Annotated in this window: 46 protein-coding genes (2 of these 46 only partly in view); 13 read left to right on the forward strand and 33 right to left on the reverse strand. The window is 62.6% G+C overall.

All coding sequences use genetic code 11. The features are described 5' to 3' along the window. The 6 genes from rnd to GLS_RS03590 form a co-directional block, all read right to left on the reverse strand. Positions 1-1,185, reverse strand: the 5' portion of a protein-coding gene (rnd, locus tag GLS_RS03565) for a ribonuclease D (protein WP_041111219.1). It extends 6 nt beyond the left edge of the window; 1,185 of the gene's 1,191 nt are visible here — the first part of the coding sequence; it begins with the start codon at positions 1,183-1,185; the stop codon falls past the left edge of the window. A 74-nt stretch (positions 1,186-1,259) separates the two neighbouring features. After that, the gene (trxA, locus tag GLS_RS03570) at positions 1,260-1,586 is read right to left on the reverse strand and encodes a thioredoxin TrxA (protein ID WP_011252202.1); all 327 of its coding nucleotides are present in this window, start codon (positions 1,584-1,586) and stop codon (positions 1,260-1,262) included. An 84-nt stretch (positions 1,587-1,670) separates the two neighbouring features. Next, positions 1,671-5,246, reverse strand: a complete 3,576-nt coding sequence (addA, locus tag GLS_RS03575) for a double-strand break repair helicase AddA (protein WP_052327446.1) — start codon at positions 5,244-5,246, stop codon at positions 1,671-1,673. Next, entirely contained in the window at positions 5,243-8,293 is a 3,051-nt protein-coding gene (gene addB, locus GLS_RS03580) for a double-strand break repair protein AddB (protein ID WP_041111221.1), read from the reverse strand. The genes addA and addB overlap by 4 nt, the downstream gene beginning before the upstream one ends. Continuing rightward, positions 8,290-8,739 carry a tRNA (adenosine(37)-N6)-threonylcarbamoyltransferase complex ATPase subunit type 1 TsaE gene (gene tsaE, locus GLS_RS03585; RefSeq protein WP_041111223.1) on the reverse strand — a complete coding sequence of 150 codons (450 nt, stop codon included), beginning with the start codon at positions 8,737-8,739 and terminating at the stop codon, positions 8,290-8,292. Before tsaE ends, addB begins: the two co-directional genes overlap by 4 nt. Positions 8,740-8,802: 63 nt before the next feature. Then, positions 8,803-9,882: a glycosyltransferase family 4 protein gene (locus GLS_RS03590; protein WP_041111225.1), complete on the reverse strand. Its 1,080-nt coding sequence runs from the start codon at positions 9,880-9,882 to the stop codon at positions 8,803-8,805. A 41-nt stretch (positions 9,883-9,923) separates the two neighbouring features. Here GLS_RS03590 and GLS_RS03595 point away from each other — a divergent pair, with 41 nt between their 5' ends. The 3 genes from GLS_RS03595 (at position 9,924) to GLS_RS03605 (ending at position 13,548) form a co-directional block, all read left to right on the forward strand. Further along, positions 9,924-10,946: an NAD(P)/FAD-dependent oxidoreductase gene (locus GLS_RS03595; protein ID WP_041112619.1), complete on the forward strand. Its 1,023-nt coding sequence runs from the start codon at positions 9,924-9,926 to the stop codon at positions 10,944-10,946. A gap of 90 nt (positions 10,947-11,036) precedes the next feature. Then, positions 11,037-12,293: a D-amino acid dehydrogenase gene (locus GLS_RS03600; RefSeq protein ID WP_041111227.1), complete on the forward strand. Its 1,257-nt coding sequence runs from the start codon at positions 11,037-11,039 to the stop codon at positions 12,291-12,293. A 163-nt stretch (positions 12,294-12,456) separates the two neighbouring features. Further along, on the forward strand, positions 12,457-13,548 hold the full coding sequence (locus tag GLS_RS03605) for a glycosyltransferase family 61 protein (protein ID WP_041111230.1): 1,092 nt from the start codon (positions 12,457-12,459) through the stop codon (positions 13,546-13,548). Between the two features lie 116 nt (positions 13,549-13,664). Here GLS_RS03605 and GLS_RS03610 read toward each other — a convergent pair whose 3' ends face one another. Continuing rightward, complete coding sequence (locus tag GLS_RS03610) at positions 13,665-14,042, reverse strand: hypothetical protein (protein ID WP_193363844.1); 378 nt, start codon at positions 14,040-14,042, stop codon at positions 13,665-13,667. A gap of 210 nt (positions 14,043-14,252) precedes the next feature. After that, positions 14,253-16,073 (reverse strand): translational GTPase TypA, encoded by a 1,821-nt coding sequence (gene typA / locus GLS_RS03615; protein WP_041112621.1) that lies wholly within the window; start codon positions 16,071-16,073, stop codon positions 14,253-14,255. 181 nt (positions 16,074-16,254) lie between these two features. Between typA and queF the strand changes: the two genes are divergently transcribed. Then, entirely contained in the window at positions 16,255-16,743 is a 489-nt protein-coding gene (gene queF / locus GLS_RS03620) for a preQ(1) synthase (protein WP_041111232.1), read from the forward strand. 8 nt (positions 16,744-16,751) lie between these two features. Further along, positions 16,752-17,561: an aminoglycoside N(3)-acetyltransferase gene (locus GLS_RS03625; RefSeq protein ID WP_041111234.1), complete on the forward strand. Its 810-nt coding sequence runs from the start codon at positions 16,752-16,754 to the stop codon at positions 17,559-17,561. On the opposite strand, the gene GLS_RS03630 is transcribed toward GLS_RS03625, so the two are convergent. The 8 genes from GLS_RS03630 to GLS_RS03665 all read right to left on the reverse strand — a co-directional run bounded on the left by GLS_RS03630 (position 17,551) and on the right by GLS_RS03665 (position 28,294). Further along, positions 17,551-19,140, reverse strand: coding sequence for a PepSY-associated TM helix domain-containing protein (locus tag GLS_RS03630; RefSeq protein WP_052327447.1), 1,590 nt, complete (start codon positions 19,138-19,140; stop codon positions 17,551-17,553). The genes GLS_RS03625 and GLS_RS03630 overlap by 11 nt on opposite strands. Then, positions 19,137-19,454, reverse strand: coding sequence for a hypothetical protein (locus GLS_RS03635; RefSeq protein WP_226986630.1), 318 nt, complete (start codon positions 19,452-19,454; stop codon positions 19,137-19,139). The genes GLS_RS03630 and GLS_RS03635 overlap by 4 nt, the downstream gene beginning before the upstream one ends. Next, positions 19,451-19,726 carry a hypothetical protein gene (locus GLS_RS03640; protein WP_049750721.1) on the reverse strand — a complete coding sequence of 92 codons (276 nt, stop codon included), beginning with the start codon at positions 19,724-19,726 and terminating at the stop codon, positions 19,451-19,453. Before GLS_RS03640 ends, GLS_RS03635 begins: the two co-directional genes overlap by 4 nt. Positions 19,727-19,728: 2 nt before the next feature. Further along, positions 19,729-21,912 (reverse strand): TonB-dependent siderophore receptor, encoded by a 2,184-nt coding sequence (locus tag GLS_RS03645; protein ID WP_193363845.1) that lies wholly within the window; start codon positions 21,910-21,912, stop codon positions 19,729-19,731. A 128-nt stretch (positions 21,913-22,040) separates the two neighbouring features. Continuing rightward, on the reverse strand, positions 22,041-22,517 hold the full coding sequence (locus tag GLS_RS03650; protein WP_041112625.1) for a flavin reductase family protein: 477 nt from the start codon (positions 22,515-22,517) through the stop codon (positions 22,041-22,043). Between the two features lie 43 nt (positions 22,518-22,560). Beyond that, positions 22,561-23,826: an outer membrane beta-barrel protein gene (locus GLS_RS03655; RefSeq protein ID WP_041111236.1), complete on the reverse strand. Its 1,266-nt coding sequence runs from the start codon at positions 23,824-23,826 to the stop codon at positions 22,561-22,563. Positions 23,827-23,907: 81 nt separating this feature from the next. Beyond that, on the reverse strand, positions 23,908-24,747 hold the full coding sequence (locus tag GLS_RS03660) for an aldo/keto reductase (RefSeq protein ID WP_041111238.1): 840 nt from the start codon (positions 24,745-24,747) through the stop codon (positions 23,908-23,910). Between the two features lie 76 nt (positions 24,748-24,823). Next, on the reverse strand, positions 24,824-28,294 hold the full coding sequence (locus GLS_RS03665; protein ID WP_052327448.1) for a PAS domain-containing protein: 3,471 nt from the start codon (positions 28,292-28,294) through the stop codon (positions 24,824-24,826). A 333-nt stretch (positions 28,295-28,627) separates the two neighbouring features. On the opposite strand from GLS_RS03665, the gene GLS_RS03670 reads away from it, so the two are divergent. After that, a complete protein-coding gene (locus GLS_RS03670; RefSeq protein WP_148295884.1) occupies positions 28,628-29,422 on the forward strand; it encodes an SDR family NAD(P)-dependent oxidoreductase in 795 nt (264 codons plus the stop codon). A 13-nt stretch (positions 29,423-29,435) separates the two neighbouring features. On the opposite strand, the gene GLS_RS03675 is transcribed toward GLS_RS03670, so the two are convergent. Both GLS_RS03675 and GLS_RS03680 read right to left on the reverse strand, forming a co-directional pair. Continuing rightward, positions 29,436-31,277: an FUSC family protein gene (locus GLS_RS03675; protein ID WP_226986631.1), complete on the reverse strand. Its 1,842-nt coding sequence runs from the start codon at positions 31,275-31,277 to the stop codon at positions 29,436-29,438. A gap of 94 nt (positions 31,278-31,371) precedes the next feature. Next, positions 31,372-32,277 (reverse strand): LysR family transcriptional regulator, encoded by a 906-nt coding sequence (locus GLS_RS03680; protein WP_041111240.1) that lies wholly within the window; start codon positions 32,275-32,277, stop codon positions 31,372-31,374. 322 nt (positions 32,278-32,599) lie between these two features. Between GLS_RS03680 and GLS_RS03685 the strand changes: the two genes are divergently transcribed. Beyond that, positions 32,600-34,018 (forward strand): sugar porter family MFS transporter, encoded by a 1,419-nt coding sequence (locus tag GLS_RS03685; protein WP_041111242.1) that lies wholly within the window; start codon positions 32,600-32,602, stop codon positions 34,016-34,018. Between the two features lie 82 nt (positions 34,019-34,100). Here the strand turns inward: GLS_RS03685 and GLS_RS03690 are convergent, their stop codons facing one another. The 10 genes from GLS_RS03690 to GLS_RS03735 all read right to left on the reverse strand — a co-directional run bounded on the left by GLS_RS03690 (position 34,101) and on the right by GLS_RS03735 (position 44,896). Next, complete coding sequence (locus GLS_RS03690; RefSeq protein WP_011252226.1) at positions 34,101-34,286, reverse strand: YqaE/Pmp3 family membrane protein; 186 nt, start codon at positions 34,284-34,286, stop codon at positions 34,101-34,103. 105 nt (positions 34,287-34,391) lie between these two features. After that, positions 34,392-35,939 carry a glucoamylase family protein gene (locus GLS_RS03695; protein WP_041112629.1) on the reverse strand — a complete coding sequence of 516 codons (1,548 nt, stop codon included), beginning with the start codon at positions 35,937-35,939 and terminating at the stop codon, positions 34,392-34,394. A 105-nt stretch (positions 35,940-36,044) separates the two neighbouring features. After that, complete coding sequence (gene xdhC / locus GLS_RS03700) at positions 36,045-36,917, reverse strand: xanthine dehydrogenase accessory protein XdhC (protein WP_041111244.1); 873 nt, start codon at positions 36,915-36,917, stop codon at positions 36,045-36,047. 2 nt (positions 36,918-36,919) lie between these two features. Further along, positions 36,920-39,235 (reverse strand): xanthine dehydrogenase molybdopterin binding subunit, encoded by a 2,316-nt coding sequence (gene xdhB, locus GLS_RS03705; protein ID WP_041111246.1) that lies wholly within the window; start codon positions 39,233-39,235, stop codon positions 36,920-36,922. Beyond that, entirely contained in the window at positions 39,228-40,688 is a 1,461-nt protein-coding gene (gene xdhA, locus GLS_RS03710; RefSeq protein WP_041111248.1) for a xanthine dehydrogenase small subunit, read from the reverse strand. The genes xdhB and xdhA overlap by 8 nt, the downstream gene beginning before the upstream one ends. Positions 40,689-40,792: 104 nt before the next feature. Continuing rightward, entirely contained in the window at positions 40,793-41,725 is a 933-nt protein-coding gene (locus GLS_RS03715) for an ABC transporter ATP-binding protein (protein WP_041111250.1), read from the reverse strand. Further along, complete coding sequence (locus tag GLS_RS03720) at positions 41,722-42,675, reverse strand: ABC transporter ATP-binding protein (RefSeq protein WP_041111252.1); 954 nt, start codon at positions 42,673-42,675, stop codon at positions 41,722-41,724. The genes GLS_RS03715 and GLS_RS03720 overlap by 4 nt, the downstream gene beginning before the upstream one ends. Next, complete coding sequence (locus tag GLS_RS03725) at positions 42,665-43,648, reverse strand: ABC transporter permease (protein ID WP_041111254.1); 984 nt, start codon at positions 43,646-43,648, stop codon at positions 42,665-42,667. The genes GLS_RS03720 and GLS_RS03725 overlap by 11 nt, the downstream gene beginning before the upstream one ends. Continuing rightward, complete coding sequence (locus tag GLS_RS03730; RefSeq protein WP_052327615.1) at positions 43,645-44,595, reverse strand: ABC transporter permease; 951 nt, start codon at positions 44,593-44,595, stop codon at positions 43,645-43,647. Before GLS_RS03730 ends, GLS_RS03725 begins: the two co-directional genes overlap by 4 nt. A gap of 103 nt (positions 44,596-44,698) precedes the next feature. Next, a complete protein-coding gene (locus GLS_RS03735) occupies positions 44,699-44,896 on the reverse strand; it encodes a hypothetical protein (protein ID WP_041111258.1) in 198 nt (65 codons plus the stop codon). Positions 44,897-45,218: 322 nt separating this feature from the next. Between GLS_RS03735 and cysK the strand changes: the two genes are divergently transcribed. Beyond that, positions 45,219-46,214: a cysteine synthase A gene (cysK, locus tag GLS_RS03740; protein WP_041111260.1), complete on the forward strand. Its 996-nt coding sequence runs from the start codon at positions 45,219-45,221 to the stop codon at positions 46,212-46,214. 123 nt (positions 46,215-46,337) lie between these two features. Further along, the gene (locus GLS_RS03745) at positions 46,338-47,006 is read left to right on the forward strand and encodes an RBBP9/YdeN family alpha/beta hydrolase (protein WP_041111262.1); all 669 of its coding nucleotides are present in this window, start codon (positions 46,338-46,340) and stop codon (positions 47,004-47,006) included. Between the two features lie 21 nt (positions 47,007-47,027). On the opposite strand, the gene GLS_RS03750 is transcribed toward GLS_RS03745, so the two are convergent. The 4 genes from GLS_RS03750 to GLS_RS03765 form a co-directional block, all read right to left on the reverse strand. Continuing rightward, positions 47,028-49,403, reverse strand: a complete 2,376-nt coding sequence (locus GLS_RS03750) for a heavy metal translocating P-type ATPase (RefSeq protein ID WP_041111264.1) — start codon at positions 49,401-49,403, stop codon at positions 47,028-47,030. A 65-nt stretch (positions 49,404-49,468) separates the two neighbouring features. Continuing rightward, positions 49,469-51,187 carry an ABC transporter ATP-binding protein/permease gene (locus GLS_RS03755; protein ID WP_041111266.1) on the reverse strand — a complete coding sequence of 573 codons (1,719 nt, stop codon included), beginning with the start codon at positions 51,185-51,187 and terminating at the stop codon, positions 49,469-49,471. Further along, positions 51,174-53,525, reverse strand: a complete 2,352-nt coding sequence (locus GLS_RS03760) for a TonB-dependent siderophore receptor (RefSeq protein ID WP_226986632.1) — start codon at positions 53,523-53,525, stop codon at positions 51,174-51,176. The genes GLS_RS03755 and GLS_RS03760 overlap by 14 nt, the downstream gene beginning before the upstream one ends. A gap of 151 nt (positions 53,526-53,676) precedes the next feature. Next, complete coding sequence (locus GLS_RS03765; protein ID WP_011252243.1) at positions 53,677-53,889, reverse strand: heavy-metal-associated domain-containing protein; 213 nt, start codon at positions 53,887-53,889, stop codon at positions 53,677-53,679. A 308-nt stretch (positions 53,890-54,197) separates the two neighbouring features. On the opposite strand from GLS_RS03765, the gene GLS_RS03770 reads away from it, so the two are divergent. From GLS_RS03770 to GLS_RS03785, 4 genes are all read left to right on the forward strand, one after another. Continuing rightward, complete coding sequence (locus tag GLS_RS03770; RefSeq protein ID WP_041111268.1) at positions 54,198-54,593, forward strand: hypothetical protein; 396 nt, start codon at positions 54,198-54,200, stop codon at positions 54,591-54,593. Between the two features lie 87 nt (positions 54,594-54,680). Then, entirely contained in the window at positions 54,681-56,504 is a 1,824-nt protein-coding gene (locus GLS_RS03775; RefSeq protein WP_041111270.1) for a copper resistance system multicopper oxidase, read from the forward strand. Then, the gene (locus tag GLS_RS03780; RefSeq protein WP_041111272.1) at positions 56,501-57,289 is read left to right on the forward strand and encodes a copper resistance protein B; all 789 of its coding nucleotides are present in this window, start codon (positions 56,501-56,503) and stop codon (positions 57,287-57,289) included. The genes GLS_RS03775 and GLS_RS03780 overlap by 4 nt, the downstream gene beginning before the upstream one ends. Positions 57,290-57,324: 35 nt before the next feature. Then, positions 57,325-57,642, forward strand: coding sequence for a hypothetical protein (locus tag GLS_RS03785; RefSeq protein WP_041111274.1), 318 nt, complete (start codon positions 57,325-57,327; stop codon positions 57,640-57,642). A 13-nt stretch (positions 57,643-57,655) separates the two neighbouring features. Here GLS_RS03785 and GLS_RS03790 read toward each other — a convergent pair whose 3' ends face one another. Then, positions 57,656-57,671: the 3' end of a metal-sensitive transcriptional regulator gene (locus tag GLS_RS03790; RefSeq protein ID WP_011252248.1), read on the reverse strand. The gene runs 326 nt beyond the window's last position; the window shows 16 of its 342 coding nt (coding positions 327-342); its start codon lies off the right edge, out of view; its stop codon occupies positions 57,656-57,658.

The following is a 57,671-nucleotide window of genomic DNA, read 5'->3' on the forward strand; positions in this document are numbered from 1 at the left end:
GGCCGGTTCGGCGACCCGCTGAAGCTCCACAAGGCCGTTCACGACGGCCAGCGCGATTTCGCCACGGACCAGCGCCTGGGCATCCAGACCGAAAAGTTCGCGACGCCAGCCCTTCAGCGCGCCGACATCGGTTTCACCAAGCGCAATCAGGTCCAGATCGTCCGAAGAAGCCACCAGACGGGGGGCCACCTTGTGCTGTTCGCACTTGGCGGCCAGCAGAACCCGCAGAAGCGCTACGAGGGCTGTGGACGGCCGTGGGCGATCGGATTTCGAAGGGGCTTTGGGAAGTTCGGACTCAGGCAGCTCCTGCGCGATACGGATTGCTTCGAGCAGGCCTTTGCCCATCTTACCCTCGGCAAAACCGCGCGTCACGCCGCGGATGCGGGAAAGGGCCTCGACCGTATCCGGATGAACAGCCGCGATTTCCAGCAGGCTTTCGTCACGGATGACGCGCTGGCGCGGAATATCGGCGTTCTGGGCTTCCTGTTCGCGCCAGGCCGTGACTTCACGCAAAATGCCAAGCATCCGGCGGTTGCTGGTCCGGGCCTTCAGCTTTTCCCACAGGCGACGGGGATCGGGACGGAAGGTCTTTTCTTCCGTCAGGATAGCCTGTTCGGAGTCGGCCCAGTGCAGACGGTCCTGTTCGGCAAGCTGTTTGCGCAGGGCATCGTAAACCGTGCGCAGATGCGTGACATCAGCCGCGGCATAGGCGATCTGCGCCTTGCTCAGCGGACGGGCTGACCAGTCACTGAAACGGTGTGCCTTGTCAATGCTGCGACCGGTAATCGCGCCAACCAGACTGTCATAGCCAACCTGATCGCCGAAGCCGGCCACCATGGCAGCAACCTGCGTATCGAAAACCGAAGCCGGAAGGCGATCGAAAATATGGAGGAAAATCTCAAGGTCCTGCCGGGCGGCATGAAAGACCTTGGTGCAATCCGGTTTGGCCAGAAGAGCGCCGAGAGGGGCAAGATCGATGCCGGGAGCCAGCGTGTCGATCAGGACAACGTCCTCGGTTCCGGCAAGCTGGACGAGGCAGAGCTCCGGCCAGTAGGTCCGTTCCCGGACGAATTCCGTGTCGATGGTCACGAAAGGCTCGTTCTGCAGTTTTTCGCAGATACGGGCCACCTCCTCACTGGAGGTCAGGAGAACGGGGGTCGGGAAGGTCGGAGCTTTCGAGCGCATGAAACGATCCTACACAATGCGCAGGATCGTGACCACGCCCCCTGATCGTCCTTCCCTTACCCGTTTCAGGAGGATCAGAGGGACTGGTCGATCCAGGCCTTGAGCTGGCTCTTCGGCAGCGCACCCATCTGCTGGGCGACCGGCTTGCCATCCTTGAAGACGATCAGCGTCGGGATGCTGCGCACGCCATATTTGGTCGGAGCTTCCGGATTGGAGTCGATATTGACCTTGGCGACCTTCAGACGGCCCTGATACTCGGCGCCGATTTCCTCAAGCGCCGGTGCGATCATCTTGCACGGGCCGCACCATTCCGCCCAGAAATCGACCAGAACCGGACCTTCGGACTTCAGGACGTCGGCTTCGAAGCTGCTGTCGCTGACGGCAACGGTGTTTGCGCTCATGAGGGTATTCCTTGTGGCGAATGATGTTTCTGAGAACGGATATCGGCTGCCCTGCCCCTCACTGCAAGGGGCTTTTGATCTGCATCAAGCTCCGGGACGGACCTGATCCAGTAGCGGGGACGGAAGTGTGACAACGGCCGGTCCTTCCGTCCAGACCAGAGAACAGTGAATGTCGTAGCCGGGATGAAGTTGCTCCAGCACGGCGCGATAGGCCGCCATCTGCCGCAGATAGGCGACCGGCGTCCTCTCGGCTCGCAGAGGAGGATTGCGATTCGTCTTGTAGTCGCAGACCCAGATCTGCCCGTCCCCGATCCGCAGACGATCCACCTGCCCGAGCACCACGCGGCCCGCGCTGACACCCGAAATCGGCTGCTCCGCACGGCTTCCGGGTGCAAACAGCGGCGTAAGGTCGGGATGGGACAGAACACCCAGAACCTGCTGGGCCAGACGATCGATTTCCGGTTCCGTCAGGCCGAGAGCTCGGCGGGACAGCCAGCGCAGAGCTACAGCCTCGCGCTCGGCGGGCGGCGTTTCGGGTAGAAGCTGGAGCAGACGGTGAATCATCGTACCGCGTCGCATGGCCTGTTCGCGCACCGGGGTTGGGCGACCGGCCAGAAGCTCCAGCGGCGAACGTGCAGCCGGGAGTTCGCCGAACTCTGCGCCATCCGGACGGCTGGGCGCGAGCGGACGCGTCATGGCATCCTCATGCGGCGTGATGACGGGCTTCCAGTCCGGCGCACGCCCCATCCAGTCCGGTAGGGTAGCGCAGGGCGGTTCGGCCGATCCGAGCTGGAAAGCAACGGGAGCAAGCGTACGCGCTTCTTCCAGCACGAGCCGCTCGCCTTCCCAGCCGAGATCTATCGGTTCGGAACGCGCATTGGCCAGTTGCCGGAAACCGGCCTCGCACTGCCGATACCAGCTTGTATCCGCAGGCTCGCGCTTGGCTCCGGCCCCACAGATCACGAGCCAGTCACTGGCACGGGTCAGGGCGACGTAGAGCAGGCGGTTGCTCTCGGCACGGGCTTTTTCGGCGTCCCGTTCGGACAGAGCCGTCGTGACATCCGTCCCCATATCCTTTTTCGGAACCCAGAGCGGAAGTTCGAACGCGCCCGCCTCTTCCCACAGGAAATCGCTGCCCGGCGGTGGCTTGGACGTCGTGTCCGGCATCACGACCAGACGCGCCTGAAGCCCCTTGGAGCCATGCACGGTCATGACTCGGACGGCTCCAAGCTCACTTTCGGCTTCGCGCTTGCTGGTGATCTCGCTGGCTTCGAGCCAATGCAGGAAGCCCTGAAGCGATGGCGGATGCAGCCCTTCATAGCGCAGTGCTGCCGTCAGCAGTTCGTCCACCGGTTCGGCCGCTTCCGGCCCCAGACGCCGCAGCAGCCGCGTGCGGCCACCATGCTGGCCCAGCATTTCGGCAAGCAACCGATACGGAGACGCATAATCGACGCGCGCATAGAGCGTGGACAGCATCTCCCAGGCCGACCGCCAGTCCTCGCGCTCCCGATGCCGTTCGCGCAGAACGGTCCAGAGCGGCTGGCCTTTCGGGCCGAGGGCATGGGCCGTGCCATTGCGGGTGGCGAGCGCCATCAGCGAGTCGTCCGTCAGCCCGCCGAGCGGGGATGTCAGGACGGAAGCCAGTGTCAGATCATCCTGCGGCAGAAGCAGGGCCGCGCAGAGCGTCATGAGATCGCGGACCGCCACCTGCTGCGTCAGCCCGACCCGGACCAGCGTCGCCACTGGCACATTGCGTGATTTCAGAGCCCGGATCAGCGAGCGCAGGAACGGGGAACGCCGGGGGACGAGGATCAGCACATCGCCAGCCGTCAGGGGCGCCTGTCCGGGCTGGGGTGGACATCCAATCTGCTGGTCGATCCATTCCGCAAGCGCTTCGGCAAGGCGCTGCGGGGCGCTGCGCTGTCCGGTATTGGCGGATGGCGCACGCCAGGGCGTGAGGCCTTCGTCATCATCCTCGCCCTGCACGACGGGGACGAGCGGCCAGAGTTCCACGCGTCCCCCCTGCCCCGGACGGGCCGAGACATGCGGACGGAGCGTTTTTTCATCGTCCTGAAGCAGACCATGCGCGGCGAGAGGCTGGGAGAACACCGCATCCACGAAAGACAGGACGGGTGGGACCGAACGGAAGGAAACGTTCAGTTCCGGATCGCGCCACAGCAGACCGGCATTGCGGACCCGGCTGGCAAATTCGTGACGCCAGCGGTGAAACTCTTCCGGCTGCGCGCCTTGGAAGCCGTAAATCGACTGCTTGTAATCCCCGACCGCAAAGATGGTGCGCGGACGCGGCCCCATGTCCCACGCGCCCTCACCTGCGAAGAACTCGGATGTGAGCGCGCCGGCGATTTCCCATTGCAGGCCGGAATTGTCCTGCACCTCATCCAGCAGCAGATGGTCGATGCCACCATCGAGCTTGTAAAGCACCCAGGCCGCCCCTGGATCACGCAGGAGATTGCGGGTTTCCTGAATGAGGTCGTTGTAATCGACCAGCCCGCGAGCCGACTTGCCGGCCTGAAACGCCGTCAGCATTGGCGCGGCCAGCCCCAGCAGGGCGCGGTTCAGCAGAACAAGACGCGCGCTCTTGAGGCTGGATTGAAGATCCACGAGCCGTTGCGCCTCGTCTTCCAGCAAAGGCGCAATGCCCGGAACGGCCTCCTGCGCTTTCTTGGCGACAAGACCATTCACCTTGCGCGGTTTGCCTTCCTTTGTCAGCAAGCATTCCGCCCACACTGCGGGGACGCGCTCGGCGGGGTCCGTTCCAAGCCACGCCAGCATCTGCTCGACGAAAACACGACCAGATGCGGTTACAGACCCGAGCACATCCCGCAGACCGGCCCGCAGATCGTCTTCCTTCGGCGGCTGACAGGCGAGGCTTTCCAAGTCTTCAAGACTCTGCTGCCCGGCTTTCAGGGCCTTGCGATAGGCACTGACCACGCTGTCCGGCAGGGTCGCCCAGCGCTCCAGCAACGGCCGGGCGCGGCTCTCCTCCATGTTCAGCGTGCGGATGCGCTGGAAAAAGCGGTCCAGACCCACTGTTCCGGCCACATCGGCGGCAAGCTCCGGCGAACGGGCCAGCCCGTCTTCCATCGCCTCGCGCAGGGCCAGTGTGGTGTCGGTCTCTTCCATCAGTGTGAAATGCGGATCGACCGAGGCTTCCAGCGGAAACCGCCGCAGCAGAGACTGGCAGAAGGCATGGATTGTCTCGATCCGCAGGCCGCCCGGCAGATCGAGAACGCACAGGAACAGCGCGCGGGCACGGCGGCGGGTTTCGTCCGTGTTGGGAACGTCGAGGCTTTCAAGCTCCGCACCCAGCTTCGCATCCGGCAGCGAGACCCAGCTTCCCAGCTTCTGCTGAAGCCGGTTGGCCATCTCGGCAGCCGCAGCCTTGGTATAGGTCAGGCACAGGATGCGCGAAGGATGCGCGCCATCGGCCAGAATGGTGTCACCATCATCGGTCTGCACATAGAGCGGCAACATGAGCCGCAGCAGGCGGTCGATCAGCAGCTTGGTCTTGCCCGAACCCGCCGAGGCGGAAACGAACACCGAAGCGCGCGGATCGGAGGCCTGACGCTGCGTGCGGTCGGCGGCGGCAATGACTTCGTCACGGGTTACAGGGCGCGTAACAGGCGGCATGTCGTTCATTCACCCTCTCCTTCAGCATAAGCCGCGCGCCATTCATCCACGCGGGCAAGCTGCGCGTAGTCGGTGTAACGCGGGACGTGCCCGGCCCAGGGCTGGGAGCGGTAGGGCTGATCGGGATTGTCGTATTCGTCCACGAGGGTCCGGAGTTTTTCCATGGCCTCACCAATCAGCGTGGGTGCGTCCGTGCCGGAGCGTGAACCGGGCACTTCGCTTTCCTTGCCTGGATCATCCCCCCCGGTCAGGTGCCAGTAGAGCAGTTTCTTCGTCTCCACGGCCGGAACGTCTTTGAACGCCCCTTTCGCCAGCAGCGCGCCTTCGAGCACGAGCTGGACGGACCAGCCCTCCGCAACATTCTTCCCGCTGGGGGGCTGTCCGGTCTTGTAATCAAAGACCGTCGCCAGACCATCCGCACCGATATCGATCCGGTCCGCACGGCCGCGCAGCTCGAACGGCGCAAAAGCCGCCTGAAGACGAAAAGATGCCGTGACCTCCACGAACCGCCCCTGCGCCGGGCCGCTTTCCTCCATGTCCAGACGGTAGGCAGCTTCCTTTTCCGCCACCCAGTCTGCAATCCGGGCCAGACGTGGCCCCCACCAGTTCACGAGGGCCGGGCGCATATTGGCCTTGGCCAGTTCCTCAGCAAAAACGCGACGCAGGATGGCGCTCGCATTGGCGGGCCAGCGCTCGGGGAAGTCGCTCAGGACACGTTCCATCGCATCATGCACAATCATGCCGAAATCAGCGTGTTCAGCGCCTTCCTCCAGCGGCTTGAGCGCCCGGAGCTTCAGGACATGCTTGGCATAGATCGCATACGGATCGTGCATCCAGGTTTCGATCTCGGTAATGCTAAGACCGCGCGGACGCAGAGCGACGGGCGGCCGCGGCTCGGGCGGCGCAACGGCTTCGGCGCCTGCGAGCGGCTGATCCAAACAGCGCTGCCAGTCCAGCGCGGGATGCACCGGCAGGCTCTGCGACCGTCCGCCAAGAAACGCCTCCATCCGCACCATCCAGCGCGCGGGAACACCGGGCGCACCTTCCCGCCGGGCTGAACTGGCAAACACGGCCTCCTGCGACGCCAGAATGGTCGAGACGAAATCATGCGCGCTCACACCCGTCTGCCGCTCCGGAGAGGGCAGACCCACACGCACACGCATCGGACGACTCAGCCAGGGGCCCGGATCGGTCGCGGGTGGCCAGACGCCTTCGTTCAGACCGCCCAGCACCACGACATCGAACGCCAGAAGCCGTGCTTCCAGCACGCCAAGGATCGAGACGCGCGGATGCGCCAGTTCCACACCGCCACGATGCGCGCGCAGACCGGTCAGCATCTGCCCGGCCATCGACGTGTTGAGGAACGAATCCAGATGCGTCAGGCGCTGCGGCGGAAGGATGCCGGTATTGACGATCAGCGCCGCCAGATGGCGGGACAAGGCCTCGCCATCCTCGCCCAGCCACAGACGCGCGCCTGGATGGCGCAGTTCGTCTTCCGGCGCGTCCAGCTCTTCAGCAGTAGCCGCCAGAGCCTCGGCCGTGTGGATCAGGCGTTCGAGCAGTTCCGGCAGGGGAATGGCGCCTTCGATGGACAGGAGCGGATCAAAGGCCTGCTCGATGCGCGCGATGAAAGCGGCGGGACCTTCCGGCTCGTCGGGGGCATCTGCGCTGGCACCGTGATCGGGCGCATGTTTCTTCTGGGTGTATTCGTGCAGCGCGGCTTTCAGGCCCGCGATGCCCGGCGCGGGAGCTGGCCCACGCAGCAGGAGCCGTTCCAGCCGCCGGGCCGAAGCATGGCAGTCGCCCGGCGTGCGCCCCAGAGCGGCGAGCGGGTGTTTCAGGACGGACAGGAGCGCCACCGGTGACAGTCGCGCTTCAGCGGCAGTCGCGATCAGGCGCAGAAATACGGCGGCCGGAGTCTGGGAGAGGGACTCGCCCGCACTGTCATCGGCATGAATGCCGAACCGCAGAAGCTCCGTCCCCACACGCTGCGCCAGAGCACGATCCGGCGTGACGAGCGCGCAGGTTTTCCCGGCTTCGGAGACGACATCGCGCAGGATCAGGGCAATGGCCTGCGCCTCCTGCTGCTGGTCCTGCGCGGGCAGTATGGAGAGGCCATCGATATCGCGGGGACGGCTGTCCTGCCCCCAGTGCTCGATCCCGTGTTCCGGCAGCAGGACCTCGCGCAGCATCAGTTCGCGCCCGCGATCCCGCCCGCCATCCCAGTCCGTGAGTTCCTCGCGGGACAGGCCCAGATCCGTCAGGATTTCCTTCAGGCCAGCCTGCGGATGTGACGGTGGTAGATCGGCCCAGATTTCATCCGTCATCCCCAGATCCACGCCCGGCAGGATCACGAGCCCGGCGGGAAGCCGCGCCACCACGGCCAGCACATCCGACACCGCCGCCGATCCATCCGCGAATCCCACACCCCAGACCGGCGTCAGCGGCGGCTTTTCCGCCCAGGCCTGCGCCTGTGCTTTCAGACGCGCAATCTGCCGCGCCACGGGGTTGGACAGCCCCTCCTCTTCCAGCCATTTCGGCCAGATAGCAGTCACGATTTCCAGAAATTTCAGCGTCTGCTGCCAGTGATCGGAAAAGCGCTCCTCCACCGCATCCGGCAGACGTTCAGCCAGATCCACGCCGCTGCGCTCGGCCTCGTCCATCAGGTCCGCCAGCGCCTTGGCGAGCGGCCAGGCGCGATCGATCCCCTTGGTGCTGTCCACACCAACGCTCACGAGCGGCGTCTGAAGAATCAGCATCGAGAGCACGGCCAGACGACGCTGCGGCTCCACAGGGGGCGGCAGAACGACGTCGATCCCGATGGACGCCAGCGCATCCTCGTCCACGTCATTGATGGCGACAATGCGCGGCAGAAGTGCGGCCTGCGTATCCAGAGCCCGCAGGAACGCTTCCATCAGCGCACGGCCCGCGCGACGGCTGGGGACAAGGATCAGGCCAGGACCATCCGTTCCAGCCGCTGGGTCCCGCTCAAGCCATTCCTGCGCCACACGGTCCAGAAACGGCTCCGTGCCGGCAATGGTGACGACGCCGCTCATGGGTTCAGTCCTGTCAGGCGCTCTTCGGGCCAGCCCGTCAGGTCCACGAGGCGCGAGTCCTCGCTGTCTCCGGGGGCGAATGTAAGATGCAGCGCACCGTCGGGCAGCAGGTCCCCGGCCCGTTCCGGCCATTCGACCAGCATGATGCCCTCGCAGGCCTCGTCCCAGGCCAGTTCATACAGCGCATCCGGCCCATCCAGCCGCCACAGATCATAGTGATGCACCGCCCCTTTCAGCGTCTCGTACGGCTGAACGAGCGCGAAGCTGGGGCTGGGTACTTCCATCTGCGGATCCTGTGCCAGATGGCGCAGGAACGCCCGGGCGAACGTGCTTTTCCCGGCCCCTAAGTCCCCCGAAAGCGCGAGGCAGTCTCCGGGCGCGCAGCGATCGGCGATCAGGGCCGCCAGAGTTTCGGTTGCAAGCTGGTCATCGAGGCGTATCTGCATGAGCCCCAATGTGGCCCGACTGCCCGGAGCCAGCAAGCACGTTTGGGGAACATCCGTGCCCGTTCAGCCGGATGTGTGCTGAAGAAGTGCCTTCCACCGCGCCATGACAGGGCCTTCCTGAAACTCTGCCGCCCTCTGCCGCGCCTTGGCCGACATGCGCTGGCGCTGTTCGGGGGCGCCCATCAGTTCCAGCAGGGCGACGGCCAGAGCCTCGGGCTCTTCGGGCGGAACCAGCGATCCGGTCACGCCATCGCGCACGATTTCTGCCGGCCCGGTCTCACAGTCGAACGCCACGACCGGCACGCCCGCCGCCATGGCTTCGAGCAGCACCATCGGCAGGCCCTCATAACGCGAAGACGCTACAAAAAGCGCGGCCCGGGCGTAATCGGCATCGATGCCCCCGCTTGCGGGCGCGATCGTCACATGATGCAGCCCTTCGGCCTGCTGGAGCAGGACACCGCGATCGGGACCATCGCCACGGATCAGAAGTTCCCAGCCCGCACTCCGCGGGTCCTGTTCCACGATCCGCCAAGCCCGGAGCAGCAGGTCATAGCCCTTCTGCTCGGTCAGGCGTCCCGCCGCCAGAACCAGACGGGACGCTTCCGGATAAGGCCTGTCCGTCACGGCCGGGGCCATGTTCGGAATGGCCGTCAACCGCGCCCGAACCCTCGTGCCCTCACGCCAAAGAACCGTGTCCCGCTGCGTGAGGACAACCACATCGTCGGCCCAGCGTGCGGCGATCTGCCGTCCCCAGACGCGCTTGCGGCGGTTCAGCGTCACGTTGAAATTGAAATGCTCCCACACGACACAGCGCACGCCCGCAAGCCGGGCCGCTGCCACGCCGTAAAGTGCATGGGTGGCCTCCACCACCACCAGCGTGTCGATCTTCTCCCGTTTCAGCAGGCGCGACAGCCGCCAGACGATGCGGAACCAGGAATTGAAGATCTTCACGGGCCGGTCGAACAGGGACGAGACGGCGATTTCGGGCGACAGCGGAAAGGCCGCAGCCCCCGCCCCGACGAGTTCCACCAGCCGCACCTCACAGCCCTGACGGATCAGCCCGTTCATGACGGCGCAGGCCGAGCGCTCGGTCCCACCGAGGCCTTTGAGGTCCTGAATTACAAACGCATATCGTGCCTTCAATGCCCTACCCCAACCTCTTCAAACCGATTATGAAACAGGTCATGACGACTGCACCTCAAACCCTCAACACCGATGTCGCGATTGTCGGCGCCGGTCCGACCGCCCTCTTCGCCGCATTCGAATGTGGCATGCTCAAACTGTCCTGCGTCCTGATCGACGCGCTCGACAGCGTAGGCGGACAATGTGCGGCGCTCTACCCGGAAAAACCGATCTACGACATCCCGGCCCATCCCGCCATCGAAGGTGGCGCGCTGATCGAGGCGCTCGAACAGCAGATTGCACCGTTCGACGTGCCCCGCCTGCTGGGCTCGCGGGTCGAGACGCTGGAAGGCCAGCGCGGGGCGTTCACGCTGAAGACCGCACGCGGCGACGTCATCACCGCGAAGGCCGTCATCATCGCGGCAGGCGCCGGTGCCTTCGGGCCGAACCGTCCGCCGCTCGACGGGCTTGGAGCCTATGAGCGCACGGGGGCCGTGCAGTATTACGTCAAAAAACGCGCTGATTTTGCGGGCAAGCGCGTCGTGGTCGCTGGTGGCGGCGATTCCGCGCTGGACTGGGCACTGTCCCTCTCCGAAGTGGCGGCGCAGGTCTATCTGCTGCATCGCCGGGACCGCTTCCGCGGCGCCCCCGAGACGCTTTCGCGTATTGAACAGCAGATTGCGGCCGGCAAGATCGAGAAAGTTGTGCCCTATCAGCTCCATGCCCTGCACGGCACGGATGGCGTGCTCTCGACCGTGGAAGTCACGACGCTTGAAGGCACATCCCGGCATATCGAAGCCGATGCGCTTCTGCCGTTCTATGGCCTGTCCACCGATCTGGGGCCGATCGCGCTCTGGGGGCTGGACACGCATCGCAACACCGTCCCCGTCACCCCGGCCACGCTCGAGAGCAGCACACCGGGCATTTTCGCGATCGGGGATGTGGCGACCTATCCGGGCAAGCTGAAGCTGATCCTTCAGGGATTCTCCGAAGGCGCCATGGCGGCCCATGCCATCCATGCCATCGTCCATCCCGACACGGCCCTGCATTTCGAATATTCGACCAGCAAGGGCGTGCCGGGCTGACGGAGCAGGACGGGACAGTTTTTTCGCAGCGCTGAGCTGGCTTTCATGGCTTCAGGGCGGTTTCACGAACGACAACACAGCAGGACAGATATGAAAGTCATCGTTATGGGCGCCGGCGTCATCGGCGTGACAACGGCCTGGTATCTCGCTCAGGAAGGCCACGAAGTCGAAGTCATCGACCGCCAGCCGGGTGTGGGTCTGGAAACGTCCTTTGCCAATGCGGGTCAGGTCTCTCCGGGCTATTCGACTCCCTGGGCCATGCCGGGACTGCCGTTCAAGGCCGCGAAGTGGATGTTCGAGAAGCACAGCCCGCTCGTGATCCGTCCGCGCTTTGATACGGCCATGTTCCGCTTCATGGGCGAACTGCTCATGAACTGCACGGAAAAGGCCTATGACATCAACAAGGGCCGGATGCTGCGGATCGCGGAATATGCGCGTGACCGTCTGGACACGCTGCGTGCGGAGACCGGCATCACCTATGACGGTGCCCAGAAGGGCCTGATCCAGCTGTTCCGCACCGACAGCCAGATCGAATACGCCGCCGAAGACATGCGCCTGCTGGCCGAAAGCGGTGTCGAGCACAAGCTGCTGACCGTGGACGAGATCCTTGCCCGCGAGCCCGGCCTTGCCCATGCGCGGCACCTGCTCAAGGGCGGCCTGCTGCTACCAGGTGACCAGACGGGCGATGCGCATCTCTTCACGCGCCGTCTGGCCAAGATGGCCGAAGAGAAGGGCGTGAAGTTCCATCTCGGCGTCAATATCGAGGCTCTGGAAGCTGCCAGCGATGCCATCGTCAGCATCCGCACCAGCGCTGGCCGCATGACCGCCGACCGCTACGTTCTGGCACTGGGCAGCTACTCCCCGCGCTTCCTCAAGCCGCTTGAACTGCGGCTGCCGATCTATCCGGTCAAGGGCTACTCTCTGACCATGCCGATCACGGATGAAAGCCGCGCCCCTGTCTCGACGGTCAATGACGAGACATACAAGGTTGCCATCACGCGCCTTGGCGACCGCATCCGCATCGGCGGCACGGCGGAGCTGAACGGCTTCAACCTGCGCCTCAGCCCGGACCGTCGCGAGACGCTGGAGCTGTCTTTCAGCGAAATGTATGGCGGCGGCGACCTGTCGTCCGCGAAATACTGGACCGGCCTGCGCCCCTGCACGCCGGACGGCACGCCGATCGTCGGCCCCTCCCCGCGCTACGGCAATCTGTGGCTCAACACCGGCCACGGCACGCTGGGCTGGACGATGGCGGCAGGCTCCGGCCAGATCGTCGCGGACCAGATCTCCAGCCGCCAGACGGCCATTCCATCCCTCGACCTGTCGCTCGACCGCTACGGCGTCTGAGAAATTTCCTGTCCGCAAACCATTATGGTCCTTGCGGACAGGATACCAGACTATTGGCTCTTGCCTCTTTTGCCGTTTTCTGGATTTCAAGAGTAGCGTTACAGTTCAGTGCCAATCGATGAGTATGCTGTTACACGCATGCGTTGCACAAACTGGATACGCAATGAATTTTTCCGATATTTCCAAAGGCTCAATCACTGCGCCTTGCGGTGTTTCGCATTTTCATGAGTTCCGACCTGCGGAGAAAGTTGTTGGCCCTTTCAGAGTCTGGGAGCTTACGGACGACCGTAACTGGGCCTATAATTACCACTGGAAAAGACCCACTCCGGATCTTAATCCCGTAGGTTGCTACAATGTGAGAAATCTGGTCGTTACCAGACCGGGCAGCAATATCCTCAATACCAATCTTGTTTATGACTGCGCCACAGGCTTTGATAATCAGCGCAGCATTCCACAAGAAGACGATTATTTTCTTCAGTCACAAAAAAATAAGATCGTCATCGACGAACCCGTCGTCATAGGAGACGGCGTATCGTTCGACGTCTGGGGGCACTGGCTGATTGATTATCTGCCCAGATTTGCCGTTGCAAAAGCGACGATAGGCGAACAATTTTCCAAAACGAAAATCCTCCTCCCGCATTCCAGCCCTCAGTGGGTCTATCGTTTTCTGGAGTTTGCCCTCGACGTCAGAAGAGAAAATATTATCAATTACAATCCAGGATCCGACATCGTCCTGTGCCGGGAAGCCATTCTTCCCTCCTATTGTTATACTAACGAGTTTTCATTCCACAGCTTCGTCCGGGATTTCTATACGTCCCTGACGCCTTCTTCCGGGAGCGAGAAAAAGACACGCAAGATCCTCGTGTCCCGATCCGATTTTCTTCACAGCAACCGACAGCTCTCCCGCCGTGCCCTTTTCGAGGAAATGGCTCTGGAGCGGGGATATGAAATCATCCATCCGGAAAAATTCTCTCTTGAGGAGCAGATCCGGATCTTCTCCGAAGCTGCGGCTGTTGTTGGAGAGCATGGCTCCGGTATGCACAGCACCCTTTTTTCATCCCCTGGCACCGTCGTAGGATGCCTTGGGTTCTGGAATGCTGTGCAGCTGCATATCGGTTATCTGATGGGACATCAGAATGTCTATGTAACCAGAAACTGCAAATGGCCTACACCGGAAAACAATCAGTACAGGATCGAATGTACTGAAGAGGACCTGAAGAGCTTTTTCGAAAAAGTCGATTCTCTTATTCACTAGCCCTACAGAAATCCAACCGGCCCTGCGGCAGGCTTTCCTCATAAAAAAAACGGGGCCTGCCTGAGCAGACCCCGTTCCGTGTCCTGTGGCCCTGTGACAGGCCGGAAGACATGTCCTCAGTTGGACGGAGCAGCTTCGGTCGGAGCGGCGTCCGTGGCAGCGGAGGTCTTCTTGTGGTGCTTGTGCTTGTGGTGGTGCTTCTTGCCCTTGCCGTGATGCTTCTTCGTGCCCGTCTCCGTGGCAGCATCGGACTCGGCAGCAGGTGCAGCAGGGGTGGCTTCGGCAGCCGGGGCGGCAGGAGCTTCAGCGGCAGGCGCAGCGGGAGCAGCGGGAGCAGCGGGAGCAGCGGGAGCAGCGGGAGCAGCCGTCGTGGCGGGATCGGCGAACGCCGGAGCAGCCGTCAGAGCCAGGGCGGAAACGGCGGCGATCAGGGAACGGTTGAAAAGACGCATCTGGAAACGGAGCTCCACAACAGAATAAAGACGAGCCAGCATTCAGGTTTCCCGAAGTGGCCTTGGCCGCAACATTATCATTCCTGTCTGACACGGTCGCGCATTAACTTTATGAAATTTCAGTCCCGCTTCCGTGCAATACACAAAGGCGCCTCAATTCAGACAAACTCCATTATGCACCCATGAAAAAAGGCGTGCCCCGGAAGTTCCGGGACACGCCTTTTCCATGAAACCGGCCCTGAAAAGGACGGATCAGCTCTCGCGGGACTTGGAGGCACGCTTGCGCTCGTGCGGATCCAGGTAACGCTTGCGGATGCGGATGGCAGACGGCGTGACTTCGACCAGCTCATCGTCCTCGATATAGGCGATGGCCTGCTCGAGGCTCATGCGGCGCGGCGGCGTCAGAAGCAGGGCTTCGTCCTTGCCGGAAGCACGCATGTTGGTCAGCTTCTTTTCGCGGACCGCGTTGACGTCCAGATCGTTCTCGCGCGAGTGCTCGCCGAGGATCATGCCCGTGTAGATCTTCTCGCCGGCATCGACGAACATCGTGCCGCGATCCTGCAGGGAGAACAGCGCGTACTGCGTCGTCGTGCCGTCTTCAGCGGAGATCAGCGAACCGTTGCGACGGCCTTCGATCGGGCCGACATACGGCAGGTAGCCGTGGAACAGACGGTTCATGAGGCCCGTACCGCGCGTGTCGGTCAGGAACTCGCCGTGATAGCCGATCAGGCCACGCGACGGGATCAGGAACGTCAGACGGACCTTTCCGCCACCGGACGGACGCATGTCCTGCATGACGCCCTTACGCAGGGACATCTTCTCGACGACGACGCCGGAATACGGCTCGTCCACGTCCACCAGGACTTCTTCGAACGGCTCTTCACGCTCGCCGGTCTCTTCGTTTTCACGGAAGAGAACGCGCGGACGGCCGATCGTCAGCTCAAAGCCTTCACGACGCATCGTCTCGATAAGAACGCCAAGCTGAAGTTCGCCACGACCGGCCACTTCGAACGCTTCGCTTTCCGGGCTTTCCGTCACCTTGATGGCCACGTTGCCTTCGGTTTCCTTGAAGAGACGGTCACGGATCTGGCGCGACGTCACCTTCTTGCCTTCACGACCACCCAGCGGGCCGTCGTTGATGCGGAAGGTCATGGACAGTGTCGGCGGATCGACCGGACGCGACGGCAGCGGCTCTTCCACGGACGGATCGGCGATCGTGTCGGGAATCGTTGCCTCGGACAGACCGGCCACGGCCACGATGTCACCGGCTTCGGCTTCCTCGACGGGCACGCGGTCCAGGCCACGGAAGGAGAGCAGCTTCGTCAAACGGCCGGTCTCGACAACCGTGCCATCCGGACGCAGCACGCGCACCGGCATGTTCACCTTCGCACGGCCCTGATCGATACGACCCGTCAGGATACGGCCCAGGAAGTTGTCGCTCTCGAGAATGGTGGAAACCATTCCGAACGGCGCATCCTTGTCCACGTTCGGCGTCGGCACGTGGCGCAGCACCAGATCGAACAGCGGGGACAGGTCCTTCTTCGGTCCGTCCAGCTCCAGATCGGCCCAGCCCTGACGGCCCGAAGCGTAGAGCATCGGGAAGTCGAGCTGGAACTCGTCGGCGCCGAGGGAAGCGAACAGGTCGAAGATCTCTTCGTGCACTTCGTCCGGACGGGCGTCGGAACGGTCGATCTTGTTGACGACGACGATCGGACGGATGCCACGGGCCAGCGCCTTGCCAAGCACGAACTTGGTCTGCGGCAGCGCGCCTTCAGCGGCATCGACGAGGATGATCGCGCCATCCACCATGCTCAGGATACGCTCGACCTCACCACCGAAATCGGCGTGGCCCGGCGTGTCGATGATGTTGATGCGCGTGTCTTTCCAGACAACGGACGTGCACTTGGCGAGAATGGTGATGCCACGCTCGCGCTCGAGGTCATTGCTGTCCATCGCGCGGTCGGCAACGTGCTGGTTGTCGCGGAAAGATCCGGACTGTTTGAGAAGCGCGTCAACCAGCGTGGTCTTGCCATGATCGACGTGCGCGATGATGGCGATATTACGGAGTTCCATGTGGTCTTCCAGACGGGAGGCATCGAAGAGAGGATTTGCGCCGTCTTCTGCACCGAATCCCGCCAATATGCAAACTCTGTCACGCCTTTTTCGTAGCAGACATGCCTTGAGCCTGCGGGAAAGCTGGGCCACATCTGCCGGAATCACGGCCGCATCAAGGCCCTATCGAGGAACCCGCATCATGTCCGACCATCAGCCGACCGGCCCGTCCGCACCCGGAACCGACGCTCTCAGCCAGCTCGGCCGCGCCACCACCACACCCCAGAGTCCCGAAGAAGCCGTCCTTGAGCGCGTCCCTTCCCCGCATCAGGGGCGGCAGTATGTCGTGCGCTTCACGGCACCAGAGTTCACGTCGCTCTGCCCGGTCACGGGACAGCCGGATTTCGCGCATATCGTCATCGACTATATCCCCGGCAAATGGATCGTAGAGAGCAAATCCCTCAAGCTCTTCCTGACCAGCTTTCGCAATCATGGCGCATTCCACGAGGACTGCTCCATCGCCATCGCCGAACGTCTGGTGGCCCTGCTCGATCCACAGTGGCTGCGCATCGGCGCTTACTGGTATCCGCGCGGCGGCATCCCGATCGACGTGTTCTGGCAGACGGGCGAGCCACCGAAGGGCGTGTGGATTCCCGCACAGGACGTCCCCGGCTATCGTGGCCGCGGCTGAACCAGTCCATGACCGAAGCCGCCGCCATCGCCCGCTCCAGCGGACCCGTCACGCAGGCCCGGCTTGTGGTGGACTTCCAGCGTCTGGGGATCACGCCCGGCATGACGCTGCTGGTCCATGCATCGCTGAGCCGGATCGGATGGGTCTGCGGCGGGGCGCCCGCCGTGATCGGGAGCCTGCTCCAGGCGGGCGGGCCGGAAGGCACGATCGTCATGCCCGCGCAGTCTTCCGAACTGAGCGATCCGTCAGGCTGGTGCGATCCGCCGGTCCCGGAAAGCTGGTGGGAGACGATCCGGGCCACCATACCGCCCTATGACCCGCGCCTCACCCCCACGCGCGGTATGGGGCAGATCGCCGAAACCTTCAGGACATGGCCCGGCGTGCAGCGCAGTACGCATCCGCAGGTCTCGTTCACGGCACTTGGTCCGCTGGCCACGGACATCCTTGCCCGGCAACCGCTTGAAGATCCGTTTGGTACGGCTTCTCCGCTGGCGGTTCTGGCGGACAGGGATGCCCATGTCCTGATGATCGGAACGGGATGGGAAAGCTGCACGGCGTTCCATCTGGCCGAACGCCTCGCCGAGCCCGATGGCCCGACACAGGAAGATGGAACTGCCATTATGGTGGATGGGGAGCGGCGCTGGGTCCGGTTTCACACCCCCTGCACCAGGCCCGAACGTTTCCTCCCGGCGGGCGCGACACTGGATGGACATGTCATGCTCCGGCACGGGCATGTGGGGTCAGCCCCGTCCCGGCTCTTTCCGCTCGGCGAAGCGATCCGGCAGATTGCGTCGGTCTGGACGTCTTTCAGGCCCTGACCGTCTCCTCCATACCGCCGACTGTCAGTGCCCGCGTTGCCCGCATGGCCGTCAGGAGCAGAACCAGACCATAAACCAAAGCGACGATATCCACGCCGATCACGTTTCCCGTGATCGGTCGCGCCAGCAACAGTCGCGACAGACCATCAGTGACAGGGATCAGCAGGGTCAGGACACCAGCCAGCCCGACAAGCGGACGCGTGCTGCGTTCTCCCCCCAGCCATGCCGCCATAACCACACATCCGAACAGGACAGCGTAAAATATGGTCTCGATGCTCTGATAATGACCTCCTTCCGGCAGCAGGGGAACAGTCGCAAAAACGACTGAAACCCCACAGATGCATCCGAGCATCCCTCCCGCCGTAAGCACCGAAAGCAGCCGTGTGCCAAGACTGTCCTGCACCAACCCGGCACTGCGCTCCCGCCGGCGGCGGGACGACAACCACAGCCGGTTTCCGGAATAGAACAGAAAAGCCCCGCCCAACCCGAGCAGCGCGTAACCTGCCCGCCCCCACAGACCACCGAACGCCCCGAAATGCAGCGCATAGATTGTGGTCAGCGCCAGAAAGCCGCCTCCCTGATGACCAGGCAGGAAATCCGTGGACGTTATACGGCCGCCATAGGGATCAACGTCCACATAGCCGCCATCAGGGCGCCGGGTCACATGGCGCGTGTCATGTCCGGTCACGCGGAGGGAGAGTTTGCCGTTCCGGGTGGAATAGACGAGTGCGTCCGGCTCGAAATCCGGCACCTGTTCCGCCAGAGACGCGACCAGCGCTCCCGGCTCCAGAAGCGGCCGTTCCATTCCCGGATGCCCGCCCCCGTGATGGTGGGCATGGGCTCCATCGTGCCCACCCTGCGTGCTTTCGACATAGGGGGCCGGGCGGAAAAGGCTCTGTTCCAGGGTCATGATCGGGCGCTGGAAAGCAAATCCCGCAGCCGTCGCCGCCATGACAATATGAAACGGGAGCGAACACACACCCAGAAGCGTGTGAAAATCCAGCCACATCCGGCGCAGGCTTTCTGTCAGACGCAGCGCAAACAGATTCCGGACCAGAGAGGGCAGCATCACCACTGTCCCCGATACCAGGGCCACCGCATAAAGCAGCGCCACGATCCCCATGACCAGACGGCCGGATTCCCGCCCGAGCGGCAGTCCAATCCGCTGGTGCAGAATATTGATGAAACTGGCGGCCTGTGAGGGGGTCTGTGTCCGGGTGACCAGAGTGCCGTCCGGGGCCAGACCGGCATACACGGTCCGTGCGGGACCATGCTCACGGTCATGGGATGCAGACCATATCAGGCTGGAGGGATGAGCAACATCGGGATGCAGGATCACCGTATGGTTTGCCACGGCAGAGGGATCGGCCGCGAAAGCCTTCTGCAGAAGGTCCGGAAGATGCTCCACCGGGACAGCCGCAGGTAACGCGACCGGCCGGGCGGACCAGCTTTCCAGCACGCCCTCGAACATCGTCATGCCACCCGCATAGAACGCGACAAACAGAAACAAACCAGCCATGATGCCGACCCAGCTGTGAACATTCCGGTACAACCGGACGATATCGCCACGGATCTTCATACCAGGATGCCTCGCAACAGCAGATAGGCGGCCCAGACCACCCCGTTCAGAACACCCAGCGTTGTCCAGGCCCGCACGGGAGAGCGGAAAAGGAAGGACAGGGCCAGAACGACACCCCAGACAGGGCCAGGAAACCAGCGCAGTATCTGTGCGGCAGCCGTCCTGAACTGGGCGTCAGCATGAAAGAGCAGTCCGAAAACACCCATAAGCCCCGTGGCCAGGGTTGCGCCGAGAACAAGCCCCGCCAGCCCTTTGCCTGCCCATCCCCGTCCATCCAGCGGAGCGTTGCGCGGCTCGTGCACCGTATCGGTCACAGGCTGCGTCCCTCCTGTTTTCCGACCGCCACCAGAAGCGTGACCCCGATGCAGGACACCATCAGAAGCGTCATGACGATCAGTATCGCGGCCACAGGCTGGAGAACGCGACTGAAGAGGACCGTTCCAGCGATCAGGCATCCCAGACCCCACAGCCATCCGGACCGCCCGGGCAATGGCCTCTGTCGCAGACGCTGGGAAGGTACGGACACGTAAAACAGGACAGCCGACAGAACGACCGCCACGCTTGCGAGGATCAGGACAACCAACATGGTCACCAGCGATAGGAAAGGGTTACGAACACTGCCCGGCCCGGCGCCCATGCACAAGCAACCGAACGTGTACAGACCGCAACATAATGGCGGTTCGCAAGATTGGTCCCGTTGAACTGCACTCCGAAGCGCTGATAGTCCACATGGGCCTGAAGGTCCCAGACAAGCTGGCTGGGAACGGAGAATGTCTCAGGCAGTGCGCCGGCCGTATTCCCCGTATAGCGCACTCCCCCACCGATCCCTGTCATCCAGTCCTTCGTCAGCCGGAAATCCCGCTTGAGAAAGAGCGATGCCATATGGGACGGGATAGCGACCGGCCGCTGGTTGAGCTGTGCGGCAACGGTCGTTTTGGTGATCCGGGGGTCCTGATAGGTAAACGAGGCCAGCATATCGATGCGATACGGCAGGCGCCCCACGCCTTCGGCCTCGAAGCCCCGGGTGCGCTGTTCGCCGGTCTGGATATCATAGGTCGAATCTTCAGGGTCCGTCGTCAGGACATTCGTCTCGACGAGATCGAAGAAATCCGCAGTCAGCATGAAATCCTCGCCCCAGGGCGTTCCATGGGGCGGCTTGTATTTCAGACCGGCCTCGATCTGCCGCCCTCGCGTCGGCAGATAAGGCGTGTTCAGGCGCGTCGTGCCGACCTGCGGCTGGAATGACGTGGCGTAGGACACATAAGGCGACAGACCGATCGGCGATTTGTACAACAGCCCCACGCGGCCCGTGAAAGCGTTGTCCTGCTGCGGCGTGCGGCCAGCTGTCAGGTTATTGACCGTCAGGCTCTGGGTGAAATCTCCGCGCCCGGACAGGGTCAGGTAGAAATCATGCCACCGGGCCTGTTCCTGGGCATACACACCCGTCTGGGTCTCGGTTTCATTGGTATTGGTCTTGGTTCCGTAGCTTGGCCAGGAGATGGGCCTGTAGACCGGGTTGTACAGATCCAGAGACGGGGCCGTCTTCTGTCCACGACGGTTGGCCATGAAGTCGCTCCGGAAATCCACGCCAAACAGGATTTCATGCCGGACCGGCCCCGTCCGCAGCTTCAGGTCCGAACGCGTGTCCAGTGTGACATTGTTGTAGTTGGCAGACTGGAGGAGCGCCTGACGTGTCAGCGTCCGCTGGTCAGCAGACAGGGCAACGGCCGTCACGTACCGGTAAGACAGGTCCAGATGGGCGTAACGCATATTCTGACTGATGGTCCAGTTGGGAGTCAGACGCCGCGTGAAGCTGTATCCGATTGCGGCCTGCCGTTTGGAATAGACATCATAATCCGCATCACTGTTCAGGAAATTGCGGGCGATATAGCCATACGGGCTGGCATAGATCGTACCATCCGCCGGCAGGAACTGGGCCGTCGAGCCCGCATCGAGTTGTTCATAACTCGCCAGAATCGTGAAATCCGTCCTGTCATCCGGGCGCCAGCTCAGAGACGGCGCGACATAGACCTCATTGTTCTTGATGTTCTTCGCATAGGTATCGGATTTCCGGAGCAGCCCGTTGAAACGCCAGAGCAGCGTTTTGGACGCATTCAGTGCGCCCCCGACATCCGCCGCCCCCTGAACGCGACTGTAGGATCCTGTCTGGAACGCGACCTGATTCTGCTGGTCCACGCGCGGGCGCTTGCTGACGGCATTGATAATCCCGCCAAGCTGCCCGGACCCATAAAGCGCCGAAGACGCCCCGCGCAGCACGTCCATTTCTTCCAGCCCCCAGGGCTCAATGCTGAAGGACTGGGAACTGGAAGCATCCGGCGTACGGGTGCCATCCAGATAGATGTCCGGAGAAAAGCCCCGGATCGTGCCCAGATAGCCGCGCGGGTCATCCTTGGAGCCGTAATCGGAAACACCCGCCGCGTATCGTACCGCTTCGGAGAGGCTGCGCGAGTTGAGCATCGACATCCGCGCCTGTGTGATGACCGTCAGGTTCTGTGGAACGTCCTCAAGGGGCGTGGACGTCTTGGTCGCGGCATTCCCGCTCGCAGCCAGAAGACTGGCATGACTGGCATGAACCCGGACCGTCTCCACAGCTCCGGCGCGGGACGAAGAAAGCTGTTTCCGGGAAGGCGACGCCTTTGGAATATGCTGAAGGCGGTCCGCCCCGCCCTCCAGATCCTGCGCAGATACAACACCTGCGGGCAGCCCGATCAGGATCGCCGCACAGGGAATAAAACATGCATGCACCCGCATCACACACTCTCACTCCATAAGAGGCGCGGGATTTATCACGAATGATAATTATTCTCAACTAAATCAGAAAACCACGTCCTTCCATTCCCTCCCGCCCCCTGAACCGGGAACGGGAGCGTACGAACGGATCAGAGCGTAATGCCGAGCTGCCCCTGGAAATAAAGCAGCGGCGGGCGGTTCTCATCGAGTTCCAGCGCAACGGGACGCGCCATGAACAGGGCATGGGTGCCGCCCTGGAACGTCTCGACCAGTTCGCAGTGCATCTTGACCAGTGAATCGCGGACGAAGGCCGTGCCATCCGCCGCGCGCTCGATCACGTCCGACCCGAACTTGTCGGCCGTGCGGCTGGCGAACAGCATCGCCACGTCCTTGTGGTCGTTGCCCAGAATGCTGAGGCCGAACACCCCGGCTTCCGCAATCGCACGATAGGTCGCGCTGGCCCGGTTAAGACAGATCAGCAGCAGAAGCGGATCAAGGGACACGGACGTCAGGGCGCTGATGGTCGCGCCCTGCTCGCCTTCGCTGCCTTTGGCCGTCACCACGGCAACACCCGTGGCGAAATGGGACATGGCTTTGCGGAAATCGGTTTCGTTCGGAGTCGTCATGACAATCTCCTTGCCATAATCCGGCGGCAAGCGCACCTCCCCTTCAGAACCCCAGCGTCATGTCCGCCCCGAACAGGATCCGCCCCATGTGGTGCTGGTCATCGAACGGCCGCGTGCTGTTGAGCGAGCGGTCAAAGCGCAGTTCCGGCCGGAACTGGAGCAGCTTGACGTGATGCCCCACATCCGGCCGCCAGACGGTATTGAGCGTCAGAGCCCCATAGGTCGTGGCTGGCGCGGATTCCGAACGCGTCGGATTGCCGAGCATGGCCTGCGCATAGCCTTCATTTTCCGCGAAACTCGCCACGAAACTCCCGGTATTGTCCCGGTACAATTCGGCACGCGCATTGACGCTCAAATTCGGACGAATGTGCCACCCGCCCCAGACGACCGCACTGTATGTATCGGCACGCAGGCCTTCGTCATGAAGCTGGTTCAGCTCCGCCGTGACGCTCCATTTTTTCGAGAAGGTCCAGGTCCCGTTCAGATCGTTCCAGTACCGCATGGCGCCATTCGCCCGAGCGCCCAGCGATCGCACGGCATTTTCCGGCCCGACGCGCAGCAGATAGGTGAAGGACAGATGCCCGTCCGCCAGATCGTTGCCCGTCACGCCGATATAACCAGCCGGACGGCCATTATTGTCGCCGCGTCCGAAAGACGTTTGGTTGCCGGTATCAGCGCCGAACTGAAGATCGAAATGATCGTCCAGATGAAGCTGGAACATGCCGCCCACATGCTCGAACGGCGTGGAATATTCCGTCGTATAGGCCAGCGTATAGAAAGCGCGGGTCGAGGGATCGAGCGCCTCCACCCCCATGGGGGATGTCAGAATACCGATCTGCCCGTCCAGCCCTTTGGCCGTGAACCAGGGCATGTGGATCGCGACATTCGCGAAAACCGGCATGGCCTGATAGCGGCCATTGATCCAGCGGTCGGAAACACCCGCAATCGTATAGCTGCGGGCATCGGAGCCATAGAGCATCCGCAGGTTCATCCCCAGCCCATACCCGCCGCCGATCGGATCGACCGGTTTGGTGAGCGTGAAGGTGAGCTGGTTCAGCGTCGCCTGATCGGCGTAAGGCGAAAGAAGCTGGCCGAAATTGAGGTTGCTGGCGGGATGGCTGGAACTGCCCATCACGCCACCTTCGATCTGGGTGCCAAAAGAGACGTCGGAAAACCACTGATCCGTCCAGGCCTTCCCCTGCCCGGTTGCGGTCTGCTCCCCCACGGTCTGGGCGCCGGCAGCGGAGACTCCGAGCCCCGCAAGAACCACCAGTATCGCCCCAAAACCCCGACTGAAACGCTGCCTCATGCCATCCACCTTCCGGTTGCATGAGGCAGCCCATAGCACAGGCCTGATTTTTTACTTAATGTTGCTAAAAGGGAATATTCCTCAGAATTTCGCCGTATTCGGATCAGCGCCCATCCGGCCATCCTTGCGGTCCATCTGTTCGATAGCCTGCATGTCATCCGCGTCCAGCACAAAGCCGAACACATCCAGATTTTCAGCCAGACGCTTGGGATTGACCGATTTCGGAATGACGATCAGTCCATTCTGGAGATGCCAGCGGATCACGACCTGCGCCGGAGTCCGGCTGTGCTTTTCAGCGATCTTCCCGATCCGCTCATCGCTCAGGACGCGCCCCTTGCCCAGCGGACGCCAGGACTCGGTGCGGATGTTGTGCTTCTCATGGAATTCCCGCAGAGCGCGCTGCTGGAAATCGGGATGCAGCTCGATCTGGTTGACGACCGGCACGACACCCGTGGCATCCATGATCCGCTCCAGATGCTCCGGCTCGAAATTGGACACGCCGATGGACTTCACGCGGCCGGATTTCTTCAGCTCGACGAGTGCCTTCCAGGTCTCGACATACTGGCCCTGAGCCGGCATCGGCCAGTGGATCAGATACAGGTCCAGCACCGGACGACGCAGCAGGCGCGCGCTTTCTTCATAAGCCCGCAGGGTGCTGTCATAGCCCTGCTCGTCATTCCAGAGCTTGGTCGTCAGGAAGATTTCCGGATGGTCTTCCAGACCTTTGCCGACACCTTCCTCGTTCTTGTACAGACGCGCCGTATCGACAGACCGGTAACCGAGCTTCACGGCTTCCTTCACGACCTCGGCCGTCTCATCAGGCGGCGTTTCCCAAACACCCAGACCGATCTGGGGCATGGTGTGACCGTCATGAAAGGAAATCACGGTCTGGGCCTCGGCGGATGGAACCTGTGACGACATGTCTGTCTCCCTGCAAAGATGAAAACTACGGGCACAAAGCCTGCTGACTGACCAACGCCCGCGCCGAAGACCGGGTTCAGTCCCCTTTCAGCAGAACGGCCAGTTTCCGGCTGAATGCCGCAACCGTGAACGGCTTGACCAGCAGCGCGCAACCCGGCGCCAGGGCCTGATCGCCCAGAACGCTCTGCTCGGCATAGCCTGTGATGAACAGCACCTTCAGCCCGGGCCAGCGTTTCAGCATATGCTCGCCCAGCTCCCGACCATTCATGCCACCCGGCATCCCGATATCACTGACGAGAACCGCGGGCGGCGCTCCCTCCGCCGCCAGCGCCTCAGCCGACGGCCCGTCGGACGCCGTCAGCACGATCCCGCCCAGATCCGTCACCATATCCGACACGATCATCCGCACGGCCTCTTCGTCATCCACGACAAGGACACGCTGCCCTTCCAGAAGGCGCGGCTGGGACGCGACAGGCAAAGGCGGTGGTTCGGGACGGATGGCTTCCTGCCCCTGATAACGCGGCAGCCAGAGCGAAACGACGGTCCCCTGCCCCGGCGTGGAGTGGATCTCCACCTGTCCGCCTGACTGCTGGGTAAAGCCATAGATCATGCTCAGCCCCAGCCCCGTTCCCTCCCCCAGCGGCTTGGTCGTAAAGAACGGGTCAAAGGCGCGCTGCACGATCTCGGGAGGCATGCCGCAGCCTTCATCCTGCACCGTCAGGACAACATAATCGCCCGCCCGGATAGACATGTCTGAGGCGACATCAGCCGTCAGAACCCTGTTGGCACTCTCAAGCCGCAGCATCGTCCCGTGGTCATGCATGGCGTCGCGGGCATTGATGCACAGGTTCAGGATCGCGTTCTCAAGCTGGTTGGCATCCACCCGCGTCAGCCACAGGCCCGGCTGCAGATCGAAAACGAGCTCTATGCCCGGCCCGACCGTCCCCCGCAGCAGACTTTCCAGCCCGCGAACGAGCGTATTCATGTCCGTGGGTGTGGGATCAAGGGTCTGACGCCGCGAGAAGGCCAGAAGACGATGGGTCAGCGACGCAGCCCGGCGGACCGCATCCTGCGAGGCCGCGATGTAACGCCCCAGCCCGTCTGTCCGCCCCTGCGCCAGACGCAGCCCGATCAGTTCCAGGCCGCCCCCGATCCCGGCGAGCAGATTGTTGAAATCATGCGCCAGACCACCCGTGAGCTGCCCGACAGCCTCCATTTTCTGCGCCTGGCGGAGCTGCTCTTCCAGTTCGTTGCGCTCGGTCAGGTCACGCCCGACCGCATAGATCGCATCGCCCTCGTCGTTACAGCTCCAGTTATAGGTCCGCCAGCTGCCGTCCGACCGCCGCATCCGGACATCCAGCCCCGCCGTCGGCCAGGGCGTCCCCGCCAGCAGACGCTCGAACGTATCCAGCACCATGCGCCTGTCATCGGGATGGCACAGCGCATCGAGCCGCAGCCCGGCGAGTTCCTCAGCCCTGTAGCCCTGCGTCTCTTCCCAGCTCGGGCTGACCGCAACGTAATAGCCGCGCCGGTCAATGATGATGAACAGGTCGCGTGCAATGTTCCACAGCCGGTCGCGCTCGCGGGTCCGTTGCAGGATCCGCTCTTCGAGCATGACGTTGAGATCGCGGATCTGCTGCTGCGTGCGGGCCTGCCGCATGGACGCATGGGTGCGGTCCGCCACGGCGCGGGTGAAGACGATTTCCTCGTCCGTCCAGGTATGGGGCGCATCATGGCAGACGAACATCAGCCCCACGAAACGCCCGAACTTGAATATCGGAACGCAGAGGATCGCCACGATGCCCTCGACGTCATAGCGGGCATCGTAACCCGCCGTCAGGGCATCGGTATGGACATCGGCGATAGCCACGGGCTCGCCCCGTCCAAGGATCGGCCTGAACTCGCCGTAATCCGCGAACATCCGCACGCCCACCAGCGGCCGGGTGACCTCCGGCGCGCCGCCAACGGTCATGCCGGTCCAGTCATCATTGACGACGCCATAGCCCGCACCGCTCGCATCCAGTTCACGACAGATGATGCGGGCGGCGACCTCTTCCATCATGCCGGTATCATCCAGCGCGCGAAGCTGGTCTCCCAGCTCGACCAGCGCAGCCTGGCGAAGGGCCTGCCGCTTGCTCCGGTCGATATCGAAGACGATGCCGGGGAAGCGGACCACGCGCCCTTCGTCCCCCAGATCGCAGCGTCCGTTGCCTTCGAACCAGCGCTGTCCCTCCGGCGTGTCCACCCGGAACTCGAACCGGCATTTCCCGCCCCGCCGCGTCGCCGCCGTGACGGCCTGCACCACGGCGAACCGGTCCCGCGGGTCCACGGAGTCATAAATGACATTCGGCATGACGCCTTCGCGCAGACGGGCCGGGTCCAGCCCCAGCGTCTGCGCCAGCCGGGCATCCCCCGTCATCCGCGACGCGCTGTCATCCCACATCCAGGTCCCGGCGATCGCCCCGGCATCCAGCGCCAGCTGGAGCCGCTCGGCGGACTGGTTGGCTTCCGTCAGGTCACGCCCGATCGCCAGCAGACGCCGCACATCGCCGTCCTCGCCAAAAACCGGCGTCACGGCCACGTCCCAGAAGCGGCGCTGCCCGCGCATGGTCATGGCATAACCCTGAAACCGCGCTGTCTCGCCGGCCAGAGCGGTCTGCACCGCCAGGGCGGCCCGGCGGCGCGGCTGCCCCCGCCACAGATCGACCCACGGCAGGCCGTGCATGATGATCGGGCTGTCCATTTCCATGGACCTGATGCCACCTTCATTGACGAAGCGGATGCAGCCTTCGCAGTCGAGAATATGGATGCAGTCCGGCAGACTGGACAGGAGCAGCCGCGTGAATGCCTCGCTGGACCGCAGGGCTTCCGCCGTCATGGAGGCGGAAGAGACGTCCATCGCGAGTCCGACGCTGCGGCGGCTGTCGGGCCGGCTTTCATCTTCCCGCCACCCGCGCAGCAGAACATGCCGCAGCCGGGAACTGCGGGAAGAGCGTGACTGCGCCTGTCCGGAACCAGACAGGGACGGGGATGAGACCAGAATCCGGAACCGCAGCTCGTAGCAGCCCTCGTCCCGCAGTTCGTCCTCAAGACTGCCGTCATAGACCAGCCGGTCATCGGGATGCAGGAACATCAGCAGCTCGTCGATCGGCACCCCCACGGCCAGCCGCTCGGGCGGCAGTCCCCAGAGGCTCGCGAAACGCGCATCCCCCATCACCATGCGGGTTGCGAAATCGCAGCGGTAGAACGCAACATCCGCCGTGTCCGCCATGCGCTGCATCCGCAGCTGCATGCGTTCCACAAGCTCATGCTCCCCCGATTGCGGGGCCGCGGCGCGCTCACGGAGCAGATCGTCCACCTGCAGGGCACACAGGGCCAGAACATGCTCGAGCGCTGGCGCATTGCGCCGCACGCACAGCCAGACTTCGACCGCACCGGAGCGCACCGGCAGGAGCCGCACGGTGCAGGCATCGAGGGACTGACCATCCATGAGGCAGGCCGCGCCTTCCGCGGCGATCGCGCTTCCCTCACCCCCCAGAACACGCACGCCATCGGCGTCGCGCAGCAGAAGCGCAGCCTCCCCCCGCCTTCCGCAGCGGCCAGGGCCAGAAGATGGACACACAGGATGGACGCACGGCCGACAGCGGGCGCCGGAGGCAGCATCAGCGCTCCGGAGGCCTCTTCAGTGCCCTCCACAAGATCCATCATTCCTCCCTCTCAGCGCCGGTATCCTGACACATCCTGTTTCGGAAGTGTGTCACAGCAATAGCAGATCCCGTATGTCTCGCATCCTGTCACGAAACCTCTACAAAAGAATGTGCCACTTTCCCGCATCCCTGACGTTCCTGTCGGGACGCGATCACATTTTCAGGAGTCTGCCATGCTGAACCTCGATCTGAGCGGCCGCACCGCCCTCGTCACCGGCTCGACCGGCGGGATCGGCCTGGCCATCGCCCGGAAGCTGGGCGAGGCAGGAGCCACAGTCATCATCAACGGCCGCAAGCAGGAAGGCGTCGATAGCGCCCTTGAGAAGCTGGCCAAGGCCGTCCCGGGCGGCGCCTTCCGCAGTGTCGTCGCCGATGTCGGAACCGCCGAGGGCTGCAAGGCGCTCTTCGAGGCCGAAAGCAGCGTGGATGTCCTCGTCAACAATGCCGGTATCTTCGGACCGAATGATTTTTTCCAGACGACGGATGAAAGCTGGGAGCACCTGTTCGAGGTCAACCTGTTCTCCGGCGTGCGCCTGTCCCGCGCCTATATGCCGGGCATGAAGGAGCGCAACTGGGGCCGCGTGCTGTTCATTGCATCAGAATCGGCACTGAACATCCCGGTCGAAATGGTCGATTACGGCGTCAGCAAGACCGCCATGCTGGGTCTGGCCCGCGGTCTGGCCAAGCTGATGGCGGGCACGAATGTGACGGTGAATTCGGTCCTGCCCGGCCCCACCCTGTCCGAAGGTGTCGAGGACATGCTCAAGGCCCAGAACCCCGACAGCACTCGCCCGGTCGCGGAACTGGCGGCGGAATTCGTGCAGAAACATCGCCCGAGCAATATCCTGCGCCGCATGGCCACGGTTGATGAAGTGGCCAATCTCGTCGTCTATGCCGCCTCGCCCCTGGCGTCCGCCACGACAGGCGCAGCCCTGCGCGTGGATGGCGGCACCGTCGACACTATCTGATCAAGACGGCTGATCAGGCAGACGGGGGCACGTCTCCCGCAAGCCGCTGCAGCGCGGTCCGGACGTCGGGTTCGACGGCCGGATCCCTGCGCAGGGACAGGAAAACGGTCTGTGCAAGCGGGGCCGCACCGTCTCCCTTGCGGAACCATGCCCGCAGGAAAACCTGCAACCGTTTGCGCACGGGTCCGGGCGTGGTTTCCCGTGCGGCGGCATCGCGTAGTTCGATCACCCACAGGCCCAGCGCCATCGCATTGAGATGCCGCGCCATATAGGCCAGCATCACATCCCGCGGGACACCCTGACAGCTCCGCACAGCGCGCACCATGCTGGCAGCGTTGATCGCCAGCCACTGATGAACCGTCTGCCCACCACCCCGCGCAATGAAACGAAGCTGCTGCTCGACCCAGGCCGATGTACGCCGCAAATGGCTGTCAGCGCGGAACGGAAACACCACGCCGAACGTGACACGCGTGAAGATGACGGCCCCCAGAAAGGCACTGGCACCATTAAGGAAGGACACCTCGTCATAGCGCATGAGATTTGACGGGCCGATCAGGACGGGCAGGAACATGTTGAACGAAAACGCATGGTTTACGAGCTTCGGCGCCCGTGCGGCCAGGCCGCCAATCACCATCGGGATCAGCAGAAGCAGCGCCAGATATTCCGGCGCCGTGACGGCGGGCACGACGAAAAACGCATAGATCCCCGCCACACCCGCGCACCACACCGCCCCGCGATAAAAGCCAGACGACGCCAGTGCGGGGATCTCCCGGGTCGCCAGCAGCCCGTAAACCAGCGCCACGAAAGAGACGAAGGCCGGCCCGGAAGGCCAGGCCGTCACTTCCCATAAAAGCCAGGCCCCCATGATACCGGTCGCGGCCCGCAGCCCGTTCAGGACCGCCTCGAGGATATGGCGCGGGGAGCGCGTGCGGAACGTGAAACGGTCATTACGCGGCGGAGCGATGATCGCCTGGATATGGTTTCGCGCGGCCTCGAGGTCCCGATCCACATCAATGCCGGTCGCCCCGCCCTGCGCCCGGGCCAGAACGGCGAGCAGACGCGCCAGAACCGCCCTCGCATGATCCGCGCTGCGCCGGGTGCCGGATCCCATTTCAAGAACGTCGAACTCGATGCGGGTATTGGCATCCACCAGTTCGGCCAGCAGGCGCCCCTCGGTTTCCGGATCGAACCGCCCGGCCCGCAGGACATCCGCATGGGACGCCACCTTTGCCGTGACCTGCTGGAGCTTGCCGAGCAGCCGAGCCCGGGCTTCTTTCTGCACATTCGGCAGGAACAGGACCGCCAGACCCGCTTCGCAGACCGTGCCCAGCATGATGTACGTGCCGCGCGCCATGGCGACATTGAACACGTCGTCAGGCTGGCTGATCGCGCCGGTCGCCACGATGGCGGAGGTGAAGCTGATGACGAGAAATCCGTAGCGCCGATAGCCGTCCAGAAACGTCGCCCAGCCGCAGCACAGCCCGATCCAGAGCGCCAGCGCGATGAAGAACAGTCCCGCCTGCTGGGGGAACGCTGCGATCAGGGCCACGCCCATGCAGCCCCCGATGATCGTGCCCGCAAACCGCCAGCGCGCCTTGGACAGGCTCTCCCCGCGCGAGGCCGTCGCCACCACCCAGACGGTCAGCGGCGCCCATTGCGGGCTGTCCAGCTCCATCCACATGGCGATGAGCAGGGACAGGATCGCCGCGACCGACGTGCGGACCGCAAAACCCAGATCCTTTGCAGACGGCGCAAACAGCCATCCCCAGCGCTGGATCAGGACATCCCGCAGCTCCGATCCGAATGTTGATCCCGACACCGCGAGACCGGCCGCTCTCCCGCCCAAACCTGACACTCTTCCGCCTGAAAAGCCGCAATCTGCGAAGAACGGTCCGGGCCTGTCCAACACATTGTCATGATTGCATCATAAGCCACGCTTATGATCTACGTCAGACTGTCAGCGCATCTTCCAGAACGAGCTGCGTGGCGATTTCCCAGCTTCGGGACATCAGGGCCGTCTGCACCGGCTGTTTCAGCCGCACCAACCCGACCCCCGGCGAAGGACATGATGCAAGCCGGCGGATCTGCAACGGCATGGCGGGATCACGCTGATGCGGCAGGGCCGCGACGGGCAGGATCGTCGCCAGACGCCCGGCCAGCAGCTCCACATACAGCAGTTCGAGCGCATTGGTCTCCAGCAGAACATTTGGCTTGGCCCCGGCCTTGGCAAAGCACTCATCCACGATCTGCCGGGTCCGCATGGAATGGCCCAGAAGGCCCAGCGGATGTTCGGCCGCATCCGCCCAGCTGAACGTCTTTCGGGATGGCAGCTCCATCCGGGAGCCCGCCACGAAGACATACTGTTCCGCATAAAGCTGGTGCGTCTCGAAACTCCCGTCTTCGGGAACCTGATCCAGATAGATCAGCCCCATCTGGAGGCGCTGTTCGGTCAGATCATGCAGGATGTCAGTGTTGGCGGACACGGTCAGCTCGATATGGAGCGCCGGCACGGCGGCCCTGAGGCTTTCCATCAGAAGCGGCATGATCTGGATGGCGGGCGGGATGGTGCCAATCGAAAGCGTGCCGCCTGCGACTTCATGCGCGAAATCGGCTTCCTGACGCAGACCGTCCAGAGCCGCCATCGTCTGCCGCGCCCAGGCCAGCACGCGCTCGCCTTCCGGCGTCAGCCCCAGGACACGCCGGTTGCGCCGGACGATGGGCACGCCAAGTTCATGCTCGAGCTGACGGATCGCCATTGACAGCGCGGGCTGCGACACGTTGCAGTGCTCCGCGGCCCGGGAAAAATGCCGGTACTGGTCGAGAGCGATGAGATAGGTCAGCTGACGCAGGAACACGAGGGCTTGTCCATGAACACGGAAAGGGTAGGAAGTGTGTCGCCCTGATCCGTCCGTGGCAATCCGTCAGGCGGCGCGGAAGCGCGTCCCTACCTCCTCCTCTGTGACCTGATTGCATCAGGACAGAAAATCCAGCCGATTATCACATATAGTTTTGAATATTTTCCCAATTATGCGTTATACTTTAGGGCTCAAGATGGCGAATCATCGTGCCTGTCACAGAAGAGCCTTCCCCTCGGTCCCCGGTACAGGCTGTTCTGTCCGGTTTTTTCTGCCTTTCCCCTGACAGGTCTGCCCTGCGGGTCGCCGGAGTTTTCCCGTCATGAGCGACACAGTGCTCAACCCCTCCCCCGTCCCTTCTGCTGCCGTAGCCAAGGCGCCCATGGTCGGGCGCATGATGTTCGCTGTTGCGCTGGCTGCGATTGCAGGCCTGATGTTCGGACTGGATGTGGGCGTCATTTCCGGCGCGCTCGGCTTTATCCGTGACGAGTTCCATGCTTCCGAATTCGAGCAGTCCTGGATCGTGTCGTCCATGATGTTCGGCGCGGCCGTGGGTGCCGTGGGCGCAGGCCGCATGTCCTATGCGTTCGGACGCCGCCGCTCGCTGATCTTCAGCGCATTCCTGTTCGTGGCAGGCGGCCTCGTCTGCGCCCTGGCATCCTCGGTCTCCGAACTGATCATCGGCCGCACCATGCTGGGTCTGGCGATCGGTATCGGAAGCTTCGTGGCTCCGCTCTACATTTCCGAAGTCTCGGACATTTCGCGGCGCGGCAGTCTGGTGTCGATGTACCAGCTGATGATCACGCTGGGCATCCTGCTGGCCTTCGTCTCCAACGCCATCCTGTCCTACAGCGGCTCATGGCGCTGGATGCTGGGAATCATGGCTATTCCCGGCACGTTCTTCCTGATCGGTTCGTTCTTCCTGCCCGACAGCCCGCGCTGGCTGATGCTGCGTGGCCGTCATGAGGAAGCCCTGTCGATCATGAAGGAACTGCGCCACAACCCTGAACTCGCCCATCAGGAAATCCGCGACATTCAGGGGCAGATCCATGACCGTCAGCGCGGTCTGGCAATGTTCCTTGAAAACCGCAACTTCCGTCGTGCCGTCCTCCTCGGCATCGTGCTTCAGGTCATGCAGCAGCTCACGGGCATCAACGTTGTCATGTACTACGCGCCGCGCATCTTCCAGGAAGTCGGCTTCGGGTCGAGCGGCCAGATGTGGGGCACGGCCATTGTCGGCGTGGTCAACTGGCTCGCCACATTCATCGCCATTGCCTTTGCGGACAGCTGGGGCCGTCGTCCGATGCTGGTCACGGGCTTTGCCATCATGTCGGCTGGCCTCGCGGTTCTGGCGACCATCATGTCAGGTGCCGTCGGCAATACGGACCTGTCGCATTACCTCGCGATCTCCGTCCTGCTGTGCTTCATCGCAGGCTTCGCCTTCTCGGCCGGTCCGCTGGTCTGGGTTCTGTGCTCGGAAGTCATGCCGCTTCAGGGACGTGATTTCGGCATCACCTGCTCGACCGTCACCAACTGGGTCACGAACATGGTGGTGGGTGCCACGTTCCTCGGCCTGCTCACGACGCTCGGGGCCTCGCACACCTTCTGGCTCTATGCCGGGCTGAATGCGCTTTTCATTTTTATGGTGCTGTTCTTTGTTCCGGAGACCAAGGGCGTGTCCCTTGAGTCCATCGAGACGAAGCTCAACCAGGGCGTCACTCTGCGCAATATCGGCCGCTGAGCCCGCCCCCCAATCGGGGCCTTACGGCACAAAAAAAGCCCCCGCTCCAGTCTGGAACGGGGGCTTTTTCACGCCCGGAGCGTCAGCCGCGACCGGCGGCGATCTTGCGATCGGTATTGTACTGGCTCAGCGCATAGACTGACCAGATGGCAGCCGGGATCCAGCCGATCACCGTGACCTGCAGGATCAGACACACCAGGCCGGCAAACGGACGGCCGATGGTAAAGAACTGCAGCCAGGGCAGAAGCAGGGCAAGAATGAGACGCATGATGCTCTCCTTTCACAAAGATGCTCTGACATCAGTGATCGGTGAGAAACGCTTCCGATGCAACTCCGGTTCATGAAGGCGCCCGCAAACGCAGGCTCCTGACAGTTAGAGAGACTGGCCGACCGGCTTGGACGTCGCCGTCTTGGTCCGCATCCATCCGCCCTCGAAGCCCGCGCGCTCCAGTCCGGTCCGCAGATAGGCATTCTTCTTCATCGTGTTCCACACGAGGCCGCTGCGCCAGTTTTCCAGCATCAGCAGAATCGGCCCCTGATCGATGCCCAACTGCTGGCCATCAACCCAGTAGCTTTTCTGATCCGCAAAGGACGGATTGAAAGCATCGAGGAAGCCATATTTGTTATAAATCCGGTCCCCGTAACGGGCGCGCATTTCCTTGAGAGCCGGCAGGGCGATTTCCGGCGCAAAGGCGATAGACCCACCCACAGCCGTCGGCGCAATCGTGCCGTCATCCAGAATGTAATCGCGCCCGGCTCCGCGCGCGCTATAGGCCAGATAATGGCGCTTCTTGCCGTCATAGACCTGCTGCGCATCGCCCGGCCCGTCACAGGCGGTCAGACCCCAGATATTGGGCCCGTAATCCTTCCAGTCGCCCGGATTGGCCTGAGCGTAGGCCCGCTGGGCATAAGCGGCTTCACGCCCGTTCTGGAAATAATCGACGTTATGGGCCCGGTCCCACGCATCCTGAACGCCCCGAAAATCAATCCAGGATTCGCTGTACTGATGCCCGAACATCGGCGCGAAATTCAGCAGCTTGTGGCCCTGGAAATCACCCCACTGGTTTTCATAGGTCGCAGTCCACGCCTTCCAGGTCTCGGCCGGGAGCGGATGCGTCGGTGAGCCGAGGGCCTGAAGATAGATAATCAGGCCCTCGTTATAGCCCTTCCAGTCGCTGGGCAGGAACGTATGCGGCGGCATCCAGCCCATGCTGAGCCAGGGGCCATGCGCCTTCATCCAGGTCCAGTCGATCCGGCGATACAGCTTGTCTGCGACGTCGCGGATTTCCTTTTCCTGCGGCGTGTCATGATCGAAATAGGACTGCGAGAACAGCACGCCCCCCATCAGCAGCGCCGTATCAACGCTGGACAGCTCGGACCAGTCGGCAACACGCAGGCCGGTGTTGGGATCAAGGAAGTGGTAGAAGAAACCCTTATAACCCGCAGCGCCCGAGACGTGATCGTTCTGCGGCAGGCTGGCCAGGAAGCGCAGCGTCGTCAGGGTCCGGTCCACGGCCTGCTGACGGGTGATGTAATGCCGCTCCACGCCAATGCCGTAAGCCGTCAGGCCAAATCCGACGCTGGCAATGCTCGCCGCCCCATTAGGCAGCGGCGCACGGTCCGGCACGAGGCCGTTCTTCGGATTTCCGGTTTCCCAGAACCAGTTGAACGTGCGCTTTTCAAGATCATCGACAAAAGCCGCATCGGCCGCAGGCAGGCTCGCGGGCTGAAGCGCCGGCGTCAGCGCGGTGCTGACCGTTGGCCCGGCCTGTGCGATGCCAAACGTCCCCGCCAGCGCGCCCAGCGCAAGTCCGGCCTGACAGAGGCGGGAAATCCGGGATTTTTTCCTTCGACCACTCACGGTGGCTGGAGAGAAAGTCGGGACTTCGAAAGTCCGCTGCGTCCGGTGCTGCATGCTCATGCGGGGGAGGATAAGCAGAAGGAGCGACACCGACGCACCCACCGTTACATCAACTTTCCGTGACGCTCGAAAAGTGAAGGAACTCCGCCCTTGCAGTCTCAGACTTTATGACAGGATTGGGGCGAATGTAACATCATCAATATCTGAAATACCAGTCTTCGAAACGCTGGCGTCCCTACACGATTCTGTCTGGCACAGCATCCGGGCCGCGATTTCCGCCGTTACGAAAGTCGCGATGACCTCCGGCCGCTTGTCGCGCACCCCGAAATCCCCGATAGGGCAGACCAGACGGTCGATCCGCTCCTGCGGAATATCGATCTGACGGAACGCACTCTCGAACCGCTTCCGCTTCGTCCGCGACCCGATCATGCCGACATAACGCAGGTCACCGCGCTCCAGCGCTGCCCCGGTGATCAGCGCATCCAGCGTATGGCTCTGGGTCAGGACCAGAACGCCAGATCCGGCGGGAGCGCTCTGAACAAGCGACTCCCATTGGTCGGTGACACGTGCCTCCACGCCCGGCGGCACGATCCCGAACTCCTCCTCCCGCGCATCAACCCAGAGAAGCCGCAGCGGCAAAAGCGCCAGCGAACGTGCCAGAGCGCGCCCCACATGCCCCGCCCCGAACAGCAGCAGTTGCGGCAGCCTCTCCCATTCAGCACGGATTTCCGCCTCAAGGGCCTCCACGTCTTGCACGCGCTCAATGCGAACCGTCACCGCCCCGCCGCAGCACTGGTTGATGGCAGGACCCAACGGGATGTGGCGCTCGACCGGAGCCCCACCCGCCACGAGAAGCGCACGTCCCTCCGCCATACAATCCCATTCCAGCCGACCACCGCCGATCGTGCCGGTCTGTTCGCTCCGGGTCAGGAGCATGAACGCACCCTCTTCCCGTGGCGTCGAGCCCCGGGCGCGGATGACGGTCAGGCGCACCATGTCCTGCCCCTCCCGCCGCCAGCGCAGAACCTCCGCCAGCATGGTCAGCCTACGCGCTCTTGCAGCGCCATGAGGGTCTTCAGCACCCGCTCAGGCGTCGCCGGGGCATCGAGTTTGGGACAGGTCCGGTAGTTGTCCAGACTGGCAATCGCGTCCGATATGGCCTGCAGAACCGCGACCCCATGCACAAAAGGCGGCTCCCCCACGGCCTTGGAACGGAAAATCGTCTCCTCCCGGTTCGGCGCGTTTTCCAGCAGCTCCACATTGAAAATCCGCGGCCGGTCGGAACAGGCCGGGATCTTGTAGGTACTGGGCGCATGGGTCCGCAGACGGCCGCCGCCATCCCAGACCAGTTCTTCCGTCGTCAGCCAGCCCGCCCCCTGCACGAACCCGCCTTCGATCTGCCCGATATCAATGTCCGGGTTCAGGGACTGCCCGGCGTCATGAAGGATATCCACACGGTCAATGCTGTACTCGCCCGTCAGCAGATCGACCGATACTTCCGCACAGGCCGCGCCATAGGCGAAATAGAAGAACGGACGCCCGCGCCCGGTCTCAGGATTCCAGGAAATCTTCGGCGTCTTGTAAAATCCGTTCGAGGACAGCGACACCCGCGCAAAATAGGCCTGCCAGGCGAGTTGCTGGAAAGTCATGACCTCCGCACCGACATGCACGCCATCAGGCCGAAAATGGATATCTTCGGGCGCCACGCCCCATTTCTCAGCGGCGAACGTGATCATCCGGCCCTTGATCTTGCGCACCGCATCCAGCACCGCCATGCCGTTCAGATCCGCTCCCGATGACGCCGCGGTGGCGGACGTGTTCGGAACCTTCCCGGTCGTCGTGGCGGTGATACGGACGCGATCCGCCGTCAGGCCGAATTCGCGCAGGACGATCTGCACCATCTTGGTGTGCAGCCCCTGCCCCATTTCCGTCCCGCCATGGTTCACCTGAACCGAGCCGTCCGTATAGACATGCACCAGCGCACCGGCCTGATTGTAATGCGTGGCCGTGAAGGAAATGCCGAACTTCACCGGCGTCAGTGCAATGCCGCGACGGATGATGCGACTGTTACGATTGAATGCCCGGATCTCCGCCTTGCGCGCCTGATAATCACAGCGATCGACCAGCTTGGTGATGATCTCAGCCGTAATCGAGTCCTCGACCGTCATGTGATACGGCGTGAGATTGCGCGTCCCCGTTCCGTAAACATTGCGCAATCGGACCGTTACAGGATCAAGACCGGTTGCAAACGCAACTTCCTCGATCACCCGCTCGGCCGCGACAATGCCCTGCGGTCCACCAAAACCGCGATAAGCCGTATTGGATTGCGTGTTCGTCCGCAACGGCTCGGATTTCAGCCGCACATCGGGATAGAAATAGGCGTTATCAGCGTGAAAGAGCGCCCGGTCTGTCACAGGGCCGGACAGATCCGCCGCCCAGCCACACCGCGCGGCCAGCACCATGTCCACGGCGAGAATATCGCCCTCATCGGTAAAGCCGACGTCGTAATCGATCAGGAAGTCATGCCGCTTTCCCGTGACCATCATGTCGTCATCACGGTCCAGACGCGCCTTGACGGCCTGTCCCGTCCGGTCAGCAGCGATGGCGACCAGACAGGCCCAGGCATTGGCCTGCGTCTCCTTGCCACCGAACGCGCCGCCCATACGCCGCACTTCCGTCGTGACCAGATGATGCGGCCGCCCGAGCACGGAAGCGACCAGATGCTGCGTCTCGGACGGATGCTGCGTGGACGACCAGATCCGCATTTCCCCGGCCTCTCCGGGCTGAGCGAGCGCGGCCTGCCCTTCCAGATAAAAATGCTCCTGCCCGCCGATCTCGATCTGCCCCGACAGACGGCGTGGCGCGGCCTTCAGGCCACGCTCCACATCGCCGCGCTGCATGGTCAGGGAGCGCCAGACCATCGGGCTGCCATTCTCCCGCGCCTGCGCGATGTTCAGGATTGCAGGCTTTTCCTCGTATTCAATCTTCGCCAGACCCACGGCCTGCCGCGCTGCCTGCCGCGACGTCGCCACCACGGCGAACATCACCTGCCCCCAGAAATGGACATGATCCGTCGCCAGAAGCGGCTCGTCTTCCCGATGAACCGGGCTGATCTGGTTCTCGCCCGGCACATCCTCCGCCGTCAGCACACACACGACACCCGGCGCGGCGCGCACGGCACCCAGATCCATTGACACGATCCGCGCATGGGCCTTCGTGCTCAGTCCCGGAACGAGATGCAGCGTGCCGCGCGGTTCGGGCATGTCGTCAATATAGGTCGCCCGCCCCGTGACATGCAGCAGCGCGCTTTCATGCTTCATGCTGGTCGAAGCCGCCCCCGGAACGAGATCAGACATGCGCCAGCCCTCCCGTCCGGGCGAGACGCGCCTGTTCAGTGCCCGTCGTTTCTTCAAAGAACCGTGTCAGCAGATTGGCGGCCACAGTCTGCCGGTACCAGGCACTCGCCCGCATATCGGTCAGCGGCGCGAAATCTTCCAGAACCGCCGCCCGTGCCGCCTCAAGCGCGTTCTCGTCCCAGACCCGTCCGAGTAATGCCGCTTCCGCGCCCGACGCCCGCTTGGGCGTGGCTGCCATGCCGCCATAGGCCAGTCGGGCTGAGGTAATCCGGTCCTGATCATCCGTTTCGATCATGAAAGCGCCCAGAACGGCGGAAATATCCTGATCGAAGCGCTTAGAAATCTTGTAAGCGCGGAACTGCGCACCCGCCACGGGAACAGGAATGGTCAGCGCTTCCACGAACTCGCCAGGCTGCCGATCCTGCTTTCCGTAAGCGATGAAATAGTCTTCCAGCGCGATGGAACGACGCTCTGCCCCGCGTCGCAGATGCAGCGTTGCATTGGCCGCAATGAACATCGGCGGCCCGTCCCCAATCGGGGAACCATTTGCGATATTCCCGCAGACGGTCGCACTATTCCGCACCTGCGTGGAGCCCAGACGGCGGATCATTTCCCCCGCATCCGGTAGCAGTTCCGCAATGGCAGGGCGCGCCTCCTGATACGTCACCGCAGCCCCGATCCGCAGTCCCTCCGGCGTTCTGGTCAGGCTGCGCAGTTCCGGAACGCGCCCGATCGGCACGACATGCTTCAGGCGCCGCATCCCCTTCGTCACCCACAGCCCTACATCCGTGGCGCCCGCAACAATGGTTGCATCCGGATCGGCCAGCAGGATCTCCGCCAGATCGTCCACAGACGCCGGAATGCTGAGCGTGCCTTCAGACCCTTCAAGCCGCACGCTCTCGCCGTCCTGCAACGCCGTCAGACGTTCGGCAATGGCCTCCACCTGCGCGTCAAAACGGTCCGGTCCGGCCGCCATCGCCTGTTTCATGGCGCGCACGATAGGCGCATAGCCGGTGCAGCGGCACAGATTGCCAGCCAGTGCGTCATCAATGGCCTGATCGTCCGCCGAGGCGCCTTCGGTCTTGCGATAGGCGGCCATCGACATGACGAAACCCGGCGTACAGAACCCGCATTGCGAGCCATGCTGCTCGACCATGGCACTCTGCACGGGATGCGGCGTATCCGGCGTGCCGAGATCCTCGATCGTGTAGATTTGTGCACCGTCCAGCATGCTGACGAACTGGATGCAGGCATTGGCCGCCCGCCAGTTCAGCCGCCCGTCCTCAAGCCGGACGACCAACACCGTACAGGCCCCGCAATCGCCTTCATTGCAGCCCTCCTTGGTGCCGGTCCGGCCGCGCTCGCGCAGCCAGTCCAGCAGCGTCAACGTCGGGGACACATCCCTGAGCGTGCAGAGGTCTTCCCCCAGATAAAAACGGATGGTCTGGCGCATCGGGCGGGATCTCGGGCAAGGAAGACAAGGAGGCGTGCAGCCTTCTGTGCCCCACGGCAGGTGTTGCCGTCTATATCCAAGATCTGAACAAACCGTTGCCTTTTTTAGAGCAGCGGATAATGACAGGCGACCCTGCGCCCTTCCGCGATCCTGTGTAATTCCGGGCGTTCCTGCGAGCAGCGCGGCTGGGCCAGCGGACAGCGCGTGTGAAACGTACAGCCCTGCGGCGGATGGATCGGGCTCGGGACATCGCCTTTGAGCGGCGGCGGCAACGGCCGGTCCGGCCGAGGCACCGCATCCAGCAACGCCCGCGTATAGGGATGGGCCGGCGCTTCCAGAACCGCCAGCACGTCCCCTTCCTCCACGATCCGCCCCAGATACATGACGGCAATCCGGTCCGCCATCTGCCGCACGACCGCCAGATCATGGGAGATGAACACACACGCCACACCCAGCGAATTGCGCAGATCCCGCAACAGATTCACGATCTGCGCCTGCACAGACACATCGAGTGCTGACGTCGGCTCATCCGCCACCAGAAGATCCGGCCCCAGCATCAGGGCCCGGGCAATGTTCAGACGCTGCCGCTGCCCCCCCGAGAACTCATGCGGATACCGGGACAGAACGGACGACGACAGGCCAACCTGCTCCAGCAGCGCCCCGATCCGCTCCGCAATGCCGGTGCGTCCATGGATCCGCATCGGTTCCGCCAGCGTATCGCCGATGGTGCGGCGCGGATTGAACGTCGAGGACGAGTCCTGAAACACCATCTGCATCCGCGGCCGCCAGCGGCGTAAAGCCCGGTCCGACAGGCCGGAAATCCGCTCACCCTCAAAGAACACGTCGCCCGAACTCGGCGCTCCCAGTCCGATCAGCGTCCGGCCCAGCGTGGACTTGCCACAGCCGGACTCCCCGACCAGTGCCAGAGCCTCCCCGCGATGCACGACCAGCGACACATCGCTCACGGCCCGCAAAGTCTGCCCATGCGACAGGCGATAGTGTTTACTGAGGTTTTTTGCTTCAAGCAGGATGCTCATGCGTCGTACAGCACGCAGGCCACGCGCCGCCCTTCTTCCGGTTCACGCAACGCCGGACGCACGGCACAATCCGGCCGCACGTACCGGCAGCGGGGCGCGAAAACACAGCCCTCCGGCCGCGCATCCGGAGCTGGCGGACGCCCCGGAATGGTCGGCAGCGCCTCCGGCCTCGGACCATCCAGCGGCGGGATCGCCTCCAGCAGGGCCTGCGTATAGGGATGCAGCGGCCGCGCCATAACCGCTGCAACAGGCCCCTGCTCCACCACAAGCCCGGAATAGACGACCGCCACATGCGTGCAGGTCTGCGCCACGACGCCCATATCGTGCGTAATCAGCATGACACCCGCCCCGCTGTCGCGGATTTCGCACAGCAGCGTCAGGATCTGCGCCTGCACCGTGACATCGAGCGCCGTGGTCGGTTCATCCGCGATCAGAAGCGCCGGATCACAGGACAGCGCCATCGCGATCATGGCGCGCTGGCGCAGACCGCCAGAAAGCTGGTGCGGATAACGTTTCGCCGCCGCTTCCGGATCGGGAACACCCATCCGCCCCAGCAGAGCCACGGTCCGCGCGCGGGCCTCACGGCGGCTGACCCGCTCATGCAGGCGGATCTGCTCATCAATCTGCGCCCCAATAGAGCGCACTGGCAGGAACGCCGTCATCGGGTCCTGAAAGATCATGGCCATGCCCGCACCGCGCAGACGCCGCCACTCCCGATCCTTCATCCCGAGCAGTTCGCGGCCCTCAAAACGGATGGAGCCTGACGCCTTAAGACCCGGCAACAGCCCCATCACGCTCATGGCCGTCAGGCTCTTCCCCGACCCGGATTCCCCCACCACGCCCAGTGCATCGCCGCGCCGCACGGTCAGGGACACATCTTCGAGCAGCGCCGTCCCGTTCGGCAGTTCCAGATGCAGGTGATGCAGCTTTAAAAGAACGTCAGCGCCCATGCCGTCCCTCCATGATCCGCGGGTCCAGCAGGGCATAGAGCCCGTCCACCAGCGCATTGGCGATGACGACGAAAACGGCGGCATACATAACCGTCGCCATGATGAGTGGCAGGTCGAGCGTCGCCAGCGCCTGATAGGTCAGCCGCCCCACCCCCGGCATGGCGAACACGACTTCCGTCAGAAGCGCGCCGCCCCCCAGAAGCTGGGCGAAATCCAATCCGAACAGCGAAATATAACTCAGCCAGGACAGCCGCAGACCATGCCACAGCCACACGCGCACCGGCCCAGCCCCTTTGGCACGCGCCGTGCGGATGGCGTCTTCGCCCATGGCGGTCAGCAGTTCGGAGCGCAAAACCCGCGCATACAGACCGATGAAACACACTGCGAGCGTCAGGGACGGCAGGAACAGCGCCTTTGCCCACCCCCACGGACTCTGCGAAAACGGCACATATCCCAGCGGTGGCACCCAGCGGAACAGAAACGTGTCATGCCAACGGCTCTGTGTGACAAGATTGACGACTTCGCCCAGCCAGAACACCGGCATGGACAGGCCGATCAGCCCCAGAACCATCAGCAGCCGGTCCACCCAACTGTCGCGCAGCACAGCGGACGCAATTCCGAACACCAGCGACCCGCTGACCCAGAAAAACGCTGCCCACAGCACCAGCGAGAGCGTCACGGGGGCCGCCTGCAACACTTCTGGTACGACCCGCTGCCCGTGATTGACGAAGGACGTCAGATCCCGGCTGACGAACAGCTTTTCCATCATCTTCACATACTGAACGGGCAGCGGACGATCGAACCCATATTCCGCGCGGATACGTTCCACGACCTGCGGACTGGCCCCACGCCCTGCAATCCGCGCCGTCGGGTCCGCGCCCGGTGTCGCAAAGAAAATGCAGAACACCAGAACCGAAATTCCGAAAATGACCAGCAGCATCTGCCCGGTCCGGGAGACAAGACTGCGGATCATCGGCCTGCTCCTTTCGGATCAAGCTGGTCCCGCAGCGCATTGCCCAGAACATTGAGCGCCAGCACGGTCAGTACGATCGCCAGCCCCGGCACGATGGCCACCATGGGCCGCGTATAAAGCAGCCCTTCCCCGTCCTGAATGATCGTCCCCCAGGACGCCGCCGGAGCCTGCACACCGAGCGAGAGGAAGGACAGTGCAGATTCCGCCAGCATACACAGCGCCATCACAAGCGGTGCCAGAACGGCCATAGTCGGCGTCAGCCCCGGCAGGATTTCCCGCCACAGGATGCGCAGATCAGACGCCCCCATCCCCCGCGCCGCCATGACGAACCCCGCCTGCGACAGGCTTAGCGCCCGTGCCCGCAACGGCCGCGCCGCATAGGGCACATAGACCAGCGCAATAATCCCGATCGGGATCAGCAGATTATCCGCCCCGATCGTCACAGGCCCAAGACGGATGCCATGCCCTACCGTGACGACGGATAGCGAAATCGCAAACAGATAGACCGGGATCGCCCAGAGCATATCGAGAATACGCGACAGAATCAGATCAATCCAACCGCCGAAATACCCCGCACAAATCCCGATACAGGCCGCCAGACACAGGCAGAACGTCGCGGACGCCGCCGCAATCAGCAGGGAATTGCGGCCACCATACAGGACGCGCGCCGCCACATCCCGCCCCTGCGAGTCCGCCCCGAGCGCATACGGCCCCGGACGCCAGTCCGGCCCGATCGGACTGAGCCCCAGATGCAGCGGATTGTCATTGGGCTGCATCAGATCAACGCGCTGCTCGTTCCGGATCGTCGTGCCTGCGATGTCGGAGGAGAACGGATCAATTCCGTTGAGCGCCGCATAAAGCGGGGCAGACAGGCAGGCGAGGATGATGGAAGCCAGAAGCAGGGCCGCGAAGGCGCCGTCACGGCGCGTCAAAACAGCGCGGATAATCCGCCGATAACTTCCTTCCACGCCTGCTCCATTCCGTTCCGGTTCGTGATCTTTTTTCGTTCTACAGCACGAATACGTCCGGACAGAAGAGGCTCTTCGTCAATCAGACCATCTGGCGGCCGGGTTTACGCACATGCAGGCGAATGCGCTGCTGAAGCGCGCCCAGATCGGGAAGGAGTTCGTTATGGAGCGCGCGCACGCTGTCATGCGCGGCATAAAAGCGCCTTGTGCCGCTCGTGCTGACCAGAATGGCCGCGCCGAGGAAGACGCCGTTGATTTCGATGACTGTTGAACCAAGCATGATGCCGGACCCTGAAGAAAGAGCCCGACAGTCCAGTTGTCGGGCGTTATGACACGCCGGAGACGACTGTCTCCGGACCTGAAGCGGAGCAGCGTTTGCGCTGCGAGCTACACATTCGACACATCATTGACCGACTGATCCCGTTGCTGTGGATGCCACTGGAGGCTGTCAGATACGACGGCGTGCAGCGTGCCGTCAACATATAACGCATGAACATGATGTGATATCGACGACGCGCCAATAATAACGTTATTGTTTCGTTGTAACTGAAATCATCATTTACCGTCTGCCCTTTCCCCCATTTCCCGTGTTAAGTGAGGCCATGAGCAAGAAGGTTCCGCTGTCCCCCGCCCCGTTCGAAGGTTATGCCGCCCCCCGGGGCCGCGTTTTCAACTCCTTTCTGGAGACGGTGGGAGGCACACCGCTGGTCGCGCTACCACACCTGACCCAGCGTGAGCATCTCAACGGGCGGCTGCTCCTCAAACTGGAATTTTTCAACCCGCTCGGCTCCGTCAAGGACCGGATCGGCGTGGCCATGCTGCGCGATGCTGAAGCGCGCGGCCTGATTACGCCGGGCCGCACGGTCCTGATCGAACCGACCTCGGGCAATACCGGAATTTCGCTTGCTTTCGCGGCGGTGGCGCTGGGATACCGGCTGATCGTCACCATGCCGGAAAACGCCTCGACCGAGCGCCGCAAGATGCTGCGCCTGATGGGCGCGGACACGGAACTGACCCCTGCATCCCGTGGCATGGCTGGCGCCATCGAACGCGCCGAGCAGCTTAACCGCACCTTGCCCGACGCCTGGATGCCGAGCCAGTTCGAAAACGACGCCAATCCGGCAGTCCATGAAGCCACGACAGCCCGGGAAATCTGGGAAGACACAGCAGGCAAGGTCGATATGGTCGTGGCCGGTCTGGGCACGGGTGGTACGGCGTCCGGCATTGCCCACGGGCTCAAGAAACATCGCAAATCCATCAAGGTCTATGGTGTGGAACCGCGCGAAAGTGCCGTCCTGCATGGCGATGAGCCCGGACCGCATGGCATTCAGGGCATCGGCCCGGGTTTCGAGCCCGATACGCTGGATCTCAAGGCGCTGGATGGTGTGTTCGAGGTCTCCGAACAGGAAGCGGTGGCGACCGCACGCCTGTGTGCGGCCGTTGAAGGCATTCCCATCGGGATTTCCTCGGGAGCCGCGCTGTTTGCGGGAATGGAACTGGCCCGCAAGCCCTCCAGCCGTGGCAAGACGATCGTGGCCATCGTCCCATCTTTCGCGGAACGCTACCTCTCCACACAGCTCTTCGATGGGCTGGCCTGAGCATCAATAAACGACTATAAACAAAAGTTGTTTTATTTAATGGTCGTTTGTGTTCGTTATTAACTCGAAGTCCTGTTCCGCTCTCCTGAAGAAGAGTCGGGACGGCTGAGAGGAGATAACGTCATGAACCTGTTTTCCGGCCGTCCGACATCCTTCGATCCCGCCTGGGCCACGCATGGCCTGCCTGATACGGGCCGCCAGCAGATCGCCGGCGCCTTCCAGCGCCTCGGCCAGCAGGTCGAACTACTGCTGGTCCCTGGCCTCTTCGGTTCGGGTCCGGATCACTGGCAGTCCCACTGGGAACAGGCTTATGGCTTGAAACGTCTCCACCAGACGGACTGGGAAACACCTACACCCGCAGACTGGGAAGCAACGCTCACCGCTGCGGTAGAAGCCTCGTCCCATCCGGTTTTCCTGATCGCCCACAGTCTCGGCGCCGTGCTGAGCGCGAACTGGCTGAGCCGTCATGGTGGCCAGAAGGTGGCCGGGGCGTTTCTGGTGGCGCCTGCGGATATCGACCAGACAGCACATCCGGAAGTCGAACGCATCCGTGCTTTTGGGCCGCTTCCCCACATGCCCCTGCCGGTCCCCACCGCGATCATGGCCAGCAGCAATGACGCCTGGCTGTCCCTGCCGCGTGCGCGGGAACTCGCCGGTCAGTGGCAGTCGGATTTTCTGGAAGCGGGCGCGGTCGGCCATATCGGCAGCAGCGAACCGCTGGGCCTGTGGGAGCATGGTGCAACCGCCATGCTCGATTTCGCCCGCAGAAAACTTCCGTTCCGGGTACAGTGACTGCACCCGGAAGCATCTGCCTCAGGACTTGCCGGAGATCGGTTTCCAGCGGTTAAGCAGCAGGGAGTTGCTGACCACCGAGACGGAACTCATGGCCATGGCAGCGCCCGCCACGATCGGATTCAGCATTCCGAAAGCCGCCAGCGGCAGGCCCAGAATGTTGTAGATGAATGCAAAGAACAGGTTCTGCCGGATCTTGGACAGGGTGGCGTTGGACAGCGAAATCGCATCCAGAACGCCCGTCATCTCGCTCTTCATCAGCACGACATCGGCCGTATCGAGAGCGACGGCAGAGCCTGCGCCGATGGCGAACCCGACATCGGCAGCCGCCAGGGCCGGCGCATCATTGATGCCGTCGCCCACCATACCAACCAGACCGCCCTGCGCCCGGTATTTCGCAACACCATCCGCCTTGTGCTCGGGCAGCACACCGGCGAGATAGTCGTCCACGCCAACCTGTCGCGCCACAACCGAGGCTGCGCGTTCGTTATCGCCCGTCAGCATCACGACCCGGATGCCCCGGGCCTTCAGAGCCTTCACGGTCGCCACGGCATCGGCCCGCAGTTCATCCGCCAGCGCGATAATCCCCAGAACCTGACCGCCCTGCGCCACAGCAATGACGGTATTGCCCTCGCTTTCCAGCGCCGCAACCGGCAGCGCAGACAGATCCAGACCACTCGCCTGCATGAAGGCCGGCGAGCCCAGACGCGCTTCCTGCCCTCCGCACTGCGCGATGACGCCCTTGCCCGGAACCGCCTGAAAGTCCTCCACTGCGGCAGGAGCATTCCCGCCGTGGCTTTCGGCATAATCCACGATGGCGCGGGCCAGCGGATGCTCGGAATTATGCTCCAGGGCATGCGCAACGCCCAGAAGCGTATCAACCGGAACACCCACCGCCGGATGAACGGCGGCAACCGTGGGACGCCCCTGCGTCAGCGTGCCGGTCTTGTCGACGATGATGGTCTTGAGCTTCTCGGCCCGCTCCAGCGCATCGGCATTGCGGAACAGGATGCCGGACTGCGCACCACGCCCCGTCCCGACCATGATGGCCGTCGGCGTCGCCAGACCCAGCGAACACGGGCAGGCAATCACCAGAACGGACACGGCCGAGACGAGACTCCATGTCGCGGAGCCGGTCACGGCCCAGCCGATCAGGAAGGTCAGGACGGCGATCCCGATGACTGCAGGCACGAAAATGCCCGAAACCTTATCGGCCAGACGCTGCACATTGGCCTTCGACCCCTGCGCCTGCTCGACCATCTTCACGATCCGCGCCAGGGCCGTATCCGCACCCACGCCGGTTGCCCGGACACGCAGCGCGCCATTGGCATTCATCGTCCCGCCAAAGACCTCGTTGCCAACTTCCTTGAGAACCGGAACGCTCTCACCCGTCAGCATGGATTCGTTGATTTCGGAAGACCCCTCGATGATCTCGCCATCCACCGGCACGCTCTCGCCCGGACGCACGACGAAAATATCCCCGACATGCATGTCCGCAACCGCGCGGTCCACGATCACTCCATCACGCTCGACATGCGCGATCTGCGGCTGAAGCTGCAGCAGGCTCTCGATCCCCGCGCTGGTCTTGTTCTTGGCGCGCGTCTCCATGAGCTTGCCGAGCGAAATCAGCGTGATGATGGACGCGCTGGCTTCAAAATAGACATGCTGGTGCAGTCCGAACACCACGACAACCGCACTGAACAGCCAGGCAATGGACGTTCCCAGCACGACCAGCACATCCATGTTGGCCGAGCCGCCACGCACGGCATTCCAGGCCCTGCGATACAGATGCGCCCCACAGACGAACTGCACGATCGTGGCGAACAGGAACTGCACCGGAACCGGCACGATCATGCGGCCGAAGAACATGCCGATCATCTCGGCAAAGAGCGGCAGGGACAGGATAAGCGTCAGGATGAAGCGGTTGCGCTCACGCTTCCAGATGGCGGCCCGCTTCGCTTTGGGGTCCTCGCGCGTCCCCTCGTCCAGCCTAGCTGCGCCGAAACCGGCCTTTTCGATCTTTCCGATCAGGAACGCCGGTTCGACCACGCCGGGGATGTAATTGATATGCGCCCGTTCGGCCGCGAAGTTCACGCTGGCCTGTACGGAAGGCTGGCGGTTCAGGATCTTTTCAATCCGGGCCGCACAGGCCGCGCAGGTCATGCCCGACAGCGACAGGTCCAGGCTCTGCTCGTCCACGGAGAAGCCCGCACGACGCACGGCCGCTACGACGCTTTCAACGGAGGATGAGGCGTTTTCAAAAGCAACCTGCGCGCGTTCGGACGCGAAGTTCACGGTCGCCTTCACACCGTCCTGACGGTTGAGGACTTTTTCAATCCGCGCGGCACAGGCGGCGCAGGTCATGCCACCGACGGGGAAACTGATCGTTTCTGACATCTGGAAAGGGTCCTGTCGGCTAGGAGGATTCTGCAAAGGGTTCGTGAGAAATATACCCCACCACCCTATTTTTCAAGCACGGAAAAGACGGCATTTCCATCGCCAAGAACAATCTCGTGATCGTGGAAGCGGCACAGCGCATCGCGATGCGCCACACTGATGAAGGTGGTGCCTGGCAGCGCGGAAAGAAGGGCCTCGTAAAGGCGGCGCTCATTGCCTTCGTCCAGGGCGGATGTCGCCTCGTCCAGAAACAGGATCGCCGGCCGGAACAGGAGCGCTCTCGCCACGGCCAGACGCTGCTGCTCTCCGGGAGACAACACGTCCCCCCAGTCCGCGACTTCGTCCAGCCGATGGCCGTATCCCGCCAGATTCACGGCCTCCAGAGCCTGCTGGCAGGACGGTGTTTCATAACGGTCGGGCGTTGCGGGATAGCTCAGGGCCTGACGGAGGGTTCCGGACGGCACATAGCTGCGCTGGGGCAGGAACATGGCCTGACGCATGTTGAAGGACACTGCCCCGCTCCCGTGACGCCACAATCCGGCCAGCGCGCGCAGGAACGTGCTTTTTCCCGAACCTGATGGCCCGCGGACCAGCCAGCGCTCACCGCTTTCCAGCGTCAGGTTACCGATCCGGGCAATCGGTTTCGTATCCGGAAGGCAGAGCGTGAGGTCGCGGATCTGCACCGAAGGGATTTCCGAGGCGAAACGTTCAATCCCTGTCCCGGGCTGCTGGCCGACCGTCCGCTCGAACTCACCCAGACGCTGGAGCACCGAACGCAGCGTCGCCAGATCCGCATAATTGAAAATGAACCATTCCAGACTGATCCGGACCTGCGTGTAGGCCGAATTGATCTGCGAATAGAGACCGAAGGTCAGAGCATGGGCCATGGCTTTCGGCGCCAGCATCAGCCACAGCGGTACCGTTGCGATTCCGGTATAGATTTCGCCAATGAAATTGACCCGCCAGGTGTAACGCACGACGCTACGCCAGTTGGTGGCGATATGCGCCAGATAGCCGGACAGACGCAGATGCTCGGCCTCCTCGCCGCCATAAAAGGCGATCTGTTCGGAATTGCGCCGGATATCCATCAGCCCCGCACGCAGATCCGCGTCGAAATGCTGCTGCCGGTAATTCGCACCAATCAGAGGCGAGCCGAACCGCTCCAGAATCCCCGAAGCCGTCAGGGTCGTGATGACCGCACCCAGAAAAAGATAGCCGGGGATGTGAAAATGATGGCCATGCCAGTCGAAGGACAATACCCCCCCGATGTTCCACAGAACCACCGCGAAAGAGAACAGCGTGGTCACGGCATCAATCGCATCCAGACCGAGCTTGAGCGTCTGGACCGTCATCTGCGACAGGTCATCCGCGATACGCTGATCGGGATTATCCGCCCGGTTCGGCCCGTGTTCGAGGCGATAATACGCCTCTTCCGACAGGTACTGCCGCAGATAGACGCGCGTGTTCCACAGACGCCAGCGCATGGACAGAACCTGCGTCAGATAGGTCTGCGTCACATGCACCGCAACAGAGCCGACCGTCACCAGCAGGTAAAGCGGCAGCATTCCGAGACAGTGCGCGACCTGACCGGCAAAAAACGCATCGAAAAACCGGTGATACCAGGCCCCGAACCAGACGGCGGACTGTACGTAAAGCACGGACAGTCCGATGGTCCCTCCCAGAAGGGACCAGGCCCACCACTTCTCTTCGGATTTCCAGTAGGGAAAAAGAACTTTCCAGTCCGAAAGCGAATGTGGCGGGGTCGTTTCGTCAGTAGTTTGCACGAAGTGTGGCCATGAAACTGCGGGGAGCGGCGGGGAAGTTGAACTGCCAGACACCGCTGGCGCGCTCATAATAATAGCGGTTGGTCAGGTTTGTCGCGTTGAGCTGCAGCTTCAGATGTTTGTTGATCTTGTAGCCGATCATGCTGTCCAGCGTCATGTAGCCGCCCTGAACCGTCGTTGCATAACTACCGCGCAGATTGCTGTTGGCATCGATGCCCGCGCCGAAATTGAGCCCTTTCAGGCGTCCGCTCGGCACGTTGTAATGCACCCAGGACTTGAACATGTGGTGCGGGGAATAGACGCCGCCGAAATCGCTGACCTTCGAGTTCGAGACTTTCGTATCCAGATAGGTATAGCCAATCGAGACATCGAGCCCCGGCAGGATCTCGCCATCGATCTGCGCTTCCCAGCCCTGGCGCCGGATCGGCCCCGTGGTCATGTAGAACTGCGAGTGATCCGGATCCTGAACCGGCTGGTTCACGCTCTCCATCCGGAACAGCGCGGAAGAGATGTTCAGGCGGCCATGAAAATATTCCGCTTTGAAACCGGTCTCGACCTGATTGCCTTCCTGCGGCTTCAGCCCGCCCCCGCGATAGGTCTGCCGACCGACCGAAGGCGTGAAGATGCTGGAATAGCTGGCATACCACGAGATGTTCGGCGTGATCTGATAGACCGTGCCCAGATACGGGGTGAGCTGGCCACGAATGTCCGAGGTGGTCGTCCATTCGCTCTTCGGCCCGGGAGAGACATACTGGAGCTTCTCGTAGAACCGCGACACGCGGCCGCCGAGGATCAGCGAAAGATGACGGATCACTTCAAGACGGAGCTGTCCGTAAAAGCCCCACTGATAGGCGTAGTCGTCCGTGCCGTAACCATCATCGTTCTGCTTGTAGTCGATGCAGTTCGCAGCCGGCGCCTTCACGACACCCGTGTTGTTGATGCTGACATTGTTATAGATGGCATCGCAGTTGACGTTCGCATACTGCGTCAGCTGTTCGTAGGAATTGTAGTTGAAGCCGAACAGCGCATGATGCGTGCGGTTCAGAAGACGGAAACTGCCCTGGGCATACACATCCGCCGAGCGCGACGTGTTCTTGCCCCGCATGCCGACCACGCCGATATCCTGATACTGGAGCAGACCGGTTTTAGCGTCGATCGTCGTCCAGGGCTCGTTATACAGTGTGTTGTAATTCTGGTCATAGAACGTGGCGCGCGCGGTCGCCGTCCAGTCGCCCCAGAGCTTCTGGGTGATGGACGCAATCGTCTGCTGCGTCATGTAGTTGCTATACCCCCAGTCCTGGCTCGGATTGGCATCGCGTCCGCCATACCACAGCGTCTTCGCCGTCGTGACCGGCAGACCGTAATACGGCGCCGTGATGTCCTGCTGCTGGGCCGCATGGGAGACGAGGAACGTGGTGGTCGGCGTGACGTCCCATTCCAGCGCGCCATAGGCCTGCCATTTGCGCGAATGGGAGTATTTGTAGAAAAAATCATTATCCTGGAACAGATCGGCGGTCCTAAAGCGAAGCGTCTTCGACCGGTTCAGCGGAATGGTCATGTCCACATCGGCACGATAATTGTTGAAGCTGCCGACCATGGCGGAACCATCGACCGCGAAATCCCGTCCCGGCTTCTTCGTGACTTCATTAACGACACCACCGGCGCCACCGCCGCCCTGCAACAGACCCGACGATCCGCGCAGAACTTCAACGCGGTCATACATGGACAGGTCAAAAGCCGCGTTGTTCAGCGTGCCGGACGCATCGGGCGTGCCGTCCACGGATGTCGTGAGCTGATAGCCACGGGAATAGTAATTCGAATTGGCCGTCGAGCCTGGCAGAACGCGGATTCCGTTGATCTGGCGCATGGCGTCCGCCATCGTCAGCATGTTGGAATCTTCCATGCGCTGCTGCGTGATGACCGAAACGGACTGCGGCACGTCCTTGAGCGCCACGGGGCTTTTGCCCCAGGCTTCGACAGCGGGCGCCGTATAGGTGTGGTTGGTGCCCAGAACCTGGATGTTTTCCGCCTCTGTCCCGTCCACATCAGCAGAAGACTGCGCGACAGCCGTGGCGGAAGCGGCGGCTACGGGAGTGGCGACAGGCGCTTTCGCAGACTGCTGAGCCGGAGCAGCGGCATGATGCGGAGTGCAGCGAACCGGGTGCAGCGTCCTGTGTGTGGCATGGCAGACGGACGGGTGGGTTTTCGTCCGCGCCTCGACCGTATCGGCCATGGCCGCAGGGCAGACGCCTGCCATCAGGCTGCCCCAGATCAGGGCATTGTGAGAAATGGCAGAAAGGCTGAGCCGACGACGAACTGAAGTGCCATGCTGTGTCATAGTGTCTGTCCTAGAGAGACATGCCGGCGCCATGCAACATCCTGCGTTCCAAAAGGGACGTCGCGTGGCATGGAACCGGTAATGAAACGCTCCTGTTCCGAATCTGGCAGACCTGGCCGCACCATCTTTTCAGGAGGAGGCGTGTCGCGCCTTAGGAAACGACGTCAAATCCCGTGTCTTCGACAACGTCCCTGAAAGCGGCGGCCGAAACCTGGGCCGGGTCATAGGACACCGTGACCTTTCCGCCATCGAGCACGATATCGACGGCCTTTACACCGTTCACGGCCTCAAGGGCGCGCTGGAGCTTGCCGGAGCAGCCATTGCAGGACATTCCCTCGACCGTCATGTGCGCTGTTTCTGTCATGTCACGAAATCCTTCAGATAGAGAGCCACACCCCTGTAACGGCATACCAGCATACGGTGTGGGGGTAGGGTATATACAACTATTCACGATAAAACGATTCTAGCAATATTCCGCGTTCCACTATTTTATTACGTTTTATATACCGTACTGGGGTATGCAATTTTCATATTGCCCCCGAAACAGATTCGACAAGTCATTTTTTCTGCGTCCCGAAAAATAATCTTTCCCCATCCCCCCTGCGGGTATAGGATCGCATCAGATTCGAACGATGGATCGCTCTGTTTCTTACCCTCCTGCGGGGACTTCTGATGGTCAGGACACATGCCCGGATCTGGATCGGCCTGCTGGCCTGCCTGCTGATGCAGGTCGGGCTGCTGCTTGGCACGTCCACCGCGCAGGCCCGGACCGAAGCGCCCCATCACATGGCCATGGCGATGCCGCACATGGCCCATCACCAGAAGCCCGACAGCACGGACTGCTGCAGCACGTCAGCCTTCCATGCCATCCCCCATCCCCAGCAGTCTTCCGAAGGCTGCTGCCATACGCATGCGGTCTCGACCGAACCCATGCTGACCGTGGCGTCCATCCAGCCTTCCGGTCCCGTCAGTCTCGTCGCACGGGCCTTTGCGTCCGGACGGCACGACCGTTTCAACGGCACCGACTGGATCCCCGCCTCCCCCCCGCCGAAACTCCGCGCAATCTGACACACGCCTGACAGGCGTGGACCCGTCCTTCTGCCCTCAAAGGACAGACAGGGCCTGATCCTCTGTCATTTTCGCGGATTTCTCAGCATGACCTTTCCGTCCCGCATCCGGGGCGGCCTGACACGACGACGTTTCGTAACGGGTCTTGGCGCAGGCGGCCTTCTGGCTGCCCTGCCCCGCACCTCGCACGCATTCTCGTCCAAGGCCTCTTCCGGCATCATACCCCCCATGCCGTCCGACCGGTGGGATCTGAAGATCGGCCACACGCGCATCTCGCTCGATGGCAAAACCATGCACGCACCGACCGCTGGCGGCACGGTGCCAGGTCCGATCCTGCGCTGGAAACAGGGCGATACCGTCAGCATCAACGTCACCAACACGCTGAACGAGCCCACCTCGATCCACTGGCATGGCATCCGCACGCCCTCGAACATGGACGGCGTGCCGGGCATGAGCTTCGGCGGGATCGCACCGGGCGAGACCTTCACCTATCGCTTCAAGCTCCATCAGAGCGGCACCTACTGGTATCACAGCCATTCCGGGATGCAGGAAGCCATGGGCCTGTATGGCGCACTCGTCATCGACCCGCGCCGCCCGGACCCGAATGCCTGTGACCGCGATTACGTGATCTTTTTGGGCGAGTGGACGGATGTCATGCCCGATGACATCGTCAGCAACCTCAAGATGCAGGACGATTATTACGTCTTCCGCCAGCGCACGGCAGCCTCCTTCCCCAAGGAAGCCCGTGAGGCCGGAAGTGCAGGTGCCGCGCTCGCGGACCGTCTGGCCTGGTCGAAAATGCGCATGGCCGCGACCGACATCGCAGACGTCTCGGGCGCCATTTACACCTACACGCTGAACGGCCATGCCCCGGACATGAACTGGAGCGGCCTTTTCAGGCCCGGCGAAAAAGTGCGCCTACGCTTCATCAACGGCTCGACCATGACGTTCTTCGACGTCCGGATTCCGGGCCTCGAAATGCTGGTCGTGCAGGCTGATGGCAACGATATCGAGCCTGTTCCCGTGGATGAGTTCCGCATCGGCGTGGCGGAGACCTATGACGTGATCGTCCAGCCCAAGGACGAGCGCGCCTATGCCATTTTCGCCCAGAGCGAAGACCGGACCGGCTACGCACGCGGCACACTGGCCCCGCGCGAGGGCATGATTGCCCCCCTGCCCCCGATGGACCCACGCCCCGTCCGCACCATGGTCGATATGGGCATGGGGAACATGAAGCCCGGCGAAAGCATGAAGGATATGGACATGTCGGGCGGTATGTCCGGCATGAAGATGGATGGCGACATGGCCGGAATGGACATGCACGGCATGGACATGAAGGGCATGAAAATGGACGGCATGGATATGAGCCACATGGCCATGCCGAAGATGGAAGTGGACGATCCCGGCCCCCCGCCCATCAATGTCGAAAACCAGATGCGCGCCATGATGCCGATCGACCGGACTGGCAGCCCCGGCGACGGGCTGGAAAACAACGGCCGCCGCGTCCTGAACTATAAGCAGCTCCGCGCCACGCGCCCCGGAGCGGATCTGCGGCCGCCGACGCGGGAAATCATCCTGCACCTGACCGGTAACATGGAACGCTATATCTGGGGCATGAACGGCCGGAAGTTCTCGGAATCCGGCCCGATCCGTCTCAAACTCGGCGAACGCGTGCGTTTCACGCTCATCAACGACACCATGATGGAACATCCGATCCATCTGCATGGTCTGTGGAGTGAGCTGGAAAACGGTCAGGGCGATTACCGCCCCTACAAGCACACCATCATTTCCCAGCCAGGCTCGAAGCTGAGTTATCTCGTGACGGCCGATACCCCCGGCATGTGGGCGTATCACTGCCACCTGATGTATCACATGGATCTGGGCATGTTCCGCACGGTGATCGTGGCATGAAACACGCCCTTTCCCTTGCGCTTCTGGCCCTCGCGGCCCTGTCCCCCCTCGTCCTGTCCGGCACGGCCCGTGCCGATCAGCCGGTCTATCATGCCGCCGATGCGCCGGAGGCGACCCCCGTCGTCTATATCGGCAACATCAAACCCTCGATGGATCAGGGCACCTGGCTGCATGGCATCTTCAACCAGCTTGAAGGCCGTTATGCGCCCGGAGGCACCGATTTCCGCTGGGATGGCGAAGCCTGGTTCGGCGGCGATTACAACAAGATCTGGCTGAAATCAGAAGGCACGCTCGAAAAAGGCCGCCTGAGCGATGGCGACCACGAACTGCTCTATACGCGTGCGATCTCGCCCTATTGGAACCTTCAGGGCGGCGTGCGCATGGATCTCGATGACGGCCCGACCCGCACCTGGGGTGCGTTCGGCATCGAAGGTCTGGCGCTGTACGAATTCGAGTTCGGGGCCACGGCCTATGTCAGCGATCGCGGGCGTTTCGCCGCCCGCATCGAGGGGTCTTACGACTTCCTGCTGACCAACCGCCTGATCCTTCAGCCCCAGGCCGAGTTCAACCTGTACACGAAATCCGATGCAGGACGTCAGGCTGGCGCCGGTCTGTCGGATGTCGATGCAGGTCTGCGCCTGCGATACGAGCTCTGGCGGAAGTTCGCGCCCTACGTGGCCGTAACCTACTCCGGATATCTCACCCAGGCCCGCCGGATCGCCCGTGACCAGCACGACGACACCGGCTCCGTCCGCTTCAGCCTCGGCGTCCGAAGCTGGTTCTGATCATCCCTGTTCAATCACAACGAAAGCCCATCATCATGCGCAAGACTTTCCTCGCACTGACCGTCCTTCTCGCAACCGGCATGGCGTATGCCGCCGACCCGTCGATGTCCGGCATGGATATGAGCCACATGGACATGAGCGGCGGCAAGATGTCCATGCCGTCATCCAGCACCCAGAATCCGCTGGCCGGGCTGAGCATGGATCAGCAGATGGTCCTGTGCTCGCATCTGCAGACACTCAGCCGGCAGCGGAGCACCCTGACGCCGAAAATGAAGCAGCAGCTCGCCGCCTGTCAGAAAATGGACATGGGCATGTCGAACCAGCCCGCTCCCGGCGAAACGCTGGACCGCTGAGCGCGCAGACTTCTCAGCGCATCATCCGG

This window comes from Gluconobacter oxydans DSM 3504 (assembly GCF_000583855.1).
In the GTDB taxonomy this organism is placed as follows: Bacteria; Pseudomonadota; Alphaproteobacteria; order Acetobacterales; family Acetobacteraceae; genus Gluconobacter; species Gluconobacter oxydans.

What these genes read in the sequence shown, in the direction of transcription:
- trxA (WP_011252202.1), bottom strand. Translation starts at nt 1,586, where the DNA reads ATGAGCGCAAACACCGTTGCCGTCAGCGACAGCAGCTTCGAAGCCGAC.
- addA (WP_052327446.1), bottom strand. Translation starts at nt 5,246, where the DNA reads ATGAACGACATGCCGCCTGTTACGCGCCCTGTAACCCGTGACGAAGTC.
- addB (WP_041111221.1), bottom strand. Translation starts at nt 8,293, where the DNA reads ATGAGCGGCGTCGTCACCATTGCCGGCACGGAGCCGTTTCTGGACCGT.
- tsaE (WP_041111223.1), bottom strand. Translation starts at nt 8,739, where the DNA reads ATGCAGATACGCCTCGATGACCAGCTTGCAACCGAAACTCTGGCGGCC.
- GLS_RS03595 (WP_041112619.1), top strand. Translation starts at nt 9,924, where the DNA reads ATGACGACTGCACCTCAAACCCTCAACACCGATGTCGCGATTGTCGGC.
- GLS_RS03600 (WP_041111227.1), top strand. Translation starts at nt 11,037, where the DNA reads ATGAAAGTCATCGTTATGGGCGCCGGCGTCATCGGCGTGACAACGGCC.
- GLS_RS03605 (WP_041111230.1), top strand. Translation starts at nt 12,457, where the DNA reads ATGAATTTTTCCGATATTTCCAAAGGCTCAATCACTGCGCCTTGCGGT.
- GLS_RS03610 (WP_193363844.1), bottom strand. Translation starts at nt 14,042, where the DNA reads ATGCTGGCTCGTCTTTATTCTGTTGTGGAGCTCCGTTTCCAGATGCGT.
- typA (WP_041112621.1), bottom strand. Translation starts at nt 16,073, where the DNA reads ATGGAACTCCGTAATATCGCCATCATCGCGCACGTCGATCATGGCAAG.
- queF (WP_041111232.1), top strand. Translation starts at nt 16,255, where the DNA reads ATGTCCGACCATCAGCCGACCGGCCCGTCCGCACCCGGAACCGACGCT.
- GLS_RS03625 (WP_041111234.1), top strand. Translation starts at nt 16,752, where the DNA reads ATGACCGAAGCCGCCGCCATCGCCCGCTCCAGCGGACCCGTCACGCAG.
- GLS_RS03630 (WP_052327447.1), bottom strand. Translation starts at nt 19,140, where the DNA reads ATGAAGATCCGTGGCGATATCGTCCGGTTGTACCGGAATGTTCACAGC.
- GLS_RS03640 (WP_049750721.1), bottom strand. Translation starts at nt 19,726, where the DNA reads ATGTTGGTTGTCCTGATCCTCGCAAGCGTGGCGGTCGTTCTGTCGGCT.
- GLS_RS03645 (WP_193363845.1), bottom strand. Translation starts at nt 21,912, where the DNA reads ATGCGGGTGCATGCATGTTTTATTCCCTGTGCGGCGATCCTGATCGGG.
- GLS_RS03650 (WP_041112625.1), bottom strand. Translation starts at nt 22,517, where the DNA reads ATGACGACTCCGAACGAAACCGATTTCCGCAAAGCCATGTCCCATTTC.
- GLS_RS03655 (WP_041111236.1), bottom strand. Translation starts at nt 23,826, where the DNA reads ATGAGGCAGCGTTTCAGTCGGGGTTTTGGGGCGATACTGGTGGTTCTT.
- GLS_RS03660 (WP_041111238.1), bottom strand. Translation starts at nt 24,747, where the DNA reads ATGTCGTCACAGGTTCCATCCGCCGAGGCCCAGACCGTGATTTCCTTT.
- GLS_RS03670 (WP_148295884.1), top strand. Translation starts at nt 28,628, where the DNA reads ATGCTGAACCTCGATCTGAGCGGCCGCACCGCCCTCGTCACCGGCTCG.
- GLS_RS03685 (WP_041111242.1), top strand. Translation starts at nt 32,600, where the DNA reads ATGAGCGACACAGTGCTCAACCCCTCCCCCGTCCCTTCTGCTGCCGTA.
- GLS_RS03690 (WP_011252226.1), bottom strand. Translation starts at nt 34,286, where the DNA reads ATGCGTCTCATTCTTGCCCTGCTTCTGCCCTGGCTGCAGTTCTTTACC.
- GLS_RS03695 (WP_041112629.1), bottom strand. Translation starts at nt 35,939, where the DNA reads ATGAGCATGCAGCACCGGACGCAGCGGACTTTCGAAGTCCCGACTTTC.
- xdhC (WP_041111244.1), bottom strand. Translation starts at nt 36,917, where the DNA reads ATGCTGGCGGAGGTTCTGCGCTGGCGGCGGGAGGGGCAGGACATGGTG.
- xdhB (WP_041111246.1), bottom strand. Translation starts at nt 39,235, where the DNA reads ATGTCTGATCTCGTTCCGGGGGCGGCTTCGACCAGCATGAAGCATGAA.
- xdhA (WP_041111248.1), bottom strand. Translation starts at nt 40,688, where the DNA reads ATGCGCCAGACCATCCGTTTTTATCTGGGGGAAGACCTCTGCACGCTC.
- GLS_RS03715 (WP_041111250.1), bottom strand. Translation starts at nt 41,725, where the DNA reads ATGAGCATCCTGCTTGAAGCAAAAAACCTCAGTAAACACTATCGCCTG.
- GLS_RS03720 (WP_041111252.1), bottom strand. Translation starts at nt 42,675, where the DNA reads ATGGGCGCTGACGTTCTTTTAAAGCTGCATCACCTGCATCTGGAACTG.
- GLS_RS03725 (WP_041111254.1), bottom strand. Translation starts at nt 43,648, where the DNA reads ATGATCCGCAGTCTTGTCTCCCGGACCGGGCAGATGCTGCTGGTCATT.
- GLS_RS03735 (WP_041111258.1), bottom strand. Translation starts at nt 44,896, where the DNA reads ATGCTTGGTTCAACAGTCATCGAAATCAACGGCGTCTTCCTCGGCGCG.
- cysK (WP_041111260.1), top strand. Translation starts at nt 45,219, where the DNA reads ATGAGCAAGAAGGTTCCGCTGTCCCCCGCCCCGTTCGAAGGTTATGCC.
- GLS_RS03745 (WP_041111262.1), top strand. Translation starts at nt 46,338, where the DNA reads ATGAACCTGTTTTCCGGCCGTCCGACATCCTTCGATCCCGCCTGGGCC.
- GLS_RS03750 (WP_041111264.1), bottom strand. Translation starts at nt 49,403, where the DNA reads ATGTCAGAAACGATCAGTTTCCCCGTCGGTGGCATGACCTGCGCCGCC.
- GLS_RS03760 (WP_226986632.1), bottom strand. Translation starts at nt 53,525, where the DNA reads ATGACACAGCATGGCACTTCAGTTCGTCGTCGGCTCAGCCTTTCTGCC.
- GLS_RS03765 (WP_011252243.1), bottom strand. Translation starts at nt 53,889, where the DNA reads ATGACAGAAACAGCGCACATGACGGTCGAGGGAATGTCCTGCAATGGC.
- GLS_RS03770 (WP_041111268.1), top strand. Translation starts at nt 54,198, where the DNA reads ATGGTCAGGACACATGCCCGGATCTGGATCGGCCTGCTGGCCTGCCTG.
- GLS_RS03775 (WP_041111270.1), top strand. Translation starts at nt 54,681, where the DNA reads ATGACCTTTCCGTCCCGCATCCGGGGCGGCCTGACACGACGACGTTTC.
- GLS_RS03780 (WP_041111272.1), top strand. Translation starts at nt 56,501, where the DNA reads ATGAAACACGCCCTTTCCCTTGCGCTTCTGGCCCTCGCGGCCCTGTCC.
- GLS_RS03785 (WP_041111274.1), top strand. Translation starts at nt 57,325, where the DNA reads ATGCGCAAGACTTTCCTCGCACTGACCGTCCTTCTCGCAACCGGCATG.